The sequence below is a fragment of the Sphingomonas parva (ex Maeng et al. 2020) genome, assembly GCF_004564275.1.
In the GTDB taxonomy this organism is placed as follows: domain Bacteria; phylum Pseudomonadota; class Alphaproteobacteria; order Sphingomonadales; family Sphingomonadaceae; genus Allosphingosinicella; species Allosphingosinicella parva.
Genome location: NZ_SPDV01000031.1, coordinates 1 through 45,308 on the forward strand (window position 1 = coordinate 1; position 45,308 = coordinate 45,308).

48 protein-coding genes and 3 tRNA genes are annotated in these 45,308 nt (G+C 70.0%); 18 read left to right on the plus strand and 33 right to left on the minus strand.

The features are described from left to right. Positions 1-93 precede the first annotated feature (93 nt). Genes E2493_RS15045 through tkt form a run of 4 tightly spaced genes read right to left on the minus strand, consistent with a single transcriptional unit; the run spans position 94 to position 5,285 of the window. Positions 94-1,008 carry a class I fructose-bisphosphate aldolase gene (locus E2493_RS15045; RefSeq protein WP_135088248.1) on the minus strand — a complete coding sequence of 305 codons (915 nt, stop codon included), beginning with the start codon at positions 1,006-1,008 and terminating at the stop codon, positions 94-96. Positions 1,009-1,046: 38 nt separating this feature from the next. Next, on the minus strand, positions 1,047-2,246 hold the full coding sequence (locus E2493_RS15050) for a phosphoglycerate kinase (protein ID WP_135088249.1): 1,200 nt from the start codon (positions 2,244-2,246) through the stop codon (positions 1,047-1,049). A 50-nt stretch (positions 2,247-2,296) separates the two neighbouring features. Continuing rightward, on the minus strand, positions 2,297-3,304 hold the full coding sequence (gene gap, locus E2493_RS15055) for a type I glyceraldehyde-3-phosphate dehydrogenase (RefSeq protein ID WP_135088251.1): 1,008 nt from the start codon (positions 3,302-3,304) through the stop codon (positions 2,297-2,299). A gap of 1 nt (position 3,305) precedes the next feature. Further along, positions 3,306-5,285, minus strand: a complete 1,980-nt coding sequence (gene tkt / locus E2493_RS15060; protein ID WP_135088253.1) for a transketolase — start codon at positions 5,283-5,285, stop codon at positions 3,306-3,308. Positions 5,286-5,468: 183 nt separating this feature from the next. Between tkt and E2493_RS15065 the strand changes: the two genes are divergently transcribed. From E2493_RS15065 to E2493_RS15080, 4 genes are all read left to right on the plus strand, one after another. Continuing rightward, positions 5,469-5,696, plus strand: a complete 228-nt coding sequence (locus E2493_RS15065) for a hypothetical protein (RefSeq protein ID WP_135088255.1) — start codon at positions 5,469-5,471, stop codon at positions 5,694-5,696. Further along, entirely contained in the window at positions 5,696-6,064 is a 369-nt protein-coding gene (locus tag E2493_RS15070; protein WP_135088257.1) for a cell division protein ZapA, read from the plus strand. Before E2493_RS15065 ends, E2493_RS15070 begins: the two co-directional genes overlap by 1 nt. A gap of 256 nt (positions 6,065-6,320) precedes the next feature. Continuing rightward, on the plus strand, positions 6,321-6,893 hold the full coding sequence (locus tag E2493_RS21325; protein ID WP_167737559.1) for a 5-formyltetrahydrofolate cyclo-ligase: 573 nt from the start codon (positions 6,321-6,323) through the stop codon (positions 6,891-6,893). After that, complete coding sequence (locus E2493_RS15080) at positions 6,875-7,108, plus strand: DUF2842 domain-containing protein (RefSeq protein WP_225421515.1); 234 nt, start codon at positions 6,875-6,877, stop codon at positions 7,106-7,108. Before E2493_RS21325 ends, E2493_RS15080 begins: the two co-directional genes overlap by 19 nt. A gap of 97 nt (positions 7,109-7,205) precedes the next feature. Here the strand turns inward: E2493_RS15080 and E2493_RS15085 are convergent. Together E2493_RS15085 and E2493_RS15090 are read right to left on the minus strand one after the other, a co-directional pair. After that, positions 7,206-7,282 (minus strand) — tRNA-Asp (locus E2493_RS15085). A gap of 59 nt (positions 7,283-7,341) precedes the next feature. Then, a complete protein-coding gene (locus tag E2493_RS15090; RefSeq protein WP_135088261.1) occupies positions 7,342-8,532 on the minus strand; it encodes an AI-2E family transporter in 1,191 nt (396 codons plus the stop codon). Positions 8,533-8,809: 277 nt separating this feature from the next. On the opposite strand from E2493_RS15090, the gene E2493_RS15095 reads away from it, so the two are divergent. After that, positions 8,810-10,003: a sensor histidine kinase gene (locus E2493_RS15095; RefSeq protein WP_135088263.1), complete on the plus strand. Its 1,194-nt coding sequence runs from the start codon at positions 8,810-8,812 to the stop codon at positions 10,001-10,003. 9 nt (positions 10,004-10,012) lie between these two features. Here the strand turns inward: E2493_RS15095 and E2493_RS15100 are convergent, their stop codons facing one another. From E2493_RS15100 to E2493_RS15145, 10 genes are all read right to left on the minus strand, one after another. Beyond that, positions 10,013-10,396 (minus strand): DUF6157 family protein, encoded by a 384-nt coding sequence (locus E2493_RS15100; protein ID WP_135088265.1) that lies wholly within the window; start codon positions 10,394-10,396, stop codon positions 10,013-10,015. 52 nt (positions 10,397-10,448) lie between these two features. Continuing rightward, positions 10,449-11,486, minus strand: a complete 1,038-nt coding sequence (locus E2493_RS15105) for a DUF2332 domain-containing protein (protein WP_135088267.1) — start codon at positions 11,484-11,486, stop codon at positions 10,449-10,451. A 64-nt stretch (positions 11,487-11,550) separates the two neighbouring features. Further along, positions 11,551-13,326: a methyl-accepting chemotaxis protein gene (locus E2493_RS15110; RefSeq protein ID WP_135088269.1), complete on the minus strand. Its 1,776-nt coding sequence runs from the start codon at positions 13,324-13,326 to the stop codon at positions 11,551-11,553. Positions 13,327-13,392: 66 nt separating this feature from the next. After that, entirely contained in the window at positions 13,393-15,906 is a 2,514-nt protein-coding gene (locus E2493_RS15115; protein ID WP_135088271.1) for a TonB-dependent receptor, read from the minus strand. Positions 15,907-16,460: 554 nt separating this feature from the next. After that, positions 16,461-16,545: transfer RNA gene (locus tag E2493_RS15120), tRNA-Leu, on the minus strand. Between the two features lie 168 nt (positions 16,546-16,713). Then, positions 16,714-18,261: a flavin monoamine oxidase family protein gene (locus E2493_RS15125; RefSeq protein ID WP_135088273.1), complete on the minus strand. Its 1,548-nt coding sequence runs from the start codon at positions 18,259-18,261 to the stop codon at positions 16,714-16,716. A gap of 85 nt (positions 18,262-18,346) precedes the next feature. Further along, complete coding sequence (locus E2493_RS15130) at positions 18,347-18,997, minus strand: M23 family metallopeptidase (protein WP_135088275.1); 651 nt, start codon at positions 18,995-18,997, stop codon at positions 18,347-18,349. A gap of 111 nt (positions 18,998-19,108) precedes the next feature. Continuing rightward, a complete protein-coding gene (locus tag E2493_RS15135) occupies positions 19,109-19,468 on the minus strand; it encodes a hypothetical protein (RefSeq protein WP_135088277.1) in 360 nt (119 codons plus the stop codon). A 172-nt stretch (positions 19,469-19,640) separates the two neighbouring features. Further along, positions 19,641-22,028 carry a pre-peptidase C-terminal domain-containing protein gene (locus tag E2493_RS22120; protein ID WP_135088278.1) on the minus strand — a complete coding sequence of 796 codons (2,388 nt, stop codon included), beginning with the start codon at positions 22,026-22,028 and terminating at the stop codon, positions 19,641-19,643. A 439-nt stretch (positions 22,029-22,467) separates the two neighbouring features. Then, a complete protein-coding gene (locus E2493_RS15145; RefSeq protein WP_135088280.1) occupies positions 22,468-23,967 on the minus strand; it encodes a YifB family Mg chelatase-like AAA ATPase in 1,500 nt (499 codons plus the stop codon). A 263-nt stretch (positions 23,968-24,230) separates the two neighbouring features. Here E2493_RS15145 and E2493_RS15150 point away from each other — a divergent pair, with 263 nt between their 5' ends. Next, positions 24,231-24,467 carry a hypothetical protein gene (locus tag E2493_RS15150; RefSeq protein WP_135088282.1) on the plus strand — a complete coding sequence of 79 codons (237 nt, stop codon included), beginning with the start codon at positions 24,231-24,233 and terminating at the stop codon, positions 24,465-24,467. A gap of 28 nt (positions 24,468-24,495) precedes the next feature. Here E2493_RS15150 and E2493_RS15155 read toward each other — a convergent pair whose 3' ends face one another. Then, positions 24,496-24,828 carry a hypothetical protein gene (locus E2493_RS15155; protein ID WP_135088284.1) on the minus strand — a complete coding sequence of 111 codons (333 nt, stop codon included), beginning with the start codon at positions 24,826-24,828 and terminating at the stop codon, positions 24,496-24,498. A gap of 173 nt (positions 24,829-25,001) precedes the next feature. Here E2493_RS15155 and E2493_RS15160 point away from each other — a divergent pair, with 173 nt between their 5' ends. Continuing rightward, entirely contained in the window at positions 25,002-26,102 is a 1,101-nt protein-coding gene (locus tag E2493_RS15160) for an AraC family transcriptional regulator (protein WP_135088287.1), read from the plus strand. A gap of 60 nt (positions 26,103-26,162) precedes the next feature. Further along, complete coding sequence (locus E2493_RS15165) at positions 26,163-26,870, plus strand: CPBP family intramembrane glutamic endopeptidase, BDIM_20840 family (protein ID WP_135088289.1); 708 nt, start codon at positions 26,163-26,165, stop codon at positions 26,868-26,870. Positions 26,871-26,919: 49 nt separating this feature from the next. Here the strand turns inward: E2493_RS15165 and E2493_RS15170 are convergent, their stop codons facing one another. Beyond that, complete coding sequence (locus E2493_RS15170) at positions 26,920-27,198, minus strand: hypothetical protein (protein WP_135088291.1); 279 nt, start codon at positions 27,196-27,198, stop codon at positions 26,920-26,922. Then, the gene (locus E2493_RS15175; RefSeq protein ID WP_135088293.1) at positions 27,195-27,698 is read right to left on the minus strand and encodes a hypothetical protein; all 504 of its coding nucleotides are present in this window, start codon (positions 27,696-27,698) and stop codon (positions 27,195-27,197) included. Before E2493_RS15175 ends, E2493_RS15170 begins: the two co-directional genes overlap by 4 nt. Positions 27,699-27,877: 179 nt before the next feature. On the opposite strand from E2493_RS15175, the gene E2493_RS15180 reads away from it, so the two are divergent. Next, positions 27,878-28,066, plus strand: coding sequence for a hypothetical protein (locus E2493_RS15180; RefSeq protein WP_135088295.1), 189 nt, complete (start codon positions 27,878-27,880; stop codon positions 28,064-28,066). Between the two features lie 21 nt (positions 28,067-28,087). On the opposite strand, the gene E2493_RS15185 is transcribed toward E2493_RS15180, so the two are convergent. The 4 genes from E2493_RS15185 to E2493_RS15200 form a co-directional block, all read right to left on the minus strand. After that, on the minus strand, positions 28,088-28,585 hold the full coding sequence (locus tag E2493_RS15185) for a GNAT family N-acetyltransferase (RefSeq protein WP_135088297.1): 498 nt from the start codon (positions 28,583-28,585) through the stop codon (positions 28,088-28,090). A gap of 58 nt (positions 28,586-28,643) precedes the next feature. After that, a complete protein-coding gene (locus E2493_RS15190; RefSeq protein ID WP_135088299.1) occupies positions 28,644-30,284 on the minus strand; it encodes a Na+/H+ antiporter in 1,641 nt (546 codons plus the stop codon). A gap of 727 nt (positions 30,285-31,011) precedes the next feature. Further along, complete coding sequence (gene mscL, locus E2493_RS15195; RefSeq protein WP_135088301.1) at positions 31,012-31,437, minus strand: large conductance mechanosensitive channel protein MscL; 426 nt, start codon at positions 31,435-31,437, stop codon at positions 31,012-31,014. Between the two features lie 94 nt (positions 31,438-31,531). Continuing rightward, positions 31,532-31,948 (minus strand): hypothetical protein, encoded by a 417-nt coding sequence (locus tag E2493_RS15200; RefSeq protein ID WP_135088303.1) that lies wholly within the window; start codon positions 31,946-31,948, stop codon positions 31,532-31,534. A gap of 125 nt (positions 31,949-32,073) precedes the next feature. Between E2493_RS15200 and E2493_RS21910 the strand changes: the two genes are divergently transcribed. The 8 genes from E2493_RS21910 to E2493_RS15240 all read left to right on the plus strand — a co-directional run bounded on the left by E2493_RS21910 (position 32,074) and on the right by E2493_RS15240 (position 37,587). Then, on the plus strand, positions 32,074-32,598 hold the full coding sequence (locus E2493_RS21910) for a PGPGW domain-containing protein (RefSeq protein ID WP_225421516.1): 525 nt from the start codon (positions 32,074-32,076) through the stop codon (positions 32,596-32,598). A 93-nt stretch (positions 32,599-32,691) separates the two neighbouring features. Continuing rightward, positions 32,692-32,826, plus strand: a complete 135-nt coding sequence (gene rpmH, locus E2493_RS15210) for a 50S ribosomal protein L34 (RefSeq protein ID WP_106639453.1) — start codon at positions 32,692-32,694, stop codon at positions 32,824-32,826. Continuing rightward, complete coding sequence (gene rnpA, locus E2493_RS15215) at positions 32,823-33,188, plus strand: ribonuclease P protein component (RefSeq protein WP_135088330.1); 366 nt, start codon at positions 32,823-32,825, stop codon at positions 33,186-33,188. Before rpmH ends, rnpA begins: the two co-directional genes overlap by 4 nt. Then, a complete protein-coding gene (yidD, locus tag E2493_RS15220) occupies positions 33,185-33,397 on the plus strand; it encodes a membrane protein insertion efficiency factor YidD (RefSeq protein ID WP_135088304.1) in 213 nt (70 codons plus the stop codon). The genes rnpA and yidD overlap by 4 nt, the downstream gene beginning before the upstream one ends. Positions 33,398-33,409: 12 nt before the next feature. Then, a complete protein-coding gene (gene yidC, locus E2493_RS15225; RefSeq protein WP_135088306.1) occupies positions 33,410-35,128 on the plus strand; it encodes a membrane protein insertase YidC in 1,719 nt (572 codons plus the stop codon). A gap of 71 nt (positions 35,129-35,199) precedes the next feature. Next, positions 35,200-35,817, plus strand: a complete 618-nt coding sequence (gene yihA, locus E2493_RS15230) for a ribosome biogenesis GTP-binding protein YihA/YsxC (protein ID WP_191993009.1) — start codon at positions 35,200-35,202, stop codon at positions 35,815-35,817. A gap of 207 nt (positions 35,818-36,024) precedes the next feature. Beyond that, positions 36,025-36,762, plus strand: a complete 738-nt coding sequence (locus E2493_RS15235; protein ID WP_135088310.1) for a L,D-transpeptidase family protein — start codon at positions 36,025-36,027, stop codon at positions 36,760-36,762. A gap of 57 nt (positions 36,763-36,819) precedes the next feature. After that, positions 36,820-37,587 (plus strand): acyl-CoA thioesterase, encoded by a 768-nt coding sequence (locus E2493_RS15240; protein ID WP_225421517.1) that lies wholly within the window; start codon positions 36,820-36,822, stop codon positions 37,585-37,587. Here E2493_RS15240 and E2493_RS15245 read toward each other — a convergent pair. From E2493_RS15245 to E2493_RS15290, 10 genes are all read right to left on the minus strand, one after another. Further along, complete coding sequence (locus E2493_RS15245; protein ID WP_135088312.1) at positions 37,584-38,120, minus strand: GNAT family N-acetyltransferase; 537 nt, start codon at positions 38,118-38,120, stop codon at positions 37,584-37,586. The genes E2493_RS15240 and E2493_RS15245 overlap by 4 nt on opposite strands. A gap of 1 nt (position 38,121) precedes the next feature. After that, a complete protein-coding gene (locus tag E2493_RS15250; RefSeq protein WP_191993008.1) occupies positions 38,122-38,787 on the minus strand; it encodes a hypothetical protein in 666 nt (221 codons plus the stop codon). Positions 38,788-38,900: 113 nt separating this feature from the next. Beyond that, complete coding sequence (locus E2493_RS15255; RefSeq protein ID WP_135088314.1) at positions 38,901-39,023, minus strand: entericidin A/B family lipoprotein; 123 nt, start codon at positions 39,021-39,023, stop codon at positions 38,901-38,903. A gap of 68 nt (positions 39,024-39,091) precedes the next feature. After that, positions 39,092-39,709: a GTP cyclohydrolase I FolE gene (gene folE / locus E2493_RS15260; protein WP_135088316.1), complete on the minus strand. Its 618-nt coding sequence runs from the start codon at positions 39,707-39,709 to the stop codon at positions 39,092-39,094. Positions 39,710-39,730: 21 nt separating this feature from the next. Continuing rightward, positions 39,731-40,426, minus strand: a complete 696-nt coding sequence (locus E2493_RS15265; protein ID WP_135088318.1) for a CPBP family intramembrane glutamic endopeptidase — start codon at positions 40,424-40,426, stop codon at positions 39,731-39,733. 31 nt (positions 40,427-40,457) lie between these two features. Further along, positions 40,458-40,534, minus strand: a tRNA-Arg gene (locus E2493_RS15270). Positions 40,535-40,573: 39 nt separating this feature from the next. After that, a complete protein-coding gene (locus tag E2493_RS15275) occupies positions 40,574-41,041 on the minus strand; it encodes a DUF1178 family protein (protein ID WP_135088320.1) in 468 nt (155 codons plus the stop codon). Further along, positions 41,038-41,868: a carbon-nitrogen hydrolase family protein gene (locus tag E2493_RS15280; RefSeq protein WP_135088322.1), complete on the minus strand. Its 831-nt coding sequence runs from the start codon at positions 41,866-41,868 to the stop codon at positions 41,038-41,040. Before E2493_RS15280 ends, E2493_RS15275 begins: the two co-directional genes overlap by 4 nt. A 71-nt stretch (positions 41,869-41,939) precedes the next feature. Continuing rightward, a complete protein-coding gene (gene grxC, locus E2493_RS15285) occupies positions 41,940-42,209 on the minus strand; it encodes a glutaredoxin 3 (RefSeq protein WP_135088324.1) in 270 nt (89 codons plus the stop codon). Between the two features lie 112 nt (positions 42,210-42,321). Further along, on the minus strand, positions 42,322-43,119 hold the full coding sequence (locus E2493_RS15290; protein WP_225421518.1) for a ComF family protein: 798 nt from the start codon (positions 43,117-43,119) through the stop codon (positions 42,322-42,324). 92 nt (positions 43,120-43,211) lie between these two features. Here E2493_RS15290 and E2493_RS15295 point away from each other — a divergent pair. Next, on the plus strand, positions 43,212-45,308 hold a 2,097-nt coding region (locus E2493_RS15295), incomplete at its 3' end, for a TonB-dependent receptor (RefSeq protein WP_135088326.1).

Sequence of the window (45,308 nt, forward strand, 5' to 3'; positions counted from 1 at the left end):
GAAGGACTCGGCGCCTGGAAATAGACTCCCCCTCTCCCTGCTCGCTACGCTCGCTTCCCTCTCCCCTGAAGGGGAGAGGGAGTCACGCCTCGCTCACTCCTCGCCCTTGTAGATCCTGATCAGGCGGTCGAGCATCGCGATCGCTTCGTCGCGCGGGCGCTGGAAGGTGTTGCGGCCGATGATCGAGCCGTTGCCGCCGCCGTCGCGAATGTCGCGGGCATCCTGGTAGACGGCATCGGCGCCCTTGGCTGCGCCGCCCGAGAAGACGACGATGCGGCGGCCGTTGAAGCAGCTCTGCACGACGTGACGGACGCGGTCGGCCTGGGCCGACCAGTCGGTCCCCTCATAGGGCTTCTGCGCCTCCTTCTGCTCGATATGCGCGGAAGGCAGCTTCACCTTGATGATGTGCGCGCCGAGCAGCGCCGCCATGTGCGCGGCATAGGCGCCGACGTCGAGCGCCAGCTCCCCGTCCTTCGACAGCTTGCCGCCGCGCGGATAGGACCAGATCACCGTCGCGATGCCGACCGCCTTCGCCTCGGCCGACATCTCGCGAATCTCCTCCATCATGTCGAAGACGTTGTCGGCGCCCGGATAGATGGTGAAGCCGATCGCCGAGCAGCCGAGGCGCAGCGCGTCGTCGACGGTGCCGGTCACCGCCTGATCGCTCGAGGTCGCCCAGCTGTTCGAGCTGTTGACCTTGAGGATTGTCGGGATCTGGCCGGCGAAGGTCCCCGCCCCCGCCTCCAGCGCGCCGAGCGGCGCCGCATAGGCCGAGAGGCCGGCGTCGATCGCCAGCTGATAATGGTAATGCGGATCGTAGGCGGGCGGGTTGACCGAGAAGCTGCGCGCCGGTCCGTGCTCGAATCCCTGATCGACCGGAAGGATGATCAGCTTGCCGGTGCCGCCGAGCCGGCCCTGCATCAGGATGCGGACCAGGTTCGCTTTGACGCCCGGATTGTCGCTCTCGTAATTCGCGAGGATCGACTTCACGGCCGGTGTGATGCTCATCTCACTCTCCCTTGGATGATCGTGCTTTTTTCGAATGATCAGGCGGTCTCGAGCGCCTCGACACCGGGCAGCGCCTTGCCTTCCATCCATTCGAGGAAGGCGCCGCCGGCGGTCGACACGAAGCTGAACTCGTCGGCCACGCCGGCATGGTTGAGCGCGGCGACCGTATCGCCGCCGCCGGCGACCGAGACCAGGCTGCCGCTCTGGGTCAGCGCCGCGGCGGTCTGGGCGAGCGCCACCGTCGCCGCGTCGAACGGCACCGTCTCGAACGCGCCGAGCGGCCCGTTCCACACCAGCGTCCGGCAGGTCTTGATCGCATCGGCCAGCGCCTCGACCGCGGCCGGCCCGACGTCGAGGATCATCTCGTCCGCCGCGACCTCGTGGACGTTGCAGGTCCTGAGCGACGGCGGATTGGCCTCGAATTCCTTCGCCACCACGACGTCATAAGGCAAATGGACGGTGCAATTCGCCCGATCGGCGGCCTCGAGGATCTCGTTGGCGACCGGCGTGAGGTCGTGCTCGGCCAGAGACTTGCCGACGTCGACCCCGCGCGCGGCGAGGAAGGTGTTGGCCATGCCGCCGCCGATGATCAGATGGTCGACCCTGGCGACGAGATGGCGGAGCACCTCGAGCTTGGTCGAGACCTTGGCGCCGCCGACCACGGCCGCGACCGGCCGCTCCGGCGCGCCGAGCGCTTTCTCCAGCGCCTTGAGCTCGGCCTCCATCGCCCGCCCGGCGTAGGCCGGCAGCAGGTGCGCCAGCCCCTCGGTCGAGGCATGGGCGCGATGGGCGGCCGAGAAAGCGTCGTTGACGTAGAGATCGCCGAGCGCCGCCATCGCGCGGGCGAGCTCCGGATCGTTCTTCTCCTCGCCCTTGTGGAAGCGGGTGTTCTCGAGGATCGCGACGTCGCCCGGCTGCATGTCGGCGACGTTCGCCGCCGCCATCTCGCCCTGGCAATCGCCGACGAAGCGGACCGGCCGGCCGAGCACCTCCTCATAGGCGCGGGTCACCAGCGACAGCGACATGTCGGGCCGCCTTTCTCCCTTCGGCCGGCCGAAATGGGCGAGCAGCAGGACGATCGCGCCGCGATCGGCGAGCTCGGTCACCGTCGGCAGCGTCGCCCGCAGCCTCGTGTCGTCGGTCACCTTGAGATCGGCCATCGGCACGTTGAGGTCGACGCGCACCAGCACGCGCTTGCCGTGCACGTCGGAGAGATCGTCGAGCGTCTTGAAGGTCATCGGCTTCCCTTGAACGAAACGGGGCGGCCCGACCGGACCGCCCCTTCCTCTTACAGCAGCTTCGCCATCGCGCTGGCCGTATCGACCATGCGGTTCGAGAAGCCCCATTCATTGTCGTACCAGGAGACGACGCGGACCAATTTGCCTTCCAGCACCGCGGTCTCGAGGCTGTCGACGCTCGACGAATGCGGATCGTGATTGAAGTCGATCGAGACCAAAGGCTCCTCGATGAACTGGAGGATGCCCTTCAGCGGCCCCTCGGCGGCGGCGCGCAGCGCGCCGTTGACCTCGTCGAGCGTGGTGTCGCGCTTCGGCGTGAAGGTGAGATCGACCAGGCTGACGTTCGGGGTCGGCACGCGCACCGCCGAGCCGTCGAGCTTGCCCTTGAGCTCCGGAAGCACCTCGCCGACCGCGCGCGCGGCACCGGTCGTGGTCGGGATCATCGACATCGCCGCGGCACGCGCCCGGCGCATGTCCGGGTGGATCTGGTCGAGGATCTTCTGGTCGTTGGTGTAGCTGTGGATCGTGGTCATCAGGCCGCGCTCGATGCCGATCGCATCGTTCAGCACCTTAGCGACCGGAGCGAGGCAGTTGGTCGTGCACGATGCGTTGGAGACGATCGTGTGGCCGGCCTCGAGCTTGTCGTCATTGACACCGAAGACGACGGTGAGATCGACGCCCTTGGCCGGCGCAGAGATCAGGACTTTCTTCGCCCCTGCAGTGAGATGCGCGCCGGCCTTGTCGGCAGACGTGAAGAAGCCGGTGCACTCCAGCGCGATATCCACCTGGTTCTGCGCGTGCGGCAGCTTGGCCGGGTCGCGCTCGGCGGTGACGTGGATTCGGCGGCCGTCGACGATCAGGTCGTTGCCCTCGGCGCGGACCTCGCCCTTGTAGGTGCCGTGCACGCTGTCGCGCTTGAACAGCAGGGCGTTTGACTGGGCATCGGCCAGGTCGTTGATCGACACCAACTCCAGCCCGCTTTCCGGCTTCTCGAGAATGGCGCGCGCGACGAGGCGCCCGATGCGGCCGAAGCCGTTGATCGCAACTCTGGTAGCCATCTCACTGATCTCCCTTGTTTTCGAGCGCCGCGATCACCTGCGGCACGATCGCTTCGGCAGTGAAGCCGAAGCGGCGGAAAAGGTCCTCGGCCGGGGCCGACGCCCCGAAGCGGTCGAGGCCGATGTTGAGGCCGTGGCGGCCGGTATAGCGCTCCCAACCGAGCGTCGTCCCCGCCTCGATCGAGACGATCAGCGCATCGGCCGGCAACAGGTCGGCGCGATAGGCGGCGTCCTGGGCGTCGAACAGGGACCAGCAGGGCATCGAGACGACGTCGGCCCCGATCCCCTGCCCCTCCAGCGCCTCTGCCGTCTTGACGGCGACCTCGACCTCGGAGCCGGTCGCGACCAGCACCACCCGGCGCGCCGCGCCGGCGCCGCGCAGGCGATAGGCGCCGCGGGCGCAGAGATTGTCGCTGCGGCCGGTGCGGAGCTGCGGCAGATTCTGGCGGGTGAGCGCGAGCAGCGACGGCCCGTCGGCGCGCGCGAGCGACAGCGCCCAGCATTCCGCCGTCTCGACCGCGTCGGCCGGGCGATAGACGGCGAGGTTCGGGATCATCCGCAGGCTCATCAGATGCTCGACCGGCTGGTGGGTCGGCCCGTCCTCGCCCAGGCCGATCGAATCGTGAGTCATCACGTAGATCGCCCGCACCTGCTGCAGCGCCGACAGGCGGATCGCCGGCCGGCAATAATCGGCGAAGACCAGGAAGGTGCCGCCGTAGGGAATGACGCCGCCGTGCAGCGCCATGCCGTTCATCGCCGCGGCCATGCCGAACTCGCGGATGCCGTAATAGATGTAGCGGCCCGAATAATCGTTTTTCGTCAGTGGCTTCTGCGCCTTCGTTTTGGTATTGTTCGAACCGGTGAGATCGGCCGAGCCGCCCAAAGTCTCCGGAATGGCGGCGTTGATCGCCTCGAGCGCCATCTCGGAGGCCTTGCGGGTGGCGATCTTCTGCGGCGTGGCGGCGAGCGAGTCGAGATGGGCGGCGAGGCCGGTGTCGGCCGGCAGCCGTCCCTCCATCCGCCGCACCAGCTCCTCGCGCTTCGGGGAGGCGGCAAGCCGGGTGCGCCACGCCTCATGCGCGCCGGCGCCGCGGCGGCCGGCGGCACGCCAGGCGTCGAGGATCGGCTGCGGGATGTCGAACGGCTCGCTGTCCCACACCAATTGCTTGCGGGCCGCGGCGACCTCGTCGACGCCGAGCGCGGCGCCGTGCGTCGCCGACGTGCCCTGTTTGTTCGGCGCACCCCAGCCGATGATCGTCCGGCAGGCGACCAGCGACGGGCGCGGATCGGCCGCGGCCTCGGCGAGCGCGGCGCGGATGCTGGCGAAATCGTGACCGTCGCACTGGGCGACGTGCCAGCCATAAGCGCGATAGCGCGCCGCGATATCCTCGGACGTCGAGAGATCGGTCGCGCCGTCGATCGTGATCCGGTTGTCGTCCCACAGCACGTTCAGCCGGCCGAGGCCGAGATGGCCGGCGAGGCCCGCCGCCTCGTGGTTGACGCCCTCCATCAGGCAGCCGTCGCCGGCGATCACCCAGGTGCGATGGTCGACCAGATCGTCGCCGAACTCGGCGTTGAGGTGGCGCTCGGCGATCGCCATGCCGACCGCCATCGCCACCCCCTGGCCGAGCGGGCCGGTGGTCGCCTCGACTCCGGGCAGGAGGAAGTTCTCGGGATGGCCGGCACAGGGGCTGCTCAGCTGCCGGAAGTTGCGGATGTCGTCCATCGTCGGCTGGGCGTAGCCGGTCAGGTGGAGCAGAGCGTAGATCAGCATCGAGCCGTGCCCGGCCGATAGCACGAAGCGGTCTCGGTCGTGCCAGGCGGGATCGGCGGGATCGTGCTTCAAATGCTCGGTCCACAGCACGGTGGCGACGTCGGCCATGCCCATCGGCATGCCGGGATGCCCCGAATTGGCTGCCTGGACAGCGTCCATCGCCAGGGCGCGAATGGCGTTGGCGAGCAGTCTCGTTTCGGCAGCCATGATGATTCCCATGAAGTGGAGCGCCCGGCGGGCGGGCGGGGCAGGCTCCAGGATCGGCCCCGCTCGCCCGTTCCTTTAGAGGCGGCGCGTCTTGCGTCAACACCGGCGCGGCGGCTACCGGCCGCGCCGGACGATCGCACGCGCGGTCGTTTCCCTGCCGGGACGAACATGGTAGAAGGGGCGATGGCGCAGAGGCGAGCGATAGACGCGATCGGCCGGATCGAGGAGGCGCTCGCCCGCATCGAGGCGGCGGCGGACTCCGCGCGCGCCGCCCAGCCCCGGCCGGAACCGGACGGCGATGCGGCCGAAGCCCATCAACGCCTGCGCCGTGCCCATGACGCGCTGCGCTCCCGGGTCGAGGGGGCGATCGCCCAGATCGACCGGCTGATCGGCAGCGAGAGCGCCGGCTGATGCCCAGCGTCGAGATCGAGATCGGCACCCGCCGCTACCAGGTCGCCTGCCGCGCCGGCGAGGAGGACCATCTCCGCGCCGTTGCCGCGATCGTCGACCAGAAGGCGCGCGACGCCGCCGGGGCGCTGGGCGCGCTCGGCGAGACCCGCCAGCTGCTCATCGCCGCCCTGCTGCTCGCCGATCAGCTCAGCGAGCGCGACGGCGAAGCCCCTGCCCCGCCGCCGTCCGCTCAGCCGGCCGCCGAAGCCGGCGCGGGCGCCCAGGACGACCCTGCGGTCGCCGATGCGCTCGAGCGCCTCGCCGAACGGATGGAGCGCCTCGCCTCGAGGCTTGAGACCGGCGGCGCCAGTCCCTACATTGCACGTTGACGGGTACTGCCCGGTACGAGCTTTTGCGAACATCCCTGAGGCGATAAAGACATCCTCGGGGGCTGTCCCTGGCCGGATCCTGGTCCGGTCTAAATGGTCCCCACCTGACGTTCTGGCGTCAGAGGATATTCCAGCAAACGGCCATGGCGGTCCCGTCACTTCCCGTCCCCCGCGCGGCAGCGCGTCCCGGCAGCGAAGCCGCTCTTGCTCGCGGGCGGCCGGAAAAGAATCGCGCCGCAACCGTTCAGCTGCCGACATGAATGCGAATCCCGACAAACACGCGCTGCGCGCCCACGCGCTCGAGGAGCGGCGGCGGTACGCCCGCTCGCTGGCGCCCGCACTGCGCGCCGAGCTCGAGGCCAGGCTCGCCGAGACCGTCCTGCCCCATCTGAACGGTGCCCGTATCGTCGGCCTCTACCATCCGCTGAAGGACGAGATCAGCCCCTATCCGATCCTCGAGCGGCTCGGCGGCGGCCGGCGCGGCGCCCTGCCCTGGTTCCTCGATCGCGACGCGCGGATGCTGTTCCGCGAGGCGCCGGCGACGGAGCCGAGCCCGTGGGGCGTGCTCCAGCCGCCCGCGTCCGCCGAGGCGCTCGCCCCCGATACGGTGATCGTCCCGCTCGTCGCCGCCGACCGCCGCGGTACCCGCATCGGCCACGGCAAGGGCCATTACGATCGCGCCCTCGCCCATCTGCGCGAGGGCGGGCCGGTGTTCACCATCGGCATTGCCTGGGAGCACCAGATCCTCGATGAGCCGTTCGACGGCGATCCCTGGGACGTGCCCCTGGATGCGCTCGCAACCCCTGGCGAATGGATCGACTGCCGATGAACCCGACCTGGCGCAAACCCGCGGGAATCTTCCTGATCCTGCTGCTGATCGCGGTCTGGGCAATCCTGGTCACCGCCGGCGCCGAGCTGATCGGCGAGACCCCCTGGCCGCTCCAGGCGCTCTATTTCATCGTCGCCGGGATCATCTGGATCGCGCCGCTCAAGCCCCTCCTCCAGTGGATGGAGACCGGGCGCTGGAGACGGCCGCGGGGCTGAGGCTCGTTTTTGATGTCTTGAAAGCGGCTCGACCCCTTCTTCGGGGGAGCCATTCGGCCAGGAGAGCGTCGCCTAAGCGACTGCGTCTCCTGGATAATGGCGCGAGTGACGGGGCTCGAACCCGCGACCTCCGGCGTGACAGGCCGGCGCTCTAACCAACTGAGCTACACCCGCGTTGGAGCGGGCAACTAGGGGACGGTTCGGAACCTGTCAACACGCTCCGTCGGGCTTTTTCACGCCGGGCGATTTTCCTCGCCATGCTCCTCGTGATGGCCGCCGGTGAGCGTCCCTTCCTCGAACAGGAAGCCGGCAATGTCGGGCCGCCCGGCGGCGTCGAGCACGGTCTTGGCGATGATCAGCAGCGGCACCGCGAGCAGGGCGCCGGTCGTCCCCCACACCCAGGCCCAGAAGCTCAGGGCGACCAGGATCAGCAACGGATTGATCGTCAGCCGGCGGCCGACCAGCATCGGCGTCACCAGATTGGCCTCGATCAGGTGCAGCGAGGCGAAGGCCAGCGCCGGCAGGAAGGCGTACCAGGGATCGGTGAACGCCATCAGCCCGCCCAGAGCGAGCAGCAGCACCGAGGCGATCGGGCCGAGATAGGGCACGTAGTTCAGCACCGCGACGATGCCGCCCCACATCAGCGGCGTCGGCATGTCGAGCAGGTAGAGGACGAAGGAGACGACCAGGCCAAGGGTGACGTTCACCACGGTGATCGTGCCGAGATAGGTGGAGGTCGCGTCGACCACCTGCTGGATCGCCCGCGCCGTCGTCATCGCGCCGTCGAAGCTGGTCCGCGCGACGATCGTGCGCCGCCGCATCGCCGACCATCCCGACAGGAAGAAGAAGATCACCAGCATCGCGAAGAACATCTGGATCGCGGCGTGCGGCGCCGAGGTGGCGATGATGTCGAGCAGCGAGTTGGGAGTCTCGACCGCCACCGTGCGCGGCGCCTCGGCGCCGGCGCCGAATTCGTCGACGATGTCGTTGATGAAGCGTTCGAGGTCCGAATAGACCTCGAGCAGCGGCGCCAGCGTGTCGCGGATCCGGCCGATCCGCTCGGGGACCAGCCGCACCCATTCGGCCGCGGGCAGCACGATCGAGGCGATCGCGATGTTGGCCGCGACGATGAACAGCAGCAGGCAGACGAAGGCCGCCAGCCCCGAGGGAAGGCCGCGCCGCTCGAGCCACTCGAGCAGCGGGACGAGCGCGATCGCGATCACCAGCGCCGCCGTCACGGGCAGGAAGAATTCGGCCCCGGCCCGCAAGGCGAACGGCACGGCGAGCGTCAGGCCGGCCCCGGCGATCAGGGTCAGCGCAGCGAGCAGCCGGTCGCGGCGATAGCTGTCGGATTCGCTTTCGTGATGATGGGGCTCGCTCGCTTTCGCCTCGCCCGGCGCCCCCGGTCCCTGCAACCTGTTCATTCGCCTCCGCGATCCTGTCTCGGCCGGCCGACGCCGCCCTGCCGCTCGCTTCCCCTTGAAGCCTCGCCAAGCGTTAACAGCCGCGGCGCGCGAAATCACGCGCCGTGACGCCGCGTCTCGCGGGGGCGGCGGACCGGTCGCGCCTGCGGACGTTTCCGGCGTCGACAGCCTTCGCTGCGGCTTGTTATGGAGCGACGCCGTTCCGTGACGAGAACGAACGCACTGGGAAACGGATGCGCGACTGGGCAGAGCAACCTGCCGTCCTTCGGGCGGCGCGATGAGCGAACCGGGCACGGGATGGCGGGACGGCTCCCTGGCGGCGCCGGACGCTCGCGCGGCGGGTGCGCGGCGCGACGAGGCGGGGGAGCAGGCCGTCGATCGCGAGCAATTGCTGCACGAGGCGCTCCGCATCGCCGGCGTCGGCGCCTGGGACTTCGATCTGGCCAGCGGCGCCCTGAGCTGGTCGCAGGAGACCTTCCGCATCTTCGGTGTCGATCCCGCAACGACGGTGCCGACGATGGCGCTCGTCCAATCGATGATCCACGCGGACGATCGCGCCCGGTTCGACGATCGGGTGAATTACGCCCGCGAGACCGGGATGATGTACGAGGAGGTGTATCGGATCAACCGGCCGGACGGCGCGATCCGCACGCTCCGGAGCCGCGCCCAGGTCGTGTTCCGCGGCAGCCGCCGCAACAGCCGCTTCCTCGGCGTCACCCAGGACATCACCGAGAAGGTCGAGACGGAGGCGAAGCTCGCCGCCGAGCACGCCGTCGCCGAGAAGCTCCAGGCCGATCTCATCCACATCTCCCGGGTCAGCGCGATGGGCGCGATGGCCTCGGCTCTGGCGCATGAGCTCAACCAGCCGCTCGCCGCAATCCTCAATTATGCGTCCGCCCTGCGCCGCCTGACCGACGCGACGGCGCTCCAGCCGGTCGACGAGGCGGTGGAAGCGATCAGCGACAATGCCCATCGCGCCGGCGAGATCATCCGCCGCCTGCGGCTGATGACCACGCGCGGCGAGGTGATCAAGGCGCCGATCGAGCTCACCCCGTGCCTGGTCGAGGCGGCCCATCTCGCGCTCACCGGCGCCGACGTGCCGATCGTCTACGACATCGCGCCCGATCTGCGCATTCTCGGAGACCGGGTCCAGATCCAGCAGGTGATCGTCAATCTCGTCCGCAACGCGGTCGAGGCGATGGCCGGCGCCGCGGAGAAGAGGATCGAGATCGCCGCGCGCCGCGACGGGCCCTGCGCGATGATCGTGGTGCGCGACACCGGCTGCGGCATCCCCGCCGAGCTGCTTCCGACGATCTTCGATTCGTTCGTCTCGACCAAGGACGACGGCATGGGCGTCGGCCTGGCGATCAGCCGCACCATTGTCGAGGCGCACGGCGGCCGCATCGCCGCCGAGCCCGGCCCGGGCCGCGGCACCGTCTTTCGCCTCACCCTGCCGCTGGCGCCGGGCTGAGCCGAGACGTCAGGCGCGGCGGCTGCGCATCCCCCGCACCTGCTTGAGCGACGGATCGGCGAGGAGCCGCGCATAATCGTCGCTGTCGACCGGATAGGCCGCGACCCGGCCCTCGCCATCGTGGTGCAGGCCCCAGCCGTGCTGCTTCACCAGCGGCGAGGCGCGCAGGCACGCCTGGGCGCGCGCGAAGAAGGCCGCGCGCTCCATCGCCTCGCCGCCGCTGCGCCGGACATGCACCTCGAACAGCAGGTCGTCGCTGGTCAAAGCGTAGGGCCGGGCGCGGAGCAGGTCGAGCTGGAGCGCGGCGACCGTGCCCTCGCGCGGTAGGACGCCGCTCGTCGACGGGCAGTCCGGAGAGACGGCGATGAACGTGTCGAGATAGTTGGTCGTCATCCGCCCAACGAAGGCGACCGGCGCCGATGCGTCAAGCCGGTGGAGCCGTCCCTCAGCCGCGCCAGTCGATCCAGGCGCCATAAGGATGGCAGGTCGCGAGGATGCGGGTCTCGCCGCCTGGCCAGCAGGTCAGGCGCAGCTGCACCTCGCTGCGCGAGGGAGTCCATTCAAAGCCGATCCAGGCGAGCGGCCGCTCGTCCGAGGCTACGGCGCCGGCGCGCGCGATCGTCTCGACGAGCGCCTGCCGGTCCGCCTCGCCGAGATATTGCAGCACCATCGAGTGAAAGACGACGCGGCAGACATCGCCCTGCGGCGCCTGCAGCCGCGCCCGCAGCCAGGGCAGAGCGTCGGCGCGATCGATCCTCGGCGGGTGGTGGCGCGCGAGGGCGAGCGCCGCCTCGAGCCGCTTGGCCCGCTCCGGCTGGTCGGCCCAGACGAAGGAGAGCAGCCGCTCACGGGTCGCCTCGTCAGCGGGGTCGAGTGGCTTCAGGTCCACCCCGCGCGCCGCGGCGATGTCGATCGGCGCCGCGCAAGGGGCCGGTCCACGCCATTCGGGCGCGATGCGCACCGGCGAATCGGCGGCGCCCGCCGCGACACCGCCGAGATCGTAGCGGTAGTGCGCGAGGTTGAGGTTGAGCCCGCAGCTCGATCCGATCTCGATCAGCTCGAACGGCTGGCCGAAGCGGCGCCGCGCCGCCATCAGCGCCGCCGCGATCGCCGCGGCGCGCGCGACTTCGTTGGTCTGCGGCGGATCGCGCATCCACTCGGCGATAAAGCCGTCGGCTTCGGCCAGCGCCGCGCCGACCGCGCCGTCGTAATCGTCATGCTCGCGGCGGTAGAGCGCCCTCAGCACCGGCGGCAGGCCGCGGCGGGCGAGAGCGTGAAGCGCGCCGTTGAACCGCATGGCCAGCGCCGCCGCCGACGGATCCGAGGGCCAGGCGGCGATCAGCGCGGCGGTCTGCGGCGCCCGACCGAGCTGTCGCTCGCCCGCTTCCAGCACTGCGGCCACGAACGAGGAGCCGAGCGCCCGGGCGATCTCGGCCTGGCGTCCGAGCTCACCCCGGACCGCGACGGCCGCCATCATATTCATATTCACTCCTCTTCGCCGTGCGCCGGACCTCCGGCGCACGGCACGTCCTGATGTCCGGACAGGCTCAGGCGGCGACCCGTCGACCGCGGCCCGAGCGGGCGGACGCGGCGCCCTGCGCCCCGCTGCCGGTGTCGAACCGGCCGACCAGCCGCGCCAGGCCGGTCGCCTCGTCGGCGAGGCTGCGGGCGGCCGCATTGCTCTCCTCAACCATCGCCGCGTTCTGCTGGGTCACCTTGTCCATCTCGGTGATGGCGGTGTTGACCTGGGCGAGCGCGGTCGATTGCTGATCGGCGGCCATCGCGATCTGCGACACCAGGCCGCTGATCTCGTCGACCGAGCCGATGATCCGGCCGAGCGCCTTGCCCGCCTCGCCGACCAGGGCGACGCCGCCGTCCACCTGCTTGGAAGAATTGGTGATCAAAGTGCCGATCTCCTGCGCCGCGTCGGCGGAGCGCTGGGCAAGCGCGCGGACCTCGTTGGCGACGACCGCGAACGCGCGGCCCGCCTCGCCGGCATGCGCCGCCTCGACCGAGGCGTTGAGCGCCAGCAGGTTGGTCTGGAACGCGATCTTGTCGATCACCTCGATGATCTTGGTGATCTCCTGGCTCGACGTCTCGATCTCGGCCATGGCGGCGACCGCGTCGGCGACCACCTTGCTGCTCTCGCTGGCATCGGCCTGGGTGGCGAGCACGAGCTTGTTGGCCTCGTTCGCGCCGACCGCGCTGTTCTGCACCGTCGTAGTGATCTGCGTCATCGCCGCCGCCGTTTGCTCCAGCGTCGCCGCCTGATGCTCGGTGCGGCGGGAAAGATCGTCGGACGCGGCGCTGATCTCGCCGGCGCCGCCCTGGAGATTGGCAGTCGAGCGGGCGATCGTCTCCATCGCGGCGCGAAGCTCGCTCACCGCTGCGTTGAAATCCTCCTCGAGCTTGCGATAGTCGCCGGGGAAGTCGTGCAGCGAGACGGTGAGATCGCCGGCCGAAAGCCTGCCGAGCGCGTCGGCGACCTCGGCGACGACATGCTGCTGCGCGGCATCGGCCGCCGCCTTCTCCGCGCTCGCTCTCTCCTGCGCGATCGCCGCGTCGCGGAACACGCCCACCGCCTTCGCCATCGCCCCTATTTCGTCGGAGCGATCGGCATCGGGCACGGCGATGTCGTTCCGGCCGGCAGCGAGTTCGGCCATCGTGCTGGTGAGGTTGGTGATCGGCTGGGCAATCAGCCGGCTCAGCATCACCGCTAGGGCAATCGCGATGCCGATCAGCGCGATACCGCCGATCGCCAGCACGACGAGCGCGGTGGAGATCGCGGTACGCTGGCGGGCGGAATTCTCCTCGATCAGCGTCTGCTGGGCATCGCGGACGTCGCGCAGCGGTAGCACCGCGGCGCTGGTCAGCACCGCCTTGCCGGCCGCGCGGACCTCGGCCTGCGCCGCGTCGCGCTCGCCAGCCTTGACGCGCGCGATCAGGCGGTCGCTCCACTGCTTGCGCCAGGCGGCGGTCTCCTCGCGGGATTTGAGGACGGCGTCCTTGAGTACCGGATCGACCAGCATCCGCTCGAGCTCGACCGTCACCTTGTCGTACTCGTCGCGGCCTTCGTAATAGGACTTCAGGTACGAGGCGTCGCCGGTCACCAGATAGCCGCGCATCTGGCTGTTCTGGCGCAGGATCGCCGTCTCCAGCGCCAGGGCCTTGGCGTGGATGGACTGGCTTTCGTTATTTCGGTCGGTCGTCGCGCTGATCGACATCACGTTCACGTAGAACACGATCATCATGATCGCCGCGGACGCGCAGATCGTCAGGAAGGCGAGGCCGAGCTTCCTCGGGATCTTTACCGATTTCAACATCTTGGAACCTTCAAAGGCGACCGGGCGGCCGGGGCGCGAAACAGCGCCCCGGCCGCCCGGCCCAGCTCAGAACGAGAAGCGGAGCGAGGTGGAGATCGTGCGGCCCGGAATGGTCCGCGCCATCACCACGTTCGTCGCGGGGATCGTCGCCTCGGCGATCTCCGCGATGCCGACCGTGTCGAACAGGTTGTTCACGTTCAGCATCAGCTGCACCCGGTCGCTCGCCCGCAGCTGGGCGAACAGGTTGACCGCGGTATAGCCCGGCATCTTCAGCAGGTTGACGTCCTGCGCATAGCTGTCGGTGGTGCCGACGATGTTCGCGCCGATCGAGAAACGGTCGGTCTGCACCTGCGGCGTCAGCTGGAAGATCAAATCCGCCTGGTGACGCGGCGTGTTGCCGATGATCGCCGGGTTGAACACGTCGTCCCTGATCTCCGCCTTGGTGTAGGTCGCGCCCGCCGTGAGGCTGAACGGACCGCGGCGGATGCTGCCCTCCGCTTCCACGCCATAGGCGCGGTAGCTGCGGATGATGCGCAGCAGCGTCGGCTGGCCGTCGGCGCCCGAAGCGATCTGCAGGTTCCGCTCGCCGGTGTCGGCAAGGAAGCCCGTCAGGTTCAGCGCCATGTCCGACTGGCGGAACTTCACGCCCAGCTCGGTCTGCTTGACCGTGTCGAAGCCGTCCTTCTTGTCGGTGAGGCTGCCGGTGACCGCGCTCACCGCCGGGGTGAACAGGATCCGGTCCGCGCTCGCCCGGCCGCCGCGGCTGTAACGGGCGAAGACGGCCAGCGGCTCGGCGATGCGGTAATTGATGCCCGCCGAATAGCTCAGATAGTGGTAATCGTAATCGACCGGCGCCGGGCTGGTCAGCGGCAGGACGCTGGTGCGCGTCTCGGCCGGCGCGATGACGCCGTCGCCGTTGACGTCCACCGGGCGGATGCCGATCCGACCACCGCCGAGCTCGGAACCGAGCAGCGAGCCTTCGGCGCTGCCGTAATCGTAGCGGATGCTGCCGCCGATCGCGACCTTGCCGATATGGTAGTTGAGCGAGCCGTAAGGCGCGTTCACGTGGTAATCGACGTCGAAGTCGCGGCGGTAGCCGGCGTTGTTGTTGGCGATCAGCGCGCTGTAGGCGAAGATGCCGGCCTGGGTCTGATGGATGCCGGTCGCCGTCGTGATGTCGATCAGCGCGGCGTCGCCGCCGCCGTTGACGTCGCTCACTGCGGAGCCGAACAGCCAGGCGGCGTCGACCTCCTGCATCGACTTGTAGAAGCCGGCGGTCGCCGTCAGCTTGCCGCCGCCGATCTCCCAGACACGGCTGGCGCGCAGGTCGTTGGTGGCGTTGTCGACCCCGTCGACCTGGAAGTTCATCAGCAGCGACGGCACGAGCAGGCCGTTGCCGTTCAGCGTCAACGGATCGGCGATCGCCTGGCCGGCATTGGGGCCAGTGGCATAGCTCAGCCGCGCGCCGGGTCCCCCCAGAGTGGGGGCAAGCAGGGCCGCCGGGACGGCGCGCAGGCCGAACAGCTGGCTGATGTCGGCCGAATTGTTCGAGAAGCGGAAGCGTTCGGTGACCGTCCAGCCGCCGATGTCGAACTGGGATTCGAGCCCGACCGCCTTCTGCGTGACGTGCATGCCGTCACGGAAATCCACGCGCTTCGTCTGGTTGGTGCGGTCGAGGGTGAGAACCTGGCCGAGGTTCCGCGACTGCAGGCTGTCGCGGCCGATGTCGAAGCCCGGCACGCTCTCGAACCTGGGATCGTCGTTGGTGCCGGTCACCCGCACCGGCGCCTGCATGTAGGCGGGCGTACGGTCGTCGAGCAGCTTGGCATGGAGCCGCACGTAGCCGCCGTCGAATTCCTTGGTGACGTTGAGCTTCACCTGGCCGCCCTTGTAGGCGGTGTAGCCGACGTCGCGCGGGCCTTCGCCGCTGCGGTAGAAGCCGCCGACGTGGAAGCGCAGCGTGTCGTTGATCCGGCTGCCGTAGTCGAAGTCGAGCCGATAGTTCTCATAATCGAGCCCGGCGGTGGCCTGGACCGCGCCGCCCTCGACGTCGCCGGTCTTGGAGATCAGGTTGATTACGCCGCCCGGCGAGTTGGACGCGAAGGTCGAGGCGGAGCCGCCGCGGATCGTCTCGATCTGGGCGAGGTTGAGATCGGCGCGCAGGAACAGGTCCGGCGAGACGTAGGCGAGATCGCCGAACTCGAGCACCGGCAGGCCGTCTTCCTGGAATTGCAGGAACTTGGAGCCGCTCGACGCGAGCGGCAGGCCGCGGATCGAGTAGCTGGCATTGCCCTCGCCGCTGACGTTCTCGGCGCGGATGCCGGGGATGTTGCGGAACACCTCGGCGAGCGAGCGGGCGCCGATCTTCTCGATCTCGGCCGCTTTCAGCGAGCTCGTGGACGTAGCGCTGTCGAGCCGGTCGCGGCCCTTGGCGACGCCGGTCGAGAAGACTTCCTTCTCGGGCGTCTTGGAAGCAGAGGCTTCGCCGTCCTGGGTGAGCGTCGAAGCCTCGGTCGCAGCCATCGCCGGAGAGACGAGCGCGAACGAGGCGACAGTGAGCAAGAAATTGTGTTTACGCATGAAGGTCACTCTATCCTGTGGAAAAACAAAGGTTTGCACTCGGCCGCCGGACGAGCGAAGGGATCGCCGGAGACGATCCGGCGTGCTGAACGGCAGCTTTGGGTGAGGTCAGGGATGGGCGAGCCGGGCGCCGGAACGGCCCCCGGATCACAGCGTCGATCGGGTCTGCAGAGCCGCCGTGGCGACGGTCAGATCAGCGGCCAGGGCCTGCCTTGCACCTCTTCCCGAAGGAGAGCCGGAAAAGCCCATGGCCCAACGGCGGTCGACGGAAGATCGTGGTCTGCCCCATCGCGGGCGTTATGCTATCGATATGCCCTCATCTGGAAAATCGTTTTGGTCCAGTCCCTTCTGGATGAGGTTATAGGCGGGTCCGGACGCATGCGGATCGCTCCGCGCTTCTTTTCACGATTGTCAGCAAGGGCCGCAGAGAGAGACCTAGTGTTCGCTACGGTAGTCTCCGGCCGTGCTGGAGCGCGCCCGTCGGGGGCGCCTCTGGCGGCGCGGGGACGCCGGGAAGGCTGCGCCGATGCGCAGCGGCGGATCGGTCGGGAAAGTGGTGCCCCCGGCCGGAGTCGAACCGGCATGCCTTGCGGCGCTCGATTTTGAGTCGAGTGCGTCTACCAATTCCGCCACAGGGGCACTGAGGCGCTGCTAGCCGACCGCGCCGCCGGCTGCAACCGCGCCGCTTATCCTCCCTGTCCGCGGAGCGGATGGGAAGGGGGACCGCGCGAAGCGCGGTGGAGGGGCCGCGCGGATCGACAGGACCCCGGCCCCTCCACCACCACTGCCGTGCAGCCGCGATGCGCGTCAGCCGACCGGCGCCAGCGCGGCGTCCGCGGCGATGCGGCCGGTCTGGACGGCCCCGTTCATATAGCCGGGCCAGGCGTCGGACAGCCACTCGCCGGCGAACAGCAGCGGCCCTGCGGCGCTTGCCCTGGTCTCGCCGCCCTCCTCCAAGGTGAGCAGCGCGCCGAAGCGGGTGAGCTGGCCGGGGCGGAAGCCGATGTACGATCCGCGCGCGAGCGGGTCCTCGCTCCACCGCGTCCGCCGCAATATGCCGTTCGGCGTCGGCAGCGACAGCAGCGGCGCGGTGCGGCGGTGCGCGGCCGCCGCGACCTCGGCCGTCCCCTGGCCCGCCGCGGCCGCCACCTGGCCGCCGCCGAGCAGATAGGTGAGCGCCCCTGGCGCATCCGCGGCGCGCTGCGAAGAGGCGGCATCCCACGCTTCGGAAAAGCCCTCGCTCGACCAGATGGCGCCGTCGCCGCCGAGCGTGCGCCGCCACGCCGCCTTATCGTAGCCGACGATCACCTTCTCGTTGGCGCCGAGCCGCACCTCGTCGATCAGCGCGCGCCACGGCGACGGCAGCGGCCCCTCGATCCGGAGCTCGCGCAGCAGCGGCGCCGGCAGCGCGAGGATGGCGCGGTCGGCGAGGACCTCCTCGCCGTCGGCAAAGGCGAGCCGCACCCGTCCCGGCTCGACGGCAAGCCCCGCGAGCCGCTTGCCGAGACGGATCGCCGGCGCCATCCGCGCCGCCAGCCGCTCGGCGACGCGCCCGGCGCCGCCGTCCACCACCCAGCGCTCGTCGGAGAGGCTGAGGCGGGTGAAACGCGCGCCGTCGACGGTCGGCAGGTTGAACAGCAATTCGAGCGCCGACGCCTCGACCGGCTCGAGGCCGTATTCGGTGCGGATCCCCGCCTCCAGCGCATCGCGCGCGTCGCCGGCCGCGAGCCCTTGCCGATCGAGATAGGCGGTGACCGACAGAGCGTCGATCTCCCGCGCCACCGCCTCGTAATCCCGGTCGAGCCGGTCCGAATCCGCGGTGATCGCCGCGGCGACCGCGCGCAGCTCCTCGGCCAGCGCCGCCTCGGGCACCTTTCGGCTATCGCGGCCGATCTGCACTTCCTCGCCGCGTGCGCCGGCGCGGCGGTCGATCAGCCGCAGCCCCGCCGCCCGGACCAGCGCGCGCATGTCGCGATGGTCCGAATTGACCAGCTGGCCGCCCTCGTCGAACGCATGATCGGGGGCGAACACGCCGCGCACGCTGCGCGTCCGGCCGCCGACCGCGCCCCGCGCCTCGTAGAGAATCGCGTCCGCGCCCGCGGCCCGCAGCCGGCGGAGCGCGGCGAGGCCGGCCAGGCCGCCGCCGACCACGACGATCCTCCTGCCGGCGGCGCGGCTCCAGGCGGGCGTGCGGGGAAGCAGCAGCCCAGCGCCGGCCATGCCGAGGGCGGCGAGCACACGCCGCCGCGTCACGCCGTCGTCTCCGGTGGAAACCGGCCGCGGTTCGCCTGCCGCCGCGAGGTTCAGCGTCCGCGCCCGCTCGAGCGCGCGCCACAATCCTGTCCCTGCCCGCATCGTCTTACCCCGCTGTCGGCCAAGGATCTCAGACGGCGCGCGCGTTGTGAAGCCAAATGCCGTCAGGCCGGCACTGCAGCCCTGCTCATTTCTTCACGACCGGAGCGGTCTCGGCGGCGGCCGCCGCGCGCAGCGCCTTCCACATCGCCCGCTGGTCCCAGCGGATCTGCAGCGGGACGACGCCCCGATAGGCTCCGGCATGGACATGCGGCGCGTAGGACGGCCCGTTGTTGCCGACCCTGGCGACGACCTGCCCCGCCGTGATCCGGTCGCCGACCGCCACCGCGAAATCGCGGACATGGGCGTAGACGACCGTCAGCCCGTCCGCGCGGCGCATCTGCAGCATGCCGGCCGGCGGGCGGCCCCTGGTTCCCGGCGCATTGACCCGATCGTTCGGGAACAGCCCGGTGACCGTGCCGTCGAACGGCGCGAGCACCTCGGCGCCCCAGGAATACCAATCCTCGTTGCGCTTGCCGTCGGTGCGGTAGAAGCGGCGAAACCCCTCGTCGTCGCGGCCGATCACCTGGCAATCGGTGCCGAGCGCATCGCCGACCACGGTCGGCTCGCCGGCGGCATGCTCGCCGCAGACGAACATGCCGGCGAACAGCGGTGCGATCAGCACCGCCTCGATCTCCCCCGCCGGCTCCTGCGCCGCCGGAGGCTCCTCGAACGCTGCGCGCGGCGCCGCCGGCGCCGCTCCCTGCAACAGCAAGGCCGAAACCATCGTCAGCACCATTCGTCCCCTCCCCCATCAGCGACTGCAAGAGACGCTAGTCGCCTGCGATGCCGCAGGAAAGTGGTTCGAGGCGCAGGGGTTTTTCGGCGCCGCAAGGTGCGGCGGCCGCCTTCAGCGTGGCGCTCGCGCGGTCTTGAAGTCGAGGATCTCGCCTGCCCCGCGGACCGTGCAGCGGTAGCTGAGTGTCCGGCCGCGGCCTCGCGGCGGCACGATCGTGCCGGTGATCAGATAGGTGCGGTAGCCGGCCAGGCGCAGGTCGCCGAACGTCGCAGCGCCGAGCGTCGCGGCGCGGGCGCGGCAGGCGGCGATCGCCACGCTCTCCTTGCTGATCCGCCCCATGCCCTGGCCGCCCTTGCCGCCTTGCGGCGCGACGGCCGGCGTGTCGCGCCGGAAGGTCGCCGGGTCGGGCTGGACGCCCTGGGCCGCGGCCGACGACAGGCCGGCGAGCAGCAGCGAAGCGAATGCAATCATCATCCCTCCTCGGCGCCCGGCGGCGCCCTCTCATCGTCCCCATTATGCCGGTCAGGCTGAACGGCCCACGAACACGACCGGCGTCGCCGCGGCAGGAAAAAGGCGCCCGAGCGGGGCCCGGGCGCCTCTTCCTGCGATCGTCCCGGGCCGCGCGGGCCCAAGACGACGCTCGTCAGACCAGGATCAGGTCGGTCGAGTTGATGTGCGGCGTGCTGACGAACGCCATGGCGAAGTCGTAATCGCCGCCGTCGACGTTGCCGACCAGCACGCTGACCTGGCCCGAGAACGGGCTCTTGCCGTCCACTCCGTCGATCTCCATGCCCAGCGCCTTCTCGGCGGCGTTCATGTTGCCGAAGTGGCGGATCGAGAGCTCGCCGGCATCGTTGGCGTTCGCCGTGCCGACGAAGGTGAACGACTGATGGCCGTCGAGCGCGGTGTTGGCGTCGATATCGGTGAGGTCGATCTTGTCGCCCGCCGCGAAGTCGAACACCACGTCGAGCGAGACCGGCCCGGCCTTCGAGCCGACCTTGCCGTCGCCCAGCCCGGCGACGAACACGTCGTTGCCGGCGCCGCCGAACAGGAAGTCGAGCCCGTCGCCGCCGATCAGCACGTCGTCGCCCGCACCGCCGACCAGCTTGTCGTTGCCGTCACGGCCGAGCAGAGTGTCGTTGCCGCCGTTGCCGGTCAGCGTGTTGGCGGCGCTGTTGCCGATCAGCAGGTCGCCGGCGCTGCCCCCAGTCGCGTTCTCGATCACGACGTTCCGGGCAATGGTGAAACCACCATAGACTCCGTCGGCATGGGAGACCACGCCGGCGCCGGTCGCCGAGAAGTCGATCGTCGCGGCAGTCAGGTCTATCGTCGCCGACTGGCTGCCGTTGTGGACGATCGTGTCGTTGCCGCCGGCATCCCAGATGGTCTGGAAGTAACCGTCGCCGGCATTGACGTTCGGCAGCACGTAGGTCGTGTCGCCGCTGTTGGTCGTCGTGTTGGCGCCATACTTGATCTGCAGCATGGCGATGTCGAGCGCCGAGAGGCCGCCGTTATAGCCTTCGTCGATCTCGAGCCACACGCCGAGGTCGTCCGCATACCACGGCACGCCGTAGGGATCGTTGGCCGGGTCGAGCGGCCAGCCCGGATTGTAGGACATCACCGTGTAGACGCCCTGGTTGAGGTCGTAGGCGCCGTAGGAGTCGAACGCGCCGAACACGCCCGGGAGCACGCCCGATCCGCCGCCATTGTCGTGCGGATGGGCGAGGCCCATGCCGTGGCCGAACTCGTGGACCAAGGTGTAGAAGGCGTAGCCGCCCTGCTCGAGGCCGCCGTTCTCGCGATTGGCGGTGTCGACCGAGGGGCCGTCCTCGTCCCAGCCGAAGCCGTCGCGCCAGAAGACGCCGACGCCGGCATTGGTCTCGCCCGGCGGGTTGAAATAGCCGAGCACGCCCGGCGTGTCGCCCGGCGTCGTGTTCTTGATCACCAGCTTGAAATCGGCTTCGGCGGCGTTGGTCGTCACCTGGTAGGTGATCGGCAGCACGCTCTGATATTGCTGGAAGGCCTTCATCGCCTGCTGCTGCTCGTACGCATTCCAGCCGAGCGAGGTCTCGCCGTCGAACGTCTCGCCGGCCTGGGCGAAATAGACCTTGATCACGCCGTCGGCGGCGCCGGGCACGACGTTGTCGTCGCCGCCCCAGTTGATCGCGTCGAGCGGGTTCATGCCGCTGAGGTCGAAGGTCTTCACGCTCACCTCGTAGCCCGAGGTCGCCGCCGCGCCGGCCGCGCGGGCGCTGGCCACGTCGTGGCTGACGCGCAGATAATAGGTGCCGCTCTCCGGCGCCACGAAGGCGATCGCCGCATTCTGGTCGCTGGACGAGATGTCGCCGCTGAACCCGTAGACGGTGGTGCCGTCGGCACCGGTCAGGTGCAGGCGCAGGTCGGCCTCGGTGCCGGGCAGATAATCCCAGCCGCCGGAGACCTGGAATTCGTAATATTGGCCGGCATTCAGCTCGACCTTGTAGAAGTCGACGTCGTTGAACGCCGTCGCGGCGGTGGCGCCGGTCGCGTCGATGAAGCCGAGCGTCGAGGAGCCGACCGCGACCGCCTGGGCGCCTGCCGGCGTGTTGGAGACGTCGGCGCCGCGCTGCGCGACGGCGAGCGTATAGTCGCCCGGAATGCCGTCGTGGGTCGCGTCGAACCACGGGCCCGCCTCGACATAATAGACGCCGGTATAGGTGGCGGTGAAGGTCAGCAGCGCGTTCGAGCCGGTGCCGCCCTCGTCATCGGCGAACACCGCCTGGCCGAGGTTGTTGTAGACGTAGATCTGGGGGTCCGGCATCGCATCGGGCCCGGTGCCGTTCATCGAAATGACGTAGGTCTGACCGGCGACGACGTTCAGCGTGTAATAGTCGAGGTCGTTGCCCGGATCGACATGGCCGTTGCGCGGGGTACCCGGCGTGATCGGCTGGAAATCGGGTTCGTCCGCGAGCGCCGTGGTGCTCGCCCCCAGGAACGCATTCATGTGCTCCGCGATTTCGCGCGCGGTCGCTTCACCCAAACCTCTTGCCATCCGTAGTCTCCTTGGAATCGTCGATCGTGTCGTCCGAGAGATAGCGGCAGCGTGCGTTCCTTCATTCGTTCGCCGATGAAGCTCCACGCACGTGCTCGGCCGGGTCTCCGCCCGTTATCCGGTTTTCTGAGAGGGTCGGCGGGAAGCGCCCGATCGCATCGGGCAGGCTTCCGCAGGTTCTGGTCCCCAAAGTCACCCCGAGTCCGCTAAGTGATTGAGGCTCTGTTAGATTCGCAAGCCTGTCAATCCCGAAACGGAACCATTTTCGTTCCCGCCCCTCCTCTACTCGTGTCCCGGGGAAGGACGGCGGGGATTCGGCCGAAGAAGCTCGCCGCGGCTCGATGCAAGGAGCAGAACGGGATAATTCGGGGACACTATACTTAATTACGGGGCGCCTGCCGCCGGTAGCTCAAGGCCTGATAATTCGGGGACACTATACTCAATTGCGCGGCGCCTGCCGCCGGTAGCTCAAGGCCTCGGCGACGTGGACCCGGTGCACCGCCTCGCTTCCCGCCAGATCGGCGATCGTCCGCGCCACCCGCAGCACCCGGTGGAAGCCGCGGGCGGAGAGGCGCATCGCCTCGGCGGCCTGGGCGAGCAGCCGGCGGCCGGGCTCGTCGGGCGTCGCGACCCGCTCGAGCAGGTCGCCGTCGGCCTCCGCGTTGCTGCGCGCGCCCTCGCCGTCGTAGCGGGCGACCTGCACCGCCCGCGCCGCCGCGACCCGCGCCGCCACCTCGGCCGAGCCCTCGGCCGGCGGCGGCAGGACGAGATCGGCGGCGGCGACGGCATCGACGTCGACATGGAGGTCGATCCGGTCGAGCAGGGGTCCGGAGACCCGCGCCTGATAATCGGCGGCGCAGCGCGGCGCCCGCGAGCAGGCCAGCGCCGGATCGCCGAGATGGCCGCAGCGGCACGGGTTCATCGCCGCGATCAGCTGCACCCGCGCGGGAAAGGTGACATGGGCGTTGGCCCGGGCGACGCTGATCGTCCCGGTCTCGAGCGGCTGGCGCAGCGAATCGAGCGTCTGGCGCTGGAATTCCGGAAGCTCGTCGAGGAACAGGACGCCGAGATGGGCGAGGCTGACCTCCCCCGGCCGCACTCTCAGCCCGCCGCCGACCAGGGCGACCATCGAGGCGCTCTGGTGCGGCGCGCGGAACGGCCGGGTGCGGACCAGCTCCCCGTCGGACAGCGTGCCGGCGACGCTGGCGATCATCGTCACCTCCAGCGCCTCACCCGGCGTCAGCTCGGGGAGGATGCCCGGCAGGCAGGCGGCGAGCAGCGACTTGCCGGCGCCGGGCGGCCCGGTCATCAGCAGATTGTGCCCGCCGGCGGCGGCGATCTCGAGCGCGCGCTTGGCGCTCTCCTGCCCCTTCACCTGGCGGAGATCGGGCCCGGCGGCCGGCGCCACCGCCCGCCCCGGCGGCGGCGGGGCGAGCACCGACTGGCCGCGGAAATGGTTGAGCAAGGCGATGAGATCGGGCGCCGCGAGCAATTCGACGTCCCCCGCCCAGGCCGCCTCCGAGCCCTGCGCTTCGGGACAGATCAGCCCCAGGCCCCGCGCGGAGGCGTTGAGCGCGGCGAGCAGCACGCCCGGAGAGGGCGCGATCCGCCCGTCGAGGCCGAGCTCGCCGACCGCGACATAGCCGGCCAGCATCTCGGCATCGATCGCGCCGAGCGAGGCGAGCAGGCCGAGCGCGATCGGCAGGTCGTAATGCGAGCCCTCCTTGGGCAAATCGGCGGGCGAGAGGTTGACCGTGATCCTTTTCGGCGGAAGCCCGAGGCCGAGCGCGGCGTGCACCCGCTCCCGGCTCTCCGCCACCGCCTTGTCGGGCAGGCCGACGACCAGGAACTTGGGCAGGCCGTTCGAGATCTGCACCTGCACGTCGACGGCGCGCGCCTCGAGCCCGAGGAAAGCCACCGTCGCGACATGTGCCACCATCGATCCGCGCCCCACCGCAATTTCGTTGGTGGGCGGAGTGTCGCAGGCGGCGGCGGGGGCTGTCGAGCCTTTCTTGCATGAGCCGCCGGCGGCTGCACCGCCTGCTCCAAGCACGTCATCCCGGCATAGGCCGCGATCTCGGGTCGAGAGAGCGAGACGTCGATGGCGGGCGCCGGCCGGCCGACGCGCAACCGAGCGCCCCGCCCCTTGCCCGATCCGCCCGCGCAGCTAATCTCCAGCGCAGATCGTGGGGAGGGGAACGCATGGAGCGACGCCGCAAGAGCTGGTTCGCACCGAAACGCTACGGCTACGGCTCGGGGCTACCCGTGGCCTGGCAGGGCTGGGCGGTGCTTGCCGTCTATCTCGCCGTCGTCCTCGCCGCGCCGTTCCTGCTCCCTGTGCTGCTCCAGATCCTGGTGATCATCCTCGCCACCGCCGCCCTGCTCCTGATCTGCGCCAGGACCACCGAAGGCGGCTGGCGGTGGCGCAGCGGCGGGTGAGTGGCGCTTCGCCCCAGCGTCTTGCAGCTTAGCGAAACGTCTCCTCAACGCCGTTGAGCGTCTCAGCCCGTTGTAATTTCCTCGAGTGGAGCTTCAGTCGGAGCGCCGCCGAGATCGCCATCCCTACGGCGTAGCCGATCAGAGGAACATTAGCGATCGAAACAGGGCGACCGTCTGCCATGCCAAACGCAGCGATGGTGACGATCACGACAAAAGCCAAGGCTGAGCTTACAGCGATCGCAACCACAGGGTCGTCGATGACGCGGCGCAGAATTGCCCGATCTATAGCCGTCGAAATGAGGGTACCGAAGATCAGAGCGCCCAGGATCGCGCCAACCACGTTTGAAAGCCAATAGACCATGATTGATCCTTCGCTTGCAAAGTCGGAGCCTCGCTCAAGAGACTGAACTTGGCAACCTCCGTGCCGTGCTCAGAATGTCGGCCCAACCGAAGGGACGGTCCGACACTCGCGACTGCTGCCGGTTTGCAATCCCTCCCCCGTCATGCTCTGAACCGTCGCAGGGGGACGGGGGGATGACGCCAGCACAGATCGACGTCGCATTGCGGCTCGCCGCGATCGTCATCCTGCTCCTGCTTGCCTGGCTGCTCTTCCGGGACCGGGCGCGGATCGGCCTGCCCGCCTTGCTGTTCGCGCCGATGGCGCTGTGCCTGTCCGGCTTCGTCGCCGGCAACACGCCCGATCCGGCCCTGCGCCCCGCCGGCACCGTTGGCGCCATCGCCCATTTCGCCAGCGGCTGCACCGTCGTCTTCCTCTGGTATTTCTGCCTCGCCTGCTTCGATCCGCGCTTCCGGCCGCGCGGCGCGGTGCTCGCCGCCGGCCTGCTCTGGCTGGCGCTCGCCGCCGCGGACCGGCTGACCGCCCTTCCCTTCCTCTCGCCGGTGCTGGTCGCGCTCGGCTTCGCCATCGTCGCCCATCTCGTCTGGCGGCTATGGGCCGACCGCGAGGGCGATCTGGTCGAGCGGCGCCACGACGCGCGCATCACCGTGGCGCTGCTGCTCGGGGGGCTGCTGCTCGCCGACCTGCTCGTCGATCTCGTCCTCGGCTTCGCCTGGCGGCCGCGCGCCTTCGCCCTCGCCCAGAACGCCACGGTCCTCGGCTTCGGCCTGTGGCTGGCAGGGCGGATCCTGGACGCGCGCGCCGGCGTGCTCAGCTTCGACTCCGCGCCCGAGACCTCGTTATCGGCCCGCAACGAGATCGCGGACGCTGCCGCCGATGCGGCGCTGCACGCGCGCCTCGCCGCCCTAATCGAGGACGGGATCCACCTCGATCCCGATCTCACCTTCGCCGGCTTCGTGCAGCGGATGAGCGCGCCCGAGAAAGCGGTTCGACGGCTTGTCAACCACGCGCTCGGCTTCGACCATTTCCGCGCCTTCCTGAACCATCACCGCGTGGTCGAGGCGAAGCGCCGGCTCGGCGATCCGGCGCGCGCGTCCGACAAGGTGATCGCCATCGCCCTCGACAGCGGCTTCGCCTCGCTGCCGAGCTTCAACCGCGTCTTCCGCGAGCTCGAGGGCTGCACGCCGAGCGCCTATCGCGCGGCGGCGCTGGCCGGCGCGGCCGCGCCGCCGCCGGAGAGCCGGCCGGGTTTCGAGCAACGATCGGCCGTCTTTTGATGCGCGGCCGCCGCCCCCAGCGGGCATGGCGGGGCGTCCTCAACAGCATGCGAGACTGACGTGAACGGCGTGATCGGACTTGGCGGAACCCTGTTCATCCTGCTCGCGCTCGGCGGGCTGCTCGGCCTCGCCGACCGCGGCCGCTTCGCACCCCGCTGGCTGCTCGCCGCCGCCTTGCTGGTGGCGATCAACGATGCCTTGCTCACCCGCGTCTACGGCCTCCTCCCGGACCTGATCGGCGGCGAGCGCAACTGGCAGGGCAAGATGCTCGCCCTCGCCGCGACGCTGGCGATCGCGGCGGTGATCGGCTGGCGGGAGGTGGGCGTCACCCTCGTTCAGGAACCGGGCAGCCTCAGGCGCGCGCTGCCGGTGCTCGCGCTCTATTGCGCCCTGTTCGCGGCGCTCGCCTTCGCCTTTCCGAGCGAGCCCGCGAGCGGCGAGGAGATCGCCTTCCAGCTGACCATGCCCGGGCTCGAGGAGGAGGCCTTCTACCGCGGCCTGCTGCTCTACTCGCTCTACCGCGCCTTCGCCGGCCGCGTCCGCCTGCTCGGCGTCGATTGGGGCTGGGGCGCGATCCTGTCCTGCCTGCTGTTCGGCCTCGTCCACGCCTTCGGCTATTCGGACGGAGGCTTCTCGCTCGATCCGCTCGCCCTGGCGCTGACCGGCCTCCCCGCCTTCGTCGGCGTGTGGCTGCGCCTGCGCACCGGCAGCCTGCTGCTCCCGGTCGTCATGCACAATTTCGGCAACCTCATCTTCCTGCTGATCTGAGGATGGACAGCGGCCCAAGCTTCGGCGGAACGCCGCCGGTCCGCACCGTCTAGCGGCAGCGATAGTCGGCGGGCGCAAGGCCACTGCGATTCGCGATCGTTTCGACCGCCCCGCCACAGGCCTCGCGCGCCTGCGCTTCAGCCTCGATCGTCAGGTTGAACATCAGGCCATCGCCGCCGTCGCAATCGAAACACGTCTCGACTCGCGGCGGCGCGCGCTGCGGTTGCGCGGCGCGAATGCGGTCGGCGCTGTCCTGCCGATCGCAGCCGCACGCGCCGGCGACAAGCAGGAGGGCAGCGGCGCGCGCGCCGGTGCCGAGCCTGGTCACGGCGCGGGGTTCCGCGTCAGCAGCGCGCTCTCCTCCTCCGCCACGCCGTTTTCGCGATAGGTCTCGCTGCGCTTCAGCGTCTGCGCGTCGATCGGCTCGATCCAGAAATCGTGGAGGTGGCTGCTCGCCTGGGACGGCAGGTTGGTCGCATCCGCGAACGCGAAGTGCATTCGTCCCGAGCGCTCGGTGCGCGTGAGCCGCAGCCGCGGCTGGTTGCCCTGCGCGCAATAATGGGTGGCGAGCAGCCGCGCGCCGTCGCGATGGTAGACCGTCATCGTCTCCCGTCCCGACGGCGATCGCCAGGTCTCGACCAGCACGCTGTCGTTGGCGATCAGCCGATAGCTGATGTCGAGGCGCCGGCCGCTCGAGCTGATCCCCTGCCAGCGCCCGACCAACGGCTTGAGCGGCGCGAGCGGATCGGCGTCGCCCTCGGCCCCGGCCGGGGCGGCGGCGAGCAGCATGCAGCCAGCGGTCGCGACGATCAGCGAAATAGTGCGCATGCTTCCTCCCCGGATCCGCGCGAAATCTGCCCCCGGTCCGCGCGCGAGGCAATGCGCGGCGCTGAGTGCCGCCGGGCCACGCTGCTGCCGCCATCGCCTCCAGATCCGCTCCGGCGAGCTTGACGGACGCCGCGCGGCGCTCTTTGCTCGCGGCGGCAACCACCGCCGTTCTCGGGATGATGCCGATGAGGAATGCGATCGTCTCTTGCCTCGCCGCCGTGCTGTTCTTCGCCGCTCTCGCGACCGGCTCGAGAGCGCTCGGCTGGGTGGATCATCCCGTCGATCCGATCCTGCTGCTGTGGCTGGCGGCGGCGATCGCCGGCTATCTTCTCGCCAGCTGGGCGAAGCAACGCGGGCGCAAGCGCTGAGCGCTCCGCCGCGCGCCCAAGCTAGTCCCGCTCGCGCGTCATCTCGATCATCGTGCGGCGGAAGCCGGCGGCGCCGAACAGCCGCTGCGCCGGTGCGTTCATCTCGGCGGTGGAGAGCAGGATCCGCGGCGCGTCCAGCGCCTCGAGCGCGGCGATCGCCGCGTCGAGCAGCCGCCGGCCGATCCCCTCCCGCCGCCGGCCCGGATCGACGACGAGATCGTAGATCACGCCGGCCGGCCCGCGCAGCGCCATATAATCGTTTCCCTCGACGCCCGCATAAGCATAACCGAGCACCGCCTCGCCCTCCGCGGCGACGAGCAGCACCACCTCCGGCCGCCGGCGCTGCTGATCGAGGAACGCCGCATAGGCCGCCGGCGTCCCCGGCGTCGGCGCAATGAAGCGGCGGGCGTCGAACCCATGGTGCACCGCCACGAGATGGGCGCCGAGCCGGCCGAGCGCGGCGGCGTCGCCCGCGGCGGCAGGGCGGATGGCGACCGCTGCGGGGGGATCGGAGGCCATCACGCACGCTCCCCGCGGCGACCGGGCACGGGACCGGCCTGCTTCTCGTAGAGGGGGTTCACGAGGTGCGGCCCTCCGCCTGCCCGGCACCGGCCTCGCGCGCCTCCTCCCCGTCCGGCTCCTCGCCCCGCTGGAACAGGGCGCCGAGCTCCTCGAGGTCGAGGTCGCGCTCGAGATCGTGCAGCACCTCGTCCTCGATCAGCCCCTCGCGGTGCAGGCGGATCAGCTCGGCCCGCCCGGCCGCGACCGCGGTCAGGATCACGCCGAAATGCGCGCGGATGCTGGGCATGAAATTGCCGGCATCGCCGGCGTAGCGCTGGGTGGCGGCGTCGCGCTTGCGATATTCCTCGAGCAGGCGCGGATGGCGCAACGCCCCCTCCGCGTCATAGGCGACCGCCTCGACCGCATTTCGCTTGGCGTGGGCGATCGCCGCCTCGGCAGCGGCCATGTCCATCGCCGCGGGCGGATCGCCGTCGACCAGCCCGAGGCGGCGGATCAGCCAGCCGAGGCTCGATCCCTGCACGACCACGGTCGCCAGGATCACGGCGAAGGCGGTCACCAGCATCAGGTCGCGTCCTGGCATGTTGCCGGGCAGGGACAGGGCGACGGCCAGCGTCACCACCCCGCGCATGCCGGCCCAGGCGAGCACAATGGCCTGGCGCGGGCCGAGCGGCCGGGCGCGCGCCAGCCCCGCCCGCTTCATCACGCCGCGGACGGCGTCGCAACCGAACACCCACACGAATCGCGTCAGCAGCACGGCGAGGACGATCGCCAGCACCGGCATCGTCATGGCGGTGAGCGCGGCCTCGAAGCCGACCCGCTCGAGCACGCCGCGCAGCGAGAAGCCGATCAGGATGAAGACCAGGGCCTCCAGGCTGAAGACGAGCGTGCGCCAGAAGGCGCTGCCCTGCATCCGCACCCGGGCGGGAAGCACGACGTGCTGGTGCCAGCCGAAGACGATGCCCGCGGCCACCGTCGCGATCACGCCGGAGACGTGGGCCGCCTCGCCGGCCAGATAGGCCGCCCAGCCGAGCAGGGTCGCCGTCGCGACGATCAGCGTCTCGTCGTGCATCCGGCGCATCACCGCGATCCAGGCATAGCCGACCGCCGTCCCGACCAGGGCGCCGCCGATTGCGAGCAGCACGAAGCTTCCCGCCGCGGCGCCGGCGTCGAAAGAGCCGGTCAGCGTCGCCGCGACGGCGAAGCGGAAGAGGACCAGGCCTGTCGCGTCGTTGAGCAGGCTCTCTCCTTCGAGCAGCGCCTGCAGCCGCCGCGGCAGGGTCAGGCGCTGGAGCACGGCGCGCGCGGCGACTGCGTCGGGCGGCGAGACGATCGCGCCGAGCGCGAAGCAGGCGGCCCAGGGCAATGCCGGGATCAGCAGGTGGACGACCAGCCCGACGACGAGGGTGGTGAACAGCACCGCGCCGACCGCGAGCGAGAGGATGCCGGGAAGGTGCCGCCGGAAGCGGCCGAAGGCGGTGTAATAAGCGCCGTCCATCAGCAGCGGCGGCAGGAACAGGACCAGGGCGAGCTCGGGATCGAGCGATATCTGCGGGATGCCGGGCAGAAAGGCGAGCGCGCCGCCGCCGACCAGCAGCGCCGCCGAGGGCGGCAGCCGCAGCCGCGACGCCGCCCAGTGCAACGCGATCACCGTCGCCAGCAGGACGAGAACCAGCTCGAACGTCTCGACCGGATGCATCAAGGCCCCCCAGAGCAGGCCGCACGGCGGCGGCTGCCGCCTCTATAGACGACGTCCGCCCGCTCCGCGCAACCGCCGCGACGGGCGAAAAGGTCAGCTTCATCGGCGGAGCCAGCCGCGTCGATCATGGCGCTGGCACGTAAGGATGTCAGGCTTTCCTAGCACATCAAAATGTCCGCTTCTCTCCTCTTGACGTGCGAAGATGTTCATGTTATGTTCCACCTCCTCCCGAGAGTATCGCGTTCCGCTCTTTGATCGCGTGAAGAGAAAAGTGGCGCTCCGTCGAGGCGGCGGGGGAGGTCGTGCGGCGCGGCCTCGCTCGCCCCTCGCCGCCTCCCGCGTTCGCCGGTCCCGGCAGGCGCGGCGGCCGGCTCGAAGCAACATACCCCCACCGTCCCTGAATTTTTCTGTTCTTTACAGGGAAAACAGGCCGCCGGCCGGTCGTGGCGCCGCGGCGGGCAGACGCGGCGCGCGGTTCGGCCTCGGACACGAGGAGACCGCCAGATCAGACCCTTGCAACATGGTGCCGTAATCTTTTTTCGGCTTCGGCCGGCAAGTGCCCGCACGCGCGCGAAGCCTCCACGCGCCGGCCGGTTTTCACGATATTCGCCCCACTCACGCTGGCCCCCGCGCCAGGTGCCGGCGCAGCCGAGGAGAGGCTTCGCGCGGCCCGCTTCCGCCGCATTCGACCGTAAACAACGGTCGATTTACGGTCGCCCTCCCCCGCTCAGCCGCGCTGGCGGAGCGAGTCGCGGATCTCGCGCAGCACGACGAGCTCGTCGGACGGCACCGGCGTCTCGGCCTCGGCCGGCCCGCGCAGCCGGGCCGCGACCTTGACCAATTGATAGATGACGAAGGCGAGGATCAGGAAATTGACCACCGCGGTGACGAACTGGCCGTAGCCGAACATCGCGACGCCGGCCGCCTTCAGTGCCGCATAGCTGGTCGGGTCGCCCGTGAAGCCGGCCGGGATCGGTCCCAGGCGAATGAAATGATTGGAGAAGTCGAGACCGCCGAACAGCGCCCCGATCAGCGGCATGATCAGATCGTCGGTCAGCGAGGTGACGATCGTCCCGAACGCCGCGCCGATGATCACCGCCACCGCCAGATCGAGCACGTTGCCGCGCGCGATGAACTCCCGGAATCCCGCCATGTCCTTCCTCCCTGCTCGCGAAGAGGCGGACAGCCTAGTCCGGCTGCCGCGCGCGCCGCAATCGCGGTTCCGGCATCCCCGTGCCCGAGCGGGGTCAGCGCGCCGGGCGGATCAGCATCATCACCGTCCGGCACCCGCGCAGGCAGACGGCGCCGGCGCGGCGCGCCGTGCTGGAGACGGCGCGGAGCCGTGCGCCTGCGGAGAGAAGGCCGAGGCCGACGATCGCGTCGATCAGCGTGGTGATCTCGAAAGCGGAGACCCAAGCGAGGATCTCCGGCAATGCCATCGACACGATCCTGGCGCCGTCCCCGGCCATCAGCCAGACGAGGAACGCGCTTCCTCCTGCCAGGCCCGCGCCGACGGCCATCCTGCCGATGCTCACGCCCCCGTTCCCCAGCCACCCTTCCGGCGGCGCAGCCCCGCCGCTGCGGGCAGCCAGAGCGGCGTAGCAGGCGAGCAAGAGGATCAGCACGAGGGACGGCAGGGTCCGCCAGAACGCCGCGACGATCATCCGCAATCCTCCCCCATCGGCGTCCCCGTCTGGGCCGGGGAGTGCTTCGCATGTAGGGGGAAATTTCGCCTCCGCAATCATGGGCTGTCTTGCAGGGCTGACACACCCTCCCCACCTCCGCCGCCATGAGCATCGCTGAGCGCTGGCACGCCTGCACCCGCATACCGGCCGTCCGGACGACCCTCGTCGTCATCGGCTTCACGCTGATGATCCTGGCGCCGCTCGCCGGCGTGCTCCCCGGCCCGGGCGGCATCTTCGTCTTCGCCGCCGGGCTCGCCCTCGCCCTTCGCTACAGCGAATGGGCGAAGCGCAAATACGTCGCCTTCAAGCGGGCGCACCCGAAGAAGGGCGCTTGGGCCGATTGGGGCATGCGGCGCCGCAGCGCGCTCCGCCGCCAGGCCCGCGACAAGGCCAGGGCGGCCGACGATCGCCTCGGCGCGGCGGAGCAGGCCGATAACGCGCGGCGCGCCGACGCGGCGGCGGGCCTCGCTGCGATCGAACGCGTCGCCGCCGTCGAAACGGCCGAGCGCCTGGTCATCGTCGAGACGCTGGAGGTGGTCGCACGGGGGCCGCGCGACTCGAATGCGGATGGCGAGGACGGCGATGCGGGCGAAAGCGGCGATTCCCGCTCGCGGGCGCGTTCAGGGTGATTGACTTTCCCGGTGCCTTTGCCTATCCGCCCGGCCAACAGAGGCCGCCCGTCTTGGGTGGCCCTTTCAATTTCAGATCTAAGGGAATGAGCGATGAAGCGCACCTTCCAGCCGAGCAATCTCGTGCGCAAGCGCCGTCACGGCTTCCGGGCCCGCAAGGCGACCGTCGGCGGCCGCAAGGTCCTGGCTGCCCGCCGCGCGCGCGGCCGCAAGACCCTGTCGGCCTGAGCCCCGGCTCCAGCGACTCCTCCGCCGGGCAGCCCTATCGGGTCCTTGCCCGGCGCGCGGATTTCCTCGCCGCCAATCGCGGGCGGCGCGCGCCGATGCCGGGCTTCGTCCTGCTCGTCCACCCGCGCGGGGACGATGATCCGGCGATCCGGCTCGGAATCACCGTCACCAAGAAGATCGGCGGCGCCGTCGTCCGCAACCGGATGAAGCGACGCTTCCGGGCGCTCGCCCGCGAGCTTCTGCCCGTGCACGGCATCGCCGGCGCCGATCACGTGCTGATCGGCCGCGCCGGCGGGGTCGAGCGCGACTTCGCCCTGCTCCGCGACGAGCTCTCCCGCGCCTTGCGGAAGCTGGGCCGATGATCGCGAGGCTGCTCATCCTGATCGCGCGCGCCTGGCAGATCGGTCCGTCGCGGGTCCTGCCGCCGAGCTGCCGCTACCGGCCCAGCTGCTCGGCCTATGCAATCACCGCGCTTCGGCGCTATGGGGCGCTGCGCGGCAGCTGGCTCGCCGCGAAACGCCTTGCACGTTGCCACCCCTGGGGGGGTTCCGGCTGCGATCCTGTACCATGAGGGGAATATTCGGTGGACGATAAGCGCAACATTGTCCTGTTCGTCCTGCTCTCGGCCCTGATCCTGATCGGCTGGACCTTCCTGTCCGACCGCTTCCTGCCGACCGCCAATCCGCCGGCCACCAAGGTCGTCGATGGCAAGTCCGTGCCCTTGCCCAAGCCGCAGGCCGATCCCACCGCCGATTCGCCGGCCGCGATCCGCAACCGCGAGGTCGTGCTGAAGGAGACGCCGCGGATCGCGATCGAGACTCCGCGCCTCAAGGGCTCGCTCAATCTGAAGGGCGCGCGGATCGACGATCTCGTCCTCACCCAGCACACCGAGTCGATCGCCAAGGACAGCCCGCCGATCCGCTTGCTCTCGCCGGCCGGATCGCCCGACGCCTATTTCGCCGAATTCGGCTGGACCGGCGACGGCCTTGCCGCGCCGAACAAGGACACGCTCTGGACGGCGAGCGGCAGCCGCCTCGCCCCCGGCGCGCCGCTGACCCTGCGCTGGGACAACGGCAAGGGCCAGGTCTTCGAGATCGTCCTCTCGGTCGACGACGGCTATCTGTTCACCGCCCGGCAGCGGGTCGCCAACCGCGCCGGCGGCGCCGTCGCCGCCCGCCCATATTCGCTGGTCAGCCGCGCCACCGCCTCGCGCGATCCGGACAGCTGGACCAGCCATGTCGGCCCGCTCGGCGTGTTCAACGGCAAGGCCGATTACGACACCGATTACAAGGATCTCGCCGTCGGCGCGCGCCAGCCGCACGCCACCACCGGCGGCTGGCTCGGCTTCGGCGACAAATATTGGCTGACCGCGCTCATCCCCGATCAGGGCGCGAGCGCCGAGGCCGCCTTCACCCACGGCCGCTCGGGCAGCTTCCAGGCCGATCTCCAGGGACCGGTGACGCTGATCAACCCGGGGCGCGCCGTCGCCACCGAGACCCGCTTCTTCGCCGGCGCGAAGGAGATCGACCTGCTCGAGCATTATCAGAACGATCTTGGCATCACCGAGTTCGAGCGTGCGATCGACTGGGGCTGGTTCGGCGTGTTCATGGCGCCGATCTTCAAGCTGCTGCGCTGGCTCTACGCGGCGATCGGCAATTTCGGCCTGGCGATCATCTGCCTGACCATGATCGTGCGCGCCTTGATGTTCCCGATCGCCAACAAGCAGTTCAAGTCGATGGCGGCGATGCGCGTGCTCCAGCCGAAGATGAAGGCGCTGCAGGAGCGCTACAAGGACGACAAGCCGAAGCTGCAGCAGGAGATGCTGAAGCTCTACCAGGAGGAGAAGGTGAACCCGATGGCGGGCTGCCTTCCGATCCTGATCCAGATCCCGATCTTCTACGCGCTCTACAAGACGCTGATGGTTGCGGTGGAGATGCGCCACAAGCCGTTCGTGCTGTGGATCAAGGACCTCTCGGCCCCCGATCCGCTGACTCCGGTGAACCTGTTCGGCTATCTCGATTTCACCCCGCCCTCGTTCCTGGCGCTCGGCGTGCTGCCGATCCTGCTCGGCGTCACCATGTGGCTGCAGTTCAAGCTGAACCCGCCTCAGGCCGATCCGGTGCAGCAGCAGGTGTTCGGGATCATGCCCTGGGTGCTGATGTTCGTGATGGCGCCGTTCGCGGCCGGCCTGCAGCTCTACTGGACGGTCAACAACATCCTGACGATCATCCAGCAGAAGTGGCTCTACAGCCGCCATCCGGGGATGAAGGCGGCCACCGCGCCGGTCCCGGAGACCAAGTGAGCGACGATCGCGGTCTCGAACCGGCCGGCGGCGCACCGCCGGCCGACGGCGCCGCCGACCAGGCGGCGGCGCTGGACGAGGCGGCGCGCAAGCTCTTCTCCGGACCGATCGCCTTCCTGAAGTCGGCGCCGGCGCTCAAATTCCTGCCCGATCCGGGCGTGCCGGAAGTCGCCTTCGCCGGCCGCTCGAACGTCGGCAAATCGTCGCTGATCAACCGGCTGACCAACCGCACCGGCCTCGCCCGCACCTCGAACACGCCGGGGCGGACCCAGGAGCTCAACTTCTTCGACGTCGGCGATCCGCTGCGCTTCCGCCTCGTCGACATGCCCGGCTACGGCTTCGCCAAGGCGCCCAAGGACGTGGTCAAGAAGTGGCGCTTCCTGGTCAACGATTACCTGCGCGGCCGCGCGGTGCTGAAGCGGGCCTTCGTGCTGATCGACAGTCGCCACGGCATCAAGGACGTCGACCGCGAGATCATGAAGATGCTCGACGAGGCGGCGGTCAGCTACCAGCTCGTCCTCACCAAGGCCGACAAGGTGAAGGCGACCGAGCTCGCCGCCGTGCACGAGGCCACCGCCGGCGAGGCGCGCAAGCACGTCGCCGCCTTCCCCGAGGTGATCGCCACCTCCAGCGAGGGCGGCATGGGCATCGACCACCTCCGCCGCGCCCTGCTCGACAGCACCGGCTGACCGACCCCGGGGCCCCCCGGACCTCCCGCGATGCGCCAGGCAGCTCGCGCGCAGACTCGCGAGCGGCCGCGTCCATCAGCTCTGCAACATTCGAAACAACAAAGCCGCGCGCCCGCCATAGAGCGGCAATGGACGGCGCCTAATCCTCTTTCCACGGCCATTCCGGCCGCAGGAAAGGGCGGGACGAAGCCCCCGCAAAGATGAGGAATGATTCACACTGTATTTCGCGCCGGTGTCGCGCTGAGCGGCGCGCTCCTGCTGGGCATTGCGCCGGCCGGGCTGAACGTCGCCAGCGCGGCGAGCCCGCTCCTGGCCGGGGAAGAGCCGGGCCAGGCCGTCGCCGGGACGCCGGCCGCCCTCGGCGTCGGCGCCACTTCGGCGCTCGCCGCGCGGAGCAGCGCCTGGACCATCCCCGCCGCCGCCGTCGCAGCGCCGAAGCCGGCGCCGCTCGACGAAGCCGCCTCGCTTCGCCCCGGCGCATTCGTGTGGCAGCCGGAGCGCGCCACCGTCGGCCCGGTCGAAATGGTCGTCAGCATCCCGCTGCAGCGCGCCTATGTCTATCGCGGCGGCACGCTGATCGGCGTCACCACCGTCTCCACCGGCAAGAAGGGTCATTCGACGCCGGTGGGCAAGTTCGACATTCTGGAGAAGAGGAAGACCCACTTCTCGAACAAGTACAACAATGCCCCGATGCCGTTCATGCAGCGGCTGACCTGGGACGGAGTCGCGCTCCACGCCGGCCATATCCCCGGCCACCCCGCCTCGCACGGCTGCATCCGCCTGCCGCTCGCCTTCGCCCGCAATCTGTTCGGCGTGACCCAGGTCGGCGCGTCGGTCCACATCCTCGCCACCGCGCCCGAGCCGCACGAGGCGCTCGCCATGATCCGCGAGAGCTACACCGGCATGGGCGGCCCCGACGAGGAGGCGGTGGAAGGCACCGATTGAGCCGGATTGCGCCGCCCGCCTAACCCTCTAGGGTCCGCCGCTGAATGGAGGTGCCTGGTGGAAGACGGTCTCGGGACGGTGATTGCCGGCATGGAGCGGGAGGACGGGCTGTTCAGGGCCGCCCTTCCCGCCTGCTGGATGCAGGGACGGACGGCCTATGGCGGCGCCTCGGCGGCGCTCGCCCTCGCCGCAGCGCTCGCTGCCGAGCCGGACCTGCCGCCGCTGCGCTCGGCCCAGATCGCCTTCGTCGGCCCGCTCGGCGGTGCGCTGGAGATCCGCCCCACCCTGCTCCGCCGCGGGCGTAGCGCGAGCTTCGTGCGCGTCGACGTCGCCTCGGACGGCGCGCTCGGCCTCGCCGCCACGTTCCTGTTCGCCGCCGAGCGGGAGTCGCAGATCGCGCACCAGCCGGAACCAATTGTCCCCTCGCCGCATGGTATGCCGATCGAGGGGCCGGCCGACATCGCCTTCGTCCACAATTTCGACCATGCGGAAGCAGGGACCGTCGCGCGCGGCGAGCCTCGCATCCGGCGCTGGGCACGGCTGAAGGACCGGTCCGGCCTCTCGCCGGCGCTCGAGCTGGTCGCGATCGCCGACGTGCTGCCGCCGCCGGCGCTGATGCTCGCGCACCGCCCCGGGCCGATCAGCACCACCACCTGGCAGCTCGACCTGCTCACCCCGGCCCCCTCCACCGAGGACGGCTGGTGGCTGCTCTCGGCCGAAGCGGACATGGCCGAGCGCGGGTTCAGCAGCCAGGCGATGACGGTTCACAACGCCGATGGTGCCCTCATCGCCGTTGCCAAGCAGAGCGTCGCCCTGTTCGTCTAGGCTGGGTTGACCGGTCGCACCCGCGCCGCGGGCCAGCCTGCGGCGTCGAGCCGCAGGTAGACGCTGTCGCACCAGACGTCGCCGATCAGCCACGTCTTCGCCTTGCGCTCCGTCTCCCGGAAGCCGAGACGCGCGAGCAGGCGGAGCGAAGCACGATTGCGCGGGTCGACGTCGGCGACGACGCGGGCGAGCCCGTGTACTGCGAAGGCGCGGTCGAGCACCGGGCGCAGGGCCTCCTGGGCAAATCCCCTTCCCCAGACCGCCGGATCGAACAGGAAGCCGATCTCGGGAAAGCGGAACAGGCCCGCCTTGCCGATAACACGCCCCTGGTGCTCGACGACGAAATCCTCGCCCTCGCCGTCTGGATTGTCGATCATCGACTGCAGCCATTCGCGCGACTGATCGAGCTCGCGGTGCGGCAGGCTCGACCAATAAGCCATCGCCCGCGCGTCGCTCAGGATGAAGTGCAGCGCTTCGAGATCGCCGGCCCGGGCCGGACGCAGCAGCAGCCGCTCGGTCCGGATCTCGGCCATGTCAGGCCGTCCTGCCGCCGCTCGCGGCGACGACGCGGCCACGGCGGAAGGAGCGCTCGCTTCGCCCGAACAGGTTTGCGCGCGGCTTGCGGCCGGCGGCCTCCGCCGCCTCGACGGCGCGCTGCAGCCTCTGGATACCCCAGGACCCCCTCTCGCAGCATATGCAGGTGCAGGGCGGCTCGCCATTCGCCCCCGGTCGGTAGCGCCATCCCACGACCTGCGGCATCGCCTTGACCCTCAGGATCTCGGCCGGGCCGATCGCCCGGGATAGGAGGACCTCGAACCCTTCCGGCGACGCCGGCATGCGACGGCGCTCGCGCACGGCACGCGAGGCGCGATCCGCCTCCCGGGCCTGCGACGCCGGCCGCTTCTCCGCCTCGAGCATCAACGCAGCCGCTTCCGCCGCCGTCATCTCGACATGTCCCTTGTCGAAATGCCCGACGCGGACGATCTCCTCGTCCGGGATGCGAAAATAGATGGCGACGATGGTGCCGCCGCCGGTGCGCCGCAACTCGCGCAGCCATTGATGCGAGATCTGGAAATCGCGCGTCACCGGGAGCGCGTAGATGGCGTGGCGCCGCCAGCCGTCCTTCTTGACGAAGCGGATGCCGCCGCGCCGTATCGCCGGCACGTTGCGGTGCGACGTCAGATGGACAAAGACCGGCATCATTCCCCCCGAAGAGCAGGCCCTGTGTGGCCGAGCCCGGCGCGCCCTTCAAACGCCGATCGCCACCTGGCGACCGGCGCGGGGACGCGGACGGACGATGCGCTGTGCGGCGATCAGGTCGCCTTGTCGCCGGCCTCGCCGACCGACTTGATGTCCTCGCCGGCGCCCTTGACGGTGTTGCACGCGCTGAGCGCGAGACCGCTTCCGATCAGCAGCAAAGTCACGATCTTCCGCATCATAAGCCTCACTCCTCTCACCGGAGCAAAGCGAACGCGCGCGAACTCGGTTCCCTTTCGGCGCCGCTTCAATAGCCCATCAGCGCCAGCACCTCGCGGCGGCTGCGCTCGTCCTGGCGGAACACGCCCATCATCCGGCTGGTCGTCATCATCACGCCGGGCGTGTTGACGCCGCGGGCGGTCATGCAGGCGTGGCTCGCCTCGATGACCACCGCCACGCCCTGGGGCTTGAGATGCTCCCAGACGCAATCGGCCACCTGGGCGGTGAGACGCTCCTGCACCTGCAGCCGGCGCGCGAAGCCGTGAAGGACGCGGGCGAGCTTGGAGATGCCGACGACGCGGTCCTGCGGCAGATAGGCGATCGACGCCTTGCCGATGATCGGCGCCAGATGATGCTCGCAATGCGACTGGAACGGGATGTCCTTGAGCAGCACGATCTCGTCATAGCCGCCGACCTCGTCGAACGTGCGGCTGAGATGATGGGCCGGATCCTCCTCATAGCCGCGGGCATATTCCTTCCAGGCGCGGGCGACGCGCAGCGGCGTGTCGGCCAGGCCTTCGCGCGACGGATCGTCGCCCGCCCAGCGGATCAGCGTCCGCACCGCGTCCTGCACGTCCGCCGGCACGTCGATCTTCGGTGCCGGTGCGACGAGGTCGCCGTCGCTCAGATGGTCGCTGTCAGCCAAGATGGTCTCCTTCGGGCGGCGCTATAGCGGCAGCCGGGCCGGCTCTCCAGTGCTGCGCTCCGCTCCGCCCAGCACGATGTAGCCGATGCTGAAGCTCGCCACGTTCCACGAGGCGTGAAGGAGGATGACGAGGAGCAGGCTTCCGCTCGCCAGATAGGCGAGGCCGAGAACGATTCCGGCGAGCGCCGCCCAGATCATGCCTCGCAGCCGCTGGTAGGAATGGGCACAGCCGAACAGCAAGCCGGTCACGACGAGCCCGCCCGGCGTGCCGAGCACAGCGGCGGCATACCAGAGCAGGAAGCCGCGAAAGGCGATCTCCTCGCCGAAGCCGGCGGCGAGCGAGGTCACCCAGCTCGCCGCAAGCTCGGCGCGCGTCCTCGGCATGATCCAGGCGTAAGCGCGATAGAGGGAAACTAGCCACAGCCGCAGCGCGCCGCGCCGGACGAGAAGAACCAGGATGAGCAACGCCGCCGTCCAGAGGCCGGCCCAGAGCACGGCATCGGGGCCGCCGGCCCAGTCGTGACGGCCGAACGCGCGGAGCGGGCGCCCCGCGGCCCACCAGGCGAGAAGGGGCAGCCCGCCGAACAGCACCGCCGTGGAGACGCCGGTGCCGTAGAAGCCGAGACGCGTGGAGCGCTCGGGATCGATGGTGACGAAGAGCTGGGAGACGCAGGCTGCGGCCAGCACCGCCGCCAGGATATGGTCGATGGCGGTCAATCGGCCTCCGCAAGCGATGACGGCGCGGCGGTGGTGACCCCGACAGGATTCGAACCTGTGGCCCTCAGATTAGGAATCTGATGCTCTATCCTGCTGAGCTACGGGGCCGTCCACCTCCGCCCGAGTTAGGCGCGGAGGCGGCGCGGGTCAATTCTCCTGGCCGGGCTCGATCACCGGGAACGGCAGAGGAGCGATCGCAATCCCCTCCTCGACCAATGCGGCCGCGTCGGCGGGCGTGGCGCGGCCGTGGATCGCCCGCGCCTCGGCCTCGCCGAGATGGATCGCGCGTGCCTCGTCGACGAAGCGATCGCCGACGCTCTCGCTCTTCTCGAGCATCTGCCGCTGCAGCGCGGCCGCCGCCGCAAGCATCGCCTTGATCGCTTCCGGCTCCGCGGGCGCGGGCGCCGCGGCGGGCGCCGATACGGCTGGGTCGCGCCGCGTGTTCGCCTTGGCGGGAACGGCGGGCGCCATCGGCGCCTTGCCGACGTCGTCCGAGCCGCACAGGGGACAGGAGACCAGCCCCCGCGCCTTCTGATCGTCATAATCGGCCGACGAGCCGAACCAGGCTTCGAAGACGTGCGCGCCCGGCGCGCATTTCAGGTCGAACACGATCACCCTACCCGCTCCACCGCCGGAATCGGGCGCCGGTGACGGATCGCGGGAAGCCGGCTGCGCACCTCGGCGACTCGGGCGAGGTCGATGTCGGCGAAGCCGACGCCCTCGCTGCGCCCCATGTCGAGCAGCACCTCGCCCCAGGGATCGACGACCAGGCTGTGGCCATAGGTCTCGCGGCCGTCCTCGTGCCGGCCGCCTTGGGCCGCGGCGACGACGAACACGCCGGCTTCGATCGCCCGCGCGCGCATCAGCACGTGCCAATGCGCCTCGCCGGTCGGCACGGTGAACGCGGCCGGGATCGAGAGGATCTCGGCACCCGCGTCGGTCAGCGCGCGGAAGAGGTCGGCAAAGCGGAGATCGTAACAGATGGCGAGGCCGAGCGGGCCGACCGGCGTCTCGACCACCTGCGCGCGTTCGCCGGGCGCGTAGCTCGCCGACTCGCGCCAGCTTTCGCCGGTGGCGAGATCGACGTCGAACAGGTGCAGCTTGTCGTAGGAGGCGCGGACGGCGCCCCGATCGTCGATGACGAACGCCCGGTTGTTGAGCCGCCCGTCTTCGCGCTTCAGCGCCAGCGAGCCGAGGTGGACCCAGATGCCCGCGTCCGCCGCCGCGGCGCGGACGGCGGCGAGGACCGGATCGTCCGCCTCGCTGCGCAGCTTCTCCGCGCCGCGGGCGCGGTCGCGGTCGAGCAGGCCGCTCATCTCCGGCGTGAAGACCATGCGGGCGCCGCCCGCCGCCGCCTCGGCAATCGCGGCGACGAGAGCGCGGGCATTGGCCTCTGGATCGATGCCGGTGCGCGCCTGGTAGAGGGCAATGCGGGTGTTCATTGCGCCGAGGTGCTGCCGAGGCTCCTCCCTGTCAATGCCGGGATGGCACGGCGCGCCCGCGCGCCGCCCCCTCAGGCGGCGGCGCCGCCGTTCAGCAGCGGATCGAGCCCGCCCCGGCGGTCGAGCTCGGCGAGATCGTCGGAGCCGCCGATGTGGCGGCCATCGATGAAGATCTGCGGAACGGTGAAGCGGCCGTTGGCACGCTCGATCATCTCGTCCCTTTTGCCGGGAAGCGCGTTCAGCTCATATTCTTCGTAACTTGCCCCCTTCTCCTCGAGCAGCCGCTTGGCGCGGGCGCAATAGGGGCAGGTGAACTTGGTGTAGATCTCGACACGGGCCATGTTTCACTCCTGGCTGCCGAGCGCAGGTGCTGCGGCGCCGATTGCATGTCAACGGTCGAGCGAACAACGGGCCTCTGCCGGATTATGTCCGTCAACAGCCCCGGAAAGAGCCTCACGGGGCTTCGGGGCCGTTCCCCGTCCCGGTCATCTCGCGCACGACGCGGGCCCAGCACAGCATCTCGACCGACGCGGCGCCCGCGCGTTTCAGCACCTTCGCGCAGGCCCCGCCGGTGGCGCCGCTGGTGAAGACGTCGTCGACCAGGATGATCCGTCGTCCGGCCACCGCACCGGCATTCTCGACCGCGAAGGCGCCTCGAACCGCCTCGGCGCGCTCGCGCCGGCCGAGCCCGCGCAAGGGCGGGGTGTGGCGGGTCCGGCGCAGCAGGCCGGGCGCGGCCGGGATGCCGCTGCGCCGGGACAAAGAGGCGGCGATCAGCGCCGCCTGATTGTAGCCGCGACGCCAGATCCGCCAGCGATGGAGCGGCACCGGCACGAGCAGGCCCGGCGGCTGACCGTCGGGGCTGCGCAGGTGCCGCGCCATCAACCCGGCCAGAGTCTCGGCGACGCCGGGGCGGCCGCTGTACTTGAGCTTGAGGGCGACCTTGCGGGCGACCTCGTCATAGGCGACGGCCGCGCGCAGCCGGTCGAACGGCGGCGGTTCGGCGAGACAGCGGCCGCACTCGGCCCCCGCGCCGGCCGGATAGGCGAAGGGCAGGCCGCAACGCGCGCAGCACGGCTCGGCGAGGAAGACCAGCTTCGACCAGCAGCCGAGGCAGAAGCGGTGCGGATCGGAGACGATGGTGCCGCAGGCCGGGCAGCGCGGCGGCAGAGCGAAATCGAGCAGCGCCCGCGCGGTGAAAAGTACACCCGCCTGCGCCTTTTCCGCCCACATGATGGAACCCTTTTCCATTCCGTGCGAATTAGCCACGCCGGTCATCGGCAGTTCAGGCAGGCTGCGCCCGCCGCGATTTCAAAAGAACAGAACAAAGGGGTAGTCTCCGCGTGACCGCAGACCTGTTTCTCCTCGCCGTTGCCGCCGCCGCGCAAGCCGGAGCAACCCAGCCGCCGCTGCCCGAGGCGCAGGCGCCGGTGGCGGCGCCCGTTCCCGAAGCGGCGGTGCCCGAGGCCGGCGCGGAGCAGCCCGCCGCCGAGACAGCGCAGCCGCAAGAAGTGGAGGAGCCCGCGCCCGAGCTGGACGAGGAAGGCGAGGAGATCGTCGTCACCGGAACCCGGCTGCGCGGCGCCGTCGACACCGACATTCCGCCCGAGATCCAGCTCGACCGGCGCGACATCCGCGCGCTCGGCGCCAGCAACATCGCCGAGCTGCTCACCGCGCTCGCGCCGCAGACGTCGAGCGGCCGCGGCCGCGGCGGTGGCGGCCCGGTGGTGCTGCTCAACGGCCGGCGCATCTCCGGCTTCGGGGAGATCCGCAACTATCCGCCCGAGGCGATCGAGCGGGTCGACATCCTCCCCGAGGAGGTCGCGCTCTCCTACGGTTACCGCGCCGACCAGAGAGTAGTGAACATCGTGCTGCGGCGGCGCTTCCGCGCGGTCACCGCCGAACTCGAAGCCGGCGGCCCGACCGCCGGCGGCCGCGCGAGCTACGAGGGAGACATGAACGTCCTCCGGCTCAACAACAACGGCCGGTGGAACGTCGACGTCGAATACGAGAAGAACAGCGCCCTGTTCGAGAGCGAGCGCAACATCGTCCAGGCAACGGGCGGACCGAGCGACCCGGCGGTGCCGAGCCTCGCCCCGTTCCGCACGCTGGCCCCGGCGACCGAGAATTTCTCGATGGCGGGCACGCTCAACCGCATTATCCTCGGCAACGTCTCGGCGACGGTGAACAGCCGGCTCGAGCTCTCGAGCACCGAAAGCCAGTTCGGACTGCGTTCGCTCAGCGTCGACATCCCTGCGTCGAGCCCCTTCTCGACCGGCGCGGACGAGACGCTGTTTCGCTACCTTCCGGCCGCGGGGCCGCTGACTCGCGAGAACGAGAGCAAGAACGCCCATGTCGGCGTCGCGCTGAACGGCGACGTCCGGCCCTGGCGCTGGTCGTTCACCGGCAATTTCGATCGAAACAGCAGCGAGGGCTTCACCGGACGCGGGCTGGACGAGGAGGCGATCCAGCAGCGCATCAGCGCCGGCGATCCGAGCCTCAATCCGCGCGCCGACCTGCCGATCGAGCTTTTGCTCGGCCAGCCTGCGGACCATGTCCGCACCACCAACACCAATGCCAATGCCGAAGCCCTCGCGAGCGGCCCGGTTCTGCTCCTTCCCGGCGGCGAGGTGCGGACCAGCGTCCGGGCGGGCTTCGACACGCGTGATTTCGAAAGCTGGGCGATGCGCAGCGGCGTCGTGCAGGAACGCGACCTCTCGCGCGACCGCACTCATGCCCAGGCCAATCTCGACATCCCGCTGACCAGCCGGCGCGAGGGCTTCCTCGACCCGATCGGCGACCTGTCGATCAACTTCAACGGCGAGGTCGAGCATTTCTCCGATTTCGGCACGCTTCGCACGCTCGGCGCCGGCGTGAACTGGCGGCCGATCGAGATGCTCAGCCTGATCGCGTCGGTGACCGACGAAGAAGGCCCGCCGGGGATCCAGCAGCTCGGCGACCCGGTGCTGCTCACGCCCAACGTCCGCGTCTTCGACTTCGTTCGCGGCGAGACGGTCGACATCAGCCGGCTCGAGGGCGGCAATCCGGGCCTCACCGCCGACAATCGCCGCGTGCTCAAGCTCGGCGCCACCCTGCGCCCGCTCAGCGGCGCCAAGGACCTGTCGATCACCGCCAATTATACCGACACGCGGATCGACAATCCGATCGAGTCCTTCCCCACGGCCACGCCGGAGATCGAAGCGGCGTTCCCGGAGAGGTTCGAGCGCGACGCGAGCGGCCGGCTGCTGCGCATCGACTCCAGGCCGGTCAATTTTGCGCGGTCCGAGCGGCGCGAGCTGCGCTGGGGCGTGAACCTGTCGCTGCCCTTCGGTCCGCAGCAGCAGCCGGGCCGCGGCCGCTTCGGCGCGGGCGGCTTCGGCGGCAGGCCCGGCGGTGCAGGCGGCGCGGGCCGTGCGGGTGGCGCGGGCGGTGCCGGGGCA

Bases quoted from the DNA above. Each gene is read 5' to 3' on its own strand.
- E2493_RS15045 (WP_135088248.1), bottom strand. From the start codon at position 1,008: ATGAGCATCACACCGGCCGTGAAGTCGATCCTCGCGAATTACGAGAGC.
- E2493_RS15050 (WP_135088249.1), bottom strand. From the start codon at position 2,246: ATGACCTTCAAGACGCTCGACGATCTCTCCGACGTGCACGGCAAGCGC.
- gap (WP_135088251.1), bottom strand. From the start codon at position 3,304: ATGGCTACCAGAGTTGCGATCAACGGCTTCGGCCGCATCGGGCGCCTC.
- tkt (WP_135088253.1), bottom strand. From the start codon at position 5,285: ATGGCTGCCGAAACGAGACTGCTCGCCAACGCCATTCGCGCCCTGGCG.
- E2493_RS15065 (WP_135088255.1), top strand. From the start codon at position 5,469: ATGGCGCAGAGGCGAGCGATAGACGCGATCGGCCGGATCGAGGAGGCG.
- E2493_RS15070 (WP_135088257.1), top strand. From the start codon at position 5,696: ATGCCCAGCGTCGAGATCGAGATCGGCACCCGCCGCTACCAGGTCGCC.
- E2493_RS21325 (WP_167737559.1), top strand. From the start codon at position 6,321: ATGAATGCGAATCCCGACAAACACGCGCTGCGCGCCCACGCGCTCGAG.
- E2493_RS15080 (WP_225421515.1), top strand. From the start codon at position 6,875: ATGGATCGACTGCCGATGAACCCGACCTGGCGCAAACCCGCGGGAATC.
- E2493_RS15090 (WP_135088261.1), bottom strand. From the start codon at position 8,532: ATGAACAGGTTGCAGGGACCGGGGGCGCCGGGCGAGGCGAAAGCGAGC.
- E2493_RS15095 (WP_135088263.1), top strand. From the start codon at position 8,810: ATGAGCGAACCGGGCACGGGATGGCGGGACGGCTCCCTGGCGGCGCCG.
- E2493_RS15100 (WP_135088265.1), bottom strand. From the start codon at position 10,396: ATGACGACCAACTATCTCGACACGTTCATCGCCGTCTCTCCGGACTGC.
- E2493_RS15105 (WP_135088267.1), bottom strand. From the start codon at position 11,486: ATGAATATGATGGCGGCCGTCGCGGTCCGGGGTGAGCTCGGACGCCAG.
- E2493_RS15110 (WP_135088269.1), bottom strand. From the start codon at position 13,326: ATGTTGAAATCGGTAAAGATCCCGAGGAAGCTCGGCCTCGCCTTCCTG.
- E2493_RS15115 (WP_135088271.1), bottom strand. From the start codon at position 15,906: ATGCGTAAACACAATTTCTTGCTCACTGTCGCCTCGTTCGCGCTCGTC.
- E2493_RS15125 (WP_135088273.1), bottom strand. From the start codon at position 18,261: ATGCGGGCAGGGACAGGATTGTGGCGCGCGCTCGAGCGGGCGCGGACG.
- E2493_RS15130 (WP_135088275.1), bottom strand. From the start codon at position 18,997: ATGGTGCTGACGATGGTTTCGGCCTTGCTGTTGCAGGGAGCGGCGCCG.
- E2493_RS15135 (WP_135088277.1), bottom strand. From the start codon at position 19,468: ATGATTGCATTCGCTTCGCTGCTGCTCGCCGGCCTGTCGTCGGCCGCG.
- E2493_RS22120 (WP_135088278.1), bottom strand. From the start codon at position 22,028: ATGGCAAGAGGTTTGGGTGAAGCGACCGCGCGCGAAATCGCGGAGCAC.
- E2493_RS15145 (WP_135088280.1), bottom strand. From the start codon at position 23,967: ATGGTGGCACATGTCGCGACGGTGGCTTTCCTCGGGCTCGAGGCGCGC.
- E2493_RS15150 (WP_135088282.1), top strand. From the start codon at position 24,231: ATGGAGCGACGCCGCAAGAGCTGGTTCGCACCGAAACGCTACGGCTAC.
- E2493_RS15155 (WP_135088284.1), bottom strand. From the start codon at position 24,828: ATGGTCTATTGGCTTTCAAACGTGGTTGGCGCGATCCTGGGCGCTCTG.
- E2493_RS15160 (WP_135088287.1), top strand. From the start codon at position 25,002: ATGACGCCAGCACAGATCGACGTCGCATTGCGGCTCGCCGCGATCGTC.
- E2493_RS15175 (WP_135088293.1), bottom strand. From the start codon at position 27,698: ATGCGCACTATTTCGCTGATCGTCGCGACCGCTGGCTGCATGCTGCTC.
- E2493_RS15180 (WP_135088295.1), top strand. From the start codon at position 27,878: ATGCCGATGAGGAATGCGATCGTCTCTTGCCTCGCCGCCGTGCTGTTC.
- E2493_RS15185 (WP_135088297.1), bottom strand. From the start codon at position 28,585: ATGGCCTCCGATCCCCCCGCAGCGGTCGCCATCCGCCCTGCCGCCGCG.
- E2493_RS15190 (WP_135088299.1), bottom strand. From the start codon at position 30,284: ATGCATCCGGTCGAGACGTTCGAGCTGGTTCTCGTCCTGCTGGCGACG.
- mscL (WP_135088301.1), bottom strand. From the start codon at position 31,437: ATGGCGGGATTCCGGGAGTTCATCGCGCGCGGCAACGTGCTCGATCTG.
- E2493_RS15200 (WP_135088303.1), bottom strand. From the start codon at position 31,948: ATGATCGTCGCGGCGTTCTGGCGGACCCTGCCGTCCCTCGTGCTGATC.
- E2493_RS21910 (WP_225421516.1), top strand. From the start codon at position 32,074: ATGAGCATCGCTGAGCGCTGGCACGCCTGCACCCGCATACCGGCCGTC.
- rpmH (WP_106639453.1), top strand. From the start codon at position 32,692: ATGAAGCGCACCTTCCAGCCGAGCAATCTCGTGCGCAAGCGCCGTCAC.
- yidD (WP_135088304.1), top strand. From the start codon at position 33,185: ATGATCGCGAGGCTGCTCATCCTGATCGCGCGCGCCTGGCAGATCGGT.
- E2493_RS15235 (WP_135088310.1), top strand. From the start codon at position 36,025: ATGATTCACACTGTATTTCGCGCCGGTGTCGCGCTGAGCGGCGCGCTC.
- E2493_RS15245 (WP_135088312.1), bottom strand. From the start codon at position 38,120: ATGGCCGAGATCCGGACCGAGCGGCTGCTGCTGCGTCCGGCCCGGGCC.
- E2493_RS15250 (WP_191993008.1), bottom strand. From the start codon at position 38,787: ATGCCGGTCTTTGTCCATCTGACGTCGCACCGCAACGTGCCGGCGATA.
- E2493_RS15255 (WP_135088314.1), bottom strand. From the start codon at position 39,023: ATGCGGAAGATCGTGACTTTGCTGCTGATCGGAAGCGGTCTCGCGCTC.
- E2493_RS15280 (WP_135088322.1), bottom strand. From the start codon at position 41,868: ATGAACACCCGCATTGCCCTCTACCAGGCGCGCACCGGCATCGATCCA.
- grxC (WP_135088324.1), bottom strand. From the start codon at position 42,209: ATGGCCCGTGTCGAGATCTACACCAAGTTCACCTGCCCCTATTGCGCC.
- E2493_RS15290 (WP_225421518.1), bottom strand. From the start codon at position 43,119: ATGGAAAAGGGTTCCATCATGTGGGCGGAAAAGGCGCAGGCGGGTGTA.